Consider the following 54,054-nt stretch of genomic DNA (forward strand, 5'->3'; position numbering starts at 1 on the left):
CACCGCCAAGTGGGGCCGCACCCTCGGCAAGAAGCTGCTCGGTCTGGACGTACGGGACATCGAGGGCCACGAGCCCCCGTCCTTCGGCGCGGCCCTGCGCCGCTGGCTCGTCTACAGCGTGCCCGGCCTGCTCGCCATCGGTGTCGTCGGCGTCGCCTGGTGCCTGTTCGACAGGCCGTGGCACCAGTGCTGGCACGACAAGGTCGCGCATACGTTCGTAGCGGGCTGACGGCATCCGGCGGAGGGCCGCGTAGGGCAACGGGCCCAGACGATTCGGTACCCCGGACGGCCGCTCGCCGGATGCGGAGCCGGGGCGTTCGCGGTCGACTCGGGCCATGAGCACCGAACCGCCCCCCGGCTCAGGCCAAGAGCCACCGGAAGACGACCCCTTCAGGAAGCAGCCCCCGCCTGCCGAGGGTTCGGGCTCACCGTACGACTCGCCGTACGGTGGTCAGCCCCCTCCTCCAGGCGGCGGTCCGTACGGCGGTGAGCCCTACGGCAGCGGCAGCGGCGGCGGCGGATACCCCGGCGACCCGCTCGCCGGTATGCCCCCGCTCGCCGACAGCGGCAAGCGCACGCTCGCCCGGATCATCGACATGATCCTCGTCGGCATCGTCGTCTGGCTGCTCACCTGGGGCCTCAACGTCACCGAGTACAACGTGGACAACGACGACGTCTCGTACGGCAGAGGGCTCGGGCAGTCGGTCGTCGCCGCCGTGCTCTACATCGGCTACGACACCTTCATGATCACCAAGTCGGGCCAGACGCTCGGCAAGAAGTGGCTGGGCATGCGGGTGGCCAACCTCGACAACGGCGCCACCCCCTCCGTGCAGAGCACGCTGATCCGCTCGGCGGTGCTGTGGATCCCGTTCGCGTTCTGCTGCGCCTGCATCTGGACGGCGATCTCGGGCGGCTGGAGCTTCTTCGACAAGCCCTACAAGCAGGGCCTGCACGACAAGGCGGCGAAGACGGTGGTGGTCCGCATCAACTGACAGACCGAGCCTCAGGAAGCCGCGCGCTCATGCACGGGACGCTCACGCACGTGCTCGGACGCCACCGCGGCGATCGAGGCCGGCACCGGCGTCTGAGTCTTCTCGGCCTGCGCCGCGGCGGGCCGGTTCACCGCGACCACGCGTGGCTTGGGCGCCGGAACGGTCATGGCGACCAGCAGTCCGAGGGCGAGTGCCGAGACGGCGATGATCGCGATCCCCACGCCCGAACTCGTCTGTGACAGCAGCAGCATGGCGAGTGTCGAGAAGATCACGGTGCACGAACCGTAGGCGAGCTGTGCGGCCGTCGGGCGAGGCGTGACAGTCGGACGAGGCATGGCAATCGTGTCCTCGGAAGTGGGGGTCCACGGGGGCGTCGGCCTGGCTTTCCGCCGATTTAGGGGCGATCCGCCAAGCGACTCTAATCGCCTGCATGCCCGAGTGGAACGAACAGTAAGCGTGACCTGACCAACAGTGCCGGAGCACAGGGGGCGCACGGGGTCATGGCGTCCAGTAAGTGGACGGAACCGCGCGCCCGTTCGAGGGGCGCCGCCGTCCTTCGTGAGTACGCGTGCGGTGGCCCGGCTTTCGTAAAGCGGAACACCAACTTCCTGTTGCTCAGACTGGCTTGCCAAAGTCAAGATCTGTCTTTTCTCCTCAACCTCTAGTCAAATGTGGTCACTTGACTGAGCGCGTTGAATAGTGCGCGCGGACTCATCAGGCTCAGGACCCCCCTCCTTCCGCGCGCCCAGACGCGTAGGAGGATTTCAAGTGACCAGCAAATCCTGGCAGTTCAGAACGGCGGCGACACTCGTCGCGTTCGCCGCGGCCACGGCCACCTTCTCGGGCTTCACGGTGGCCCAGGCCGACTCGACCGCCGTACCCCCGGCTGCGGACGGGCACGACCCGCAGCCGGCCAAGATGAAGGCTCACGACCTGGACGGTCCGCTGTCCAAGACCCAGGCGGCCCAGCGCGAAGAGGCGCTCAACCAGGTCATATCCGGCTCCGCCAAGGTCCGGGACCGGAACGGCTCCAAGGTCGTCAAGCTCAAGGGCGACGACAAGTACGTCGAACTCGGCCGCGAGAAGACCGACAAGATCTTCACGATCCTGGTCGAGTTCGGGGACCAGGTCGACAGCCGCTACGGCGGCACCCCCGGCCCGCTGCACAACCGGATAGCCCAGCCGGACCGCTCGGTGAACAACACCACGGACTGGCAGGCGGACTACAACCAGAAACACTTCCAGGACCTCTACTTCGGCACCGGCGAGAACACCGAGTCGCTGAAGAAGTACTACGAGAAGCAGTCCTCGGGCCGCTACTCGGTGGACGGCGAGATCGCCGACTGGGTCAAGGTCCCCTACAACGAGGCCCGTTACGGCTCCAACAAGGCGTCCACCGGTGCCTGGTACGCCGTGCAGGACGGCGTCAACGCCTGGGTCGCCGAGCGGGAGGCCGCCGGTGACACGGCCGCCCAGATCAAGGCGGAGCTGGCCGAGTTCGACCAGTGGGACCGCTACGACTACGACCGCGACGGCGACTTCAACGAGCCCGACGGCTACATCGACCACTTCCAGATCGTGCACGCCGGCGAGGACGAGTCCGCAGGCGGCGGCGCCCAGGGCGAGGACGCCATCTGGGCCCACCGCTGGTACGCCTTCAACACCGACGTCGGCTCCACCGGCCCGGACACCAACAAGCTCGGCGGCACCCAGATCGGCGACACCGGCATCTGGGTCGGCGACTACACCATGCAGCCGGAGAACGGCGGCCTCGGCGTCTACGCCCACGAGTACGGCCACGACCTCGGCCTGCCCGACGAGTACGACACCTCCGGCGGCGGCGCGAACTCCACGGGCTTCTGGACGGTGATGTCGAACGGCAACTGGCTCGGCACCGGCAAGGACGTCATCGGTGACCTGCCCGGTGACATGAACGCCTGGGACAAGCTGCAACTGGGCTGGCTCGACTACGACATCGCCCAGGCGGGCGTGAAGTCGAACCACACCCTCGGTGCCGCCGAGTACAGCACCAAGAACCCGCAGGCCCTCGTGGTCCAGCTGCCCGACAAGGCGGTCACCACGGAGATCGTCGCCCCGGCGCAGGCCACCAGGCAGTGGTGGAGCGGCAAAGGCAACAACCTGAGCAACTCCCTTGCCCGCACGGTCGACCTGACCGGCAAGTCGTCCGCGAGCCTCACCCTCGACGGCTGGTGGGACATCGAGGCGGACGGCGACTACCTGTACACCGAGGTCTCCACGGACGGCGGCGCCAACTGGACGCCCGTCGACGGCAAGCTGGCCGACGGCAGCGCCATCCCGCGTGACGACGACGGAAAGCCCGCCCTCACCGGCACGGTGGACGCGCACCAGAAGCTGTCGTTCCCGCTGGACGCCTACGCCGGCCAGAAGATCGGGCTGCGCTTCCGCTACCAGACCGACGGCGCGGTGGTCCAGAAGGGCTTCACGGCCGACGGGATCACCGTGACCGCCGACGGCGCCGCCCTGTTCTCCGACAACGCCGAGTCCGCCGACGCGGCCTGGACGGCGAGCGATTTCAGCCGCATCGGCGCGTCCATCACGGACGACTACCCGCAGTACTACATCGCCGAGAACCGCCAGTACGTGTCGTACGACAAGGTCCTCAAGGTCGGCCCGTACCACTTCGGCTTCTCGAATCCGCAGTGGGTGGAGCACTACCCGTACCAGAACGGCCTGCTGATCTGGAAGTGGGACACCTCCCAGGCCGACGACAACACCAGTCAGCACCCGGGCACGGGTCTCATCCTGCCGATCGACTCCCATCCGACGCCGCTGAAGCGGTCCGACGGCACGCTGATACCGAACCGCATCCAGGCCTTCGACTCCACCTTCACCCGGCAGCGGACGGACGCGATCACGGTGCACCAGGCGGGCGCCCCGACCACGATCAGGTCGCGGGTCGGTGTCCCGGTCTTCGACGACGGCACGTCGAGCTACTACGACGCCTCGAACCCGTTCGCGGGCGTCAAGGTCACTGACACCGACACCCGAATCAAGATCACAAAGGAGCCGGCCGACGGCTCGACGATCTCGGTCCAGGTCGGACCGTCCGCGAAGTAGACAGCATCTCCGCAGGTCACAAGCGTATCGGCGGCGACCCTCTGGCGGGTCGTCGCCGATCGTGTTTAGGTGCGTCCTGTGGCTCTCTTATTGACACCGACGCACACGGGGGTGTGACCGCATGGCCGCAGGAGGTTTCTGCAAGCTGCCGACCGGCAGCGTGGTGGTGGCGCTGAACCTGCCCAGCCCCACCGCCGAGGGCACGGGCTGCGTACGCGTGCTCGTGCATGCCCAGAACCGGGCGCGCGCCCTGACCAGGCTGCGCAACCTGGGCCTGCGCGCGATCTACCTGCGGGGCAACGCGGCCCCGCCCACCCCGGACGAGATCACCGCGGTGCTGCACCATCCGGACGGCCTGATATGGCGCACGGCACCTGACAACGGTGTCCTGGGCGGTCCGGAACTCGTCCAGGAACTGTGGCACCCGATCAGGGCCCTGCTGAGGCGCCCGGCGGCCCCGGCATGACCGGTCCCGCCGGCCCTGTCCATACCGCTGGACCTCAGACCACAGGCTTCCCGGTGAGCTCCACGCCCGCCTCCCGCATCTCCTCCAGCGCCCGGTCGGTGGTCTCCTCGGCCACCCCGGCCGTGAGGTCCAGCAGGACCTGCGTACGGAAGCCCTCCCGGGCCGCGTCCAGGGCGGTGGCGCGGACACAGTGGTCGGTCGCGATGCCCACGACGTCCACTTCCCGGACCTCCCGGGCGCGCAGCCAGTCCGCGAGGGAGACGCCGTTCTCGTCCACGCCCTCGAAGCCGCTGTACGCCGCGGTGTACGCCCCCTTGTCGAAGACGGCGTCGACCGCGCCGGAGGCGACCGCGGGGGCGAAGTTCGGATGGAAGCCCACGCCCTCGGTCCCCGCGACGCAGTGCGCGGGCCAGGAGTGGACGTAGTCGGGGTTGTCGGCGAAGTGGCCGCCGGGCGCGACGTGATGGTCCCGGGTGGCCACGACATGCTGGTAGCCGGAACCCGCCGCCTGCCCGATCAGCTCGGTGACGGCGGCGGCCACATCGGCACCCCCGGTCACCCCGAGGCTGCCCCCCTCGCAGAAGTCGTTCTGCACGTCTACGACGATCAAGGCGCGGCGCATGGTCGGTGTCCTTCGACTATGGGGTCGGGGTGGAGAAGGAAAAGGGGTGCGGGCCCGGCCGGTGAACCTCCGAGCCTACGGACTGCGGGGGCGGGGCGGGAAGGGGCATCACCGGGTGCAGCGGGCGCGAGCGGGCGCACTCGCGTGGAGCACCCCCGTCCAGAACCCGCAACAGCCGTATCGAGCACGCGCATTAGCTACCCGTACGCACGTGCACATACTCCGTGGGAATCACCGGTTCCCCGCGCGACAACTGCGTCGCCGACAGCGGCAGATTGCCGCGGGCCTGAGCGTGCCGGTCGCGTACGACGTCCAGCGGCTCCCGGGCGACGACCTCGCCGCTCTTGACCAGCTCGACCAGGAGCTGCCGGTCGGCCAGCTCGCCCGGCACCTGCCCGGTGCCGATGACCTCGGCCTCCGCGACCCCGTACTCGTCGAGGCGCCGCGCGGCCCACTTGCGGCCGCCGATGGAGGTCTTGCCGCCGGTCGACCTCTTCGCCACCGGTACCAGCGGGGCCTTCGGATCGGCGGACTCGGCGCGGGCGACCAGCTTGTAGACCATCGAGCAGGTCGGATGCCCGGAGCCGGTCACCAACTGGGTGCCGACGCCGTACGCGTCCACGGGCGCCGCCGCCAGCGAGGCGATGGCGTACTCGTCCAGGTCCGAGGTCACGATGATCTTCGTGTCGTTCGCGCCCAGCTCGTCCAGCTGCTGCCGCACCCGGTGCGCGACCAGCAGCAGGTCGCCGGAGTCGATCCGCACGGCGCCCAGCTCGGGCCCGGCGACCTCGACGGCGGCACGCACGGCCTCGGTGACGTCGTACGTGTCCACGAGCAGGGTGGTGTTCCGGCCCAGCGAGTTCACCTGGGCCTGGAAGGCGTCCCGCTCGTTGTCGTGCAGCAGGGTGAAGGCGTGTGCGCTGGTGCCCACGGTGGGGATGCCGTAGCGGAAGCCGGCCGCCAGGTCGGAGGTGGTGGTGAAGCCGCCGACGTACGCGGCGCGCGCGGCGGCCACCGCGCCCAACTCGTGGGTGCGGCGGGCGCCCATCTCGATCAGCGGGCGCCCGCCGGCGGCGGAGGCCATCCGGGAGGCCGCCGCCGCGATCGCCGAGTCGTGGTTGAGTATCGAGAGGATCACCGTCTCCAGGAGCACGCACTCGGCGAAGGAGCCCTCGACCCGGATGATCGGCGAGCCGGGGAAGTACACCTCGCCCTCCGGGTAACCCCAGATGTCACCGCTGAAGCGGTAGGAGGCGAGCCACTGGAGGGTCTCCTCGTCGACGATCGCGTTCTCGCGCAGAAAACCGAGGACGTCCGCGTCGAAGCGGAAGTTCTCGACCGCGTCCAGCACGCGTCCGGTGCCCGCCACCACGCCGTATCGGCGACCATGCGGCAACCGTCGCGTGAAGACCTCGAACACGCTACGCCGTTCGGCGGTACCCGCCTTCAGGGCGGCTTGCAGCATCGTGAGCTCGTACTGGTCCGTGAAGAGCGCGGTAGAGGGAACATCCACCGGCAGCCCTAGGTCCGCTGTGTTCATGGCAAGGGATGGTACTCCCATTCGCGTCAGTGTGACGATTTATGGCGTGCGTGGCAGCATGGGCCCTGTGACGTCACCCGCTCCCGTAGAGATCGAACGCACCGAGTCGGCGGAGGAGGTCTTCGCCGTACCCGAGCCGGACGTCCCCTGGGTCACCATCGTCCACAACGACCCCGTCAACCTCATGAGCTATGTGACGTACGTCTTCCAGTCGTACTTCGGCTACTCCAAGGACAAGGCCACCAAGCTCATGCTCGACGTCCACCACAAGGGCCGGGCGGTCGTGTCCAGCGGCAGTCGCGAGGAGATGGAACGCGACGTGCAGGCGATGCACGGATACGGCCTGTGGGCCACCCTCCAGCAGGACCGGAAGTAGCGATAACCCCTGATGCCAGGACACTTCGAACCGCTCCCCGGCGGCGGCGCGGCCGTCGCGCTCGACGACGTCGAGATCTCCATCATCCGGTCGCTGGCCGTCCAGCTCCTGGAACTCATCGGCCCCGGCCCCGGCGGGGACGCCCCCGAGGACCCGCTCGCCGAGCTGTTCGCCGACGGTCCCAGTGAGCCGCCCGCCGACCCGGTCCTCATGCGCCTGTTCCCGGACGCCTACGGCGACCCGGAGGGCACTCCGGGCCCCAGGGAGGCCGAGGAGCAGCGGGCGTACTCCGCCGAGTTCCGCCGTTACACGGAGAACGACCTGCGCGCCGGCAAGCGCGACAACGCGCTCGCGGTGATCCGCTCCCTGGACGAGCTGAGCTCTCCCGGCGACGGCGGGGCGGTCCTCAAGCTCTCGCCCGCCGAGTCCCAGCAGTGGCTCAGCGCCCTGAACGACCTGCGCCTGGCGATCGGATCCCGTCTGGAGATCACCGAGGAGGAGGACACCGACCTCCTCTACCGCCTCCCGGACGAGGACCCGCGCAAGCCGATGGTGATGGCGTATCTGTGGCTGGGCGGGCTCCAGGAGACGCTCGTCGCGACGCTGCTGCCCTGATGCTTCTGGCGTGACGCCTCTGTCCTGACTTGTACGGATTTTGTGTTCGCTCAGAGGACACTCAAATCCGGATAACGATCACGTCACCATGACGGACACCTATGCCCCCTCGGGGTGCTTTTTGTCCGCGTCTCCGTGTGGGCTGCGCCACACGTCGCTCAGGTGATCAATGTGGCGGCCGTGATAAATCTTCACGACCGCCCGGCGAACGCCACCCATGCTGTCGCCCGGGTGCGCCACCGAGCCGACCGATCGTCGGCCAGGGCATGAGCGAACCCGGGGGAAGGTTCGCTCACTCCAGAATCCGGGGGGACCGACGAGATCCGAGGCCGACGAAGGCCCGGGTCGGCATGGAGAAAGGCGCACCACACATGACCTCGGCTCAGGTCGACACGGAGAAGGCCCCGGAAGAGGGATACGAGCGCGGGCTCGGCAGTCGACAGGTCCAGATGATCGCGATCGGCGGCGCCATCGGCGTCGGCCTCTTCCTGGGGGCCGGGGCGAACATCGCCAAGGCGGGCCCCAGTCTCATCCTCATGTACGCCCTCGCGGGCGTGATCATCTTCTTCATCATGCGGGCGCTCGGCGAGCTCCTGCTCTACCGCCCGGTCTCGGGCTCCTTCGCGGAGTACTCCCGCGAGTTCCTCGGCCCGTTCTTCGGCTACTTCACCGGCTGGACGTACTGGCTGATGTGGGTGGTCACCGGCATGGCCGAGCTGACCGCCGCCGCGATCTACGTCAACTACTGGTATCCGTCCATTCCGCAATGGGTGACGGCCCTGGTCTTCCTGGTGATCCTCTTCGGGGTCAACCTGATCTCCGTGAAGGTCTTCGGAGAGCTGGAGTTCTGGTTCTCGATGGTCAAGGTCACCGCCCTGATCGGCATGATCGTGATCGGCCTGGGCGTCCTGACCTTCGGCTTCAGCAACGCCGGTGACACCGCGGCCGTCTCCAACCTCTGGGCCTTCGACGGCTTCTTCCCCAAGGGCATCGGCTCGTCCCTGATGACCCTTCAGGGCGTCATGTTCGCCTACCTCGCCGTCGAGTTGGTCGGCGTCACCGCGGGCGAGTCCGAGAACCCGGAGAAGACCCTCCCCAAGGCGATCAACACCCTGCCCTGGCGCATCGCGCTGTTCTACGTCGGTGCCCTCACCGTCATCCTGTGCGTGGTGAAGTGGACCGAGTTCGCGGAAGGTGTCAGCCCCTTCGTCGAGGCCTTCGCGAAGATCGGCATCCCGGCGGGCGCGGGCATCGTGAACTTCGTGGTCCTCACCGCTGCCCTGTCCTCCTGCAACTCGGGCATGTACTCCACGGGCCGCATGCTGCGGAACCTGGCCGACAGCGGCGAGGCCCCGGCGGTCTTCAGCAAGCTGTCCTCGACCAAGACGCCGGCCTTCGGCATCATGGTCTCGGTCCTCTTCATGAGCATCGGCGTGATCCTGAACTACGTCGTCCCGGAGAAGGCCTTCGGCTACGTCACCTCGGTGTCCACCGCGGCCGGCATCTGGACGTGGCTGATGATCCTGATCAGCCATGTCCGGTACCGCCGCGCGGTGGTCGCCGGCCGGCTGCCCGCCTCCCCCTTCCCGGCGCCGGGCGGCTCGAAGTGCTCCTACGTCGCCATCGCCTTCCTGCTCTTCGTCACCGGCCTGATCGCGTACGACGCCGACGCCCGCGTCTGCCTCTACGTGATGGCCGGCTGGGCCGTCGCCCTCGCCATCGGCTGGGCGATCCTGAAGGCCCGCAACCCGCACATCGGCGAGCGCGGCGGCGAGCCGGAGTTCGAGAAGGTCCGCTGAATCCAAGCTCCAAGGACGAACGTCCGGCATATGGCCGCCTCGTACCACCCTCCGGTACAGGGCGGCCTTCTGCTTATCCTGACCAGCATGCTGACCATCACCCAGGCCCTCTTCGACCAGATCGTCGCCCACGCGCGCAAGGACCACCCCGACGAGGCGTGCGGCGTCGTCGCGGGCTCGGCCGGTTCGGACCGTCCCGAGCGCTTCATCCCGATGCTGAACGCGGCCATGTCGCCCACGTTCTACGAGTTCGACTCCGGCGACCTGCTCAAGCTCTACCGCGAGATGGACGACCGCGACGAGGAGCCGGTGGTCATCTACCACTCCCACACCGCGACCGAGGCGTACCCCTCGCGCACCGACATCTCCTACGCCAACGAGCCCGGCGCGCACTACGTCCTCGTCTCGACGGCGGACACGGACAGCGCGGGCCCCTTCCAGTTCCGCTCCTACCGCATCGTGGAGGGCGCGGTTTCGGAGGAGGAGGTCAAGGTCGTCGAGGCATACTGATCGTCGTAAGCCGCTCCCGCACAACTCGCCGTAACGGAGATGGTGTTGACGCAACGCACGAACGGCCGCCGCCCCACACTGGAGGACGTCGCCCGCCGGTCGGGCGTCTCGAAGTCCACCGTGTCGCGGGTGATCAACGACGAACCCCGGGTCCGGGCGGAGGTCGTCGACCGCGTCCGTGAGGTCATCGCCGACCTCGGCTATGTCCCGAACCAGGCCGCCCGGCAACTGGTCACCCACCGCACGAACGCCGTCGCGGTCGTGGCGACGCGGCCGCAGAACCGTCTCTTCATCGACCCGTTCTTCGACTGCCTGCTGCGCGGCATCCGCAGGGAGCTCGCCCAGCACGGCGCGCAGGCGGTGCTGCTGTTCCTGGAGGAGCCGGACGACTACGCGCGCGTGGCCGACTTCCTCGGCGGCGGCCATGTCGACGGCGCCCTGCTGTTCGACCTGCGCCCCGGCGACCGGCTGCCCGCGATGATCGACCGGCTCGGCCTGCCCGCCGTCTTCGGCGGGCGCCCCCTCCTGCGCGACGGCGACACCGTGCGCGGCCACGCCTACGTCGACGGCGACAACCGCGGCGGAGCCCGCCAGGCCGTCCAGCACCTGGTCTCCCTCGGCCGCCGGCGCATCGCGACCATCACCGGTCCGTACGACCAGGAGAACTCCGCCGTCGACCGGCTCGCGGGCTACCGGGACGCCCTCCTGGACGCCTCGCCCTCGCCCGACCTGATCGAACGCGCCGACTACACGCGCGAGGGCGGCGCCAAGGCCATGGCCGCCCTGCTCGACCGGTGTCCCGCCCTGGACGCCGTCTTCGCCGCCTCCGACCTCATGGCGGCCGGTGCCTTGCAGGTGCTGCGGGAACGCGAGCGGCGGGTGCCTCAGGACGTGGCCGTCGTCGGCTTCGACGACCTGGCGGAGATCGCCGAGACCACCGACCCGCCGCTGACCACGATCCACCAGGACGTCGAGGACATGGGCCGCCTGATGGCCCGGCTGCTGTGGGCCCGCACCACGGGGAGCGACGCGGCCGACGCACCGGACGTGTCCTCCGTGGTCGTCCCCACCCGCCTGGTGCTCAGAGCGTCCGCCTGAGCAGTGAAGTCTCACTCCTCGGCCGATATCCGTCCGGAATGTGGGATCACATTCCGGGACCCGGACCGGGAATCGATACGATGACCCCATGGTTTTCCACGACGTGAGCGAAAAGACGCCGGGCATGCTGCTCGTGGCGCGGCTGCACGTCGACCTGTGCAGGCTCGCCAGCGCCATCTGTTGACGCTGCCCTGCCGCCGTACGGCCGTGAGCCGCGGCGCCGATAGCACCACCCCTGCTGTACTGCGCTGCCGCGCGCCCACCGACCAGACACCTTCCGACAGGAGCCCTGAGCCATGGCCATCGAGGTCCGCATCCCGACCATCCTCCGCCAGTACACCGACAGCAAGAAGGCGGTGGAGGGCCAGGGAGACACCCTCGCCGAGCTCTTCGCCGACCTCGAGACCCGGCATGCGGGCATCCAGGCCCGCATCGTGGACGGCGACCAGCTGCGCCGCTTCGTCAACGTCTACCTCAACGACGAGGACGTCCGCTTCCTCGACGGCATCAACACCAAGCTCGCCGACGGCGACAGCGTAACGATCCTGCCGGCCGTCGCCGGCGGCATGGTCTAGGGCTCGCTGACCACCTATGCGTTACGACTCTCCGCTGGCCGCGGTGGGCAACACCCCTCTGGTGCGCCTGCCGCGGCTCTCGCCGTCCGCCGACGTCCGCATCTGGGCCAAGCTGGAGGACCGCAACCCCACCGGCTCGGTCAAGGACCGCCCCGCCCTGCACATGATCGAACAGGCGGAGAAGGACGGCCGCCTGACCCCGGGCTGCACGATCCTGGAGCCGACGAGCGGCAACACCGGCATCTCCCTCGCCATGGCGGCCAAGCTCAAGGGCTACCGCATGGTGTGCGTGATGCCCGAGAACACCTCGCAGGAGCGGCGCGAGCTGCTCGGCATGTGGGGCGCCGAGATCATCCCCTCGCCCGCCGCGGGAGGCTCCAACACCGCCGTACGGGTCGCCAAGGAGCTGTCCGCCGAGCACCCCGACTGGGTGATGCTCTACCAGTACGGCAACCCGGACAACGCGGGCGCCCACTACGCCACCACCGGCCCGGAGATCCTCGCCGACCTCCCGTCGATCACGCATTTCGTGGCGGGCCTCGGCACCACCGGCACGCTCATGGGCGTCGGCCGCTTCCTGCGCGAGAACAAGCCGGACGTGAAGATCGTCGCCGCCGAGCCGCGCTACGACGACCTCGTGTACGGCCTGCGCAACCTCGACGAGGGCTTCGTACCTGAGCTGTACGACGCCTCCGTCCTGACCACCCGCTTCTCGGTCGGCTCCGCCGACGCGGTCACCCGCACCCGCGAGCTGCTCCAGCAGGAGGGCATCTTCGCCGGCGTCTCCACCGGCGCCGCCCTGCACGCGGCGATCGGCGTCGGCAACAAGGCCGTCAAGGCGGGCGAGAGCGCGGACATCGCGTTCGTCGTGGCCGACGGCGGCTGGAAGTACCTCTCGACCGGCGTCTACACGGCCGCCACGACGGAGGAGGCCATCGAGACGCTCCAGGGCCAGCTCTGGGCGTAGGCCCCGTAAGGCACTACCCGGTGAGGTGACGGACCTGGTCCCACAGGACCGGGTCCACCACTCCCGCCCGCCGCCGGAAGTCCCGCACGGGCACATCGCGCAGCTCGTCCGTCTCCAGGAAGCTCGCGCGCCCGTGCGCGTCGCCCACCGCCCCCGGCGGCAGCGGGATCACCCCGGGCCGCTCGTCGTGGTACCTGCTGGTGATCTTCGCGACGACCGCCCGCCGCCCGTGCACCGCGAGCACCAGACACGGCCGGTCCTTTGCCCGCCCGTCTCCCACCGCCGCCCTACCCGACGCTCCCCCAGTGCCGAATGCCTGGGGGGACCCCCATCGCGCGGCCCCTTTTGACTCTGGCCCGTCCTCATACGGCACCCTCGCCCACCAGATCTCCGCCGGCTGCGGACGACGACCCCGCGAACGCACCGCCGGGCGCCCCGGCGGGCGTCCCCCACGCGTTCTCGGACGGTGCCCCCGGCCCCACCCGTCGACGAGCGTGGCGATCAGCGCGAGAACCACCACCGCCGCGAGTGCGAGCCACCAGGACGTGTCCATACGATGACGTTACCGGCGCGCGAATGCCCCGCGCTCCCTCTTGCGAACCGCGCGCGCCCCGGGGCCAACCGAACCGGTGACACCACAGGTGAGTTCCCCCACAACAGCCCTTGGCGGAGGAGCGACCCGGGGTTTTGCGCCTTACGCTCGACGCACCGCACGACCCCCGACGCCCCTTCTCTCGATCTTCCCCGCCAGCGGAGGTTTCTGCTTTATGAAGCTCACCGTCGTCGGCTGCTCGGGGTCGTTCCCGTCCGCGGAATCGGCCTGTTCGAGCTACCTCCTTGAGGCCGACGGCTTCCGGCTGCTCCTCGACATGGGCAACGGTGCCCTGGGCGAGTTGCAGCGCCACTGCGGTCTCTACGACCTCGACGCGATCTTCCTCAGCCATCTGCACGCCGACCACTGCATCGACATGTGCGCGTACTTCGTCGCGCGCTACTACCGCCACGACGGCGGCCGCTGCGACCCGATCCCCGTCTACGGCCCCGAGGGCACGGAACACCGGCTGACCACCGCCTACGCCGACACCCCCACCGCCTCCTCCATGAGCGAGGTCTTCGACTTCCACACGGTCAAGCCGTCCACCTTCGAGATCGGCCCGTTCACGGTGCACACCGAGCGCGTGGCCCACCCGGTGGAGGCGTACGGCATCCGCGTCGAGCACGGCGGGAGCACCCTGACGTACTCCGGCGACACCGGCGTCAGCGCGGCCCTGGACGAACTCGCCCGCGACGCCGACCTGTTCCTGTGCGAGGCCGCCTTCACGCACGGCAAGGAGAACATCCCCGACCTGCACCTCAACGGCCGCGAGGCGGGTGAGGCGGCGGCCCGGGCAGGCGCCCGCCGCCTGGTCCTCACCCACATCCCCCCGTGGACCGACCCGCAGGTCAACCTCGCCGACGCGCGAGCGGTGTTCGACGGCCCGGTGGAACTGGCGACGCCGAGGGTGTCGTACGAGATCTAGCCCCCCATGCATGCGGAAGCCCCCGGAGCGGTTGTTCATGACTCCGGGGGCCTTCGTGCGGGTAGCGACACCTACGCCTTGGTGAGGTCCTCGACCTCCTCCTCGGGCTCGCGGCCCGGGGTCGGCAGGTTGAACCTGATGATGGCGAAGCGGAAGACCGTGTAGTAGATCGCGGCGAAGACCAGGCCTATGGGGATGATCAGCCAGGGTTTGGTGGCGAGGTTCCAGTTCAGCGCGTAGTCGATGAAGCCCGCGGAGAAGGTGAAGCCCGCATGGACGCCGAGCGCCCAGGTGACCGCCATGGAGATGGCCGTCAGCACCGCGTGGATCACGTACAGCAGCGGCGCGATGAACATGAACGAGAACTCGATCGGCTCGGTCACACCGGTCACGAACGAGGTCAGCGCGAGCGAGATCATCATGCCCATCACGGCCTTGCGGCGCTCGGGACGGGCGGAGTGAGCGATGGCGATGGCGGCGGCCGGCAGACCGAACATCATGATGGGGAAGAAGCCCGACATGAACTGACCGGCGGTCGGGTCACCGGCGAAGAAGCGGTTGAGGTCGCCGTGGACGACCTGGCCGGCCGCGTCCGTGAAGTCGCCGATCTGGAACCAGGAGACGGTGTTCACGAACTGGTGCATGCCGACCGGGATCAGCGCACGGTTGATCAGACCGAACAGACCCGCACCGAAGGCGCCCAGGCCCGTCATCCACTCGCCGAAGTCGGAGATGACCTCACCGATCGGCTCCCAGACCAGTCCGAAGAAGACACCCATGACCGTGCCGACGAAGGCCATGATGATCGGCACCAGCCGACGGCCGTTGAAGAAGCCGAGCCAGTCCACCAGCTTGGTGCGGTGGAAGCGCTGCCACACCACGGCGCCGAGCAGACCCATGACGATGCCGCCGAGCACACCGGGGTTGTTGTAGGTCGCGGCTACGTCCGCGCCCGCCTGCACCTTCGCCTCGGAGACCGGAAACGCCTTGAGGACGTTGCTGTACACCAGGAAGCCGACCAGGGCGGCCAGCGCCGTCGAGCCGTCCGACTTCTTGGCGAAGCCGATCGCGACACCGATGCAGAACAGCATCGGCAGGTTGTCGAAGATCGCGCCGCCGGCCGTGGCGAACACGGCCGTGACCTTGTCGGGCAGGTTCAGCTTGTCGTGGATGTCCTGCTGGCCGAACCGGAGCAGGAGGCCCGCCGCCGGCAGTACGGCGATCGGGAGCTGCAAGCTGCGGCCGACCTTCTGCAGGCCCTGGATCAGGCCGGATCCCCGCTTCTTCGCCGGGGTCGCCGTTGCGGTGGCGGAGCTCATACACTTCCTCCATCGGGTGGTGGTCTACACCACTCAGTGGTGTAGACCTGTTGTAGCACGATGAAGGTTGCATAAGGAACCCACGAATCCAGTTCGCTCGCAGGGAGACGGAACATGGCCAGCAAGGCTGAGAAGATCGTTGCCGGGCTCGGTGGCATCGACAACATCGAAGAGGTCGAGGGCTGCATCACGCGCCTGCGCACAGAGGTCCGCGACGCCTCGCTGGTCGACGAGGCCGCGCTGAAGGCCGCCGGCGCCCACGGTGTCGTCAAGATGGGCACCGCCATCCAGGTCGTCATCGGCACCGACGCCGATCCGATCGCGGGGGACATCGAAGACATGATGTAAGCGGGCCCCGGTCGCACTCACTCGTCAGGGGCTCTTCCCACCGCGGGACGAGCCCCTCGCGCAGGTACGACTAGGCTCGACGCCATGTCTCGAATCGACGGCCGCACCCCCGAACAACTCCGCCCGGTCACCATCGAACGCGGCTGGAGCAAGCACGCCGAAGGCTCCGTCCTCGTCTCCTTCGGCGACACGAAGGTCTTCTGCACCGCCTCCGTCACCGAAGGCGTACCGCGCTGGCGCAAGGGCAGCGGCGAGGGCTGGGTCACCGCCGAGTACTCCATGCTGCCCCGCGCCACCAACACCCGCGGCGACCGCGAATCCGTCCGCGGCAAGATCGGCGGCCGCACCCACGAGATCAGCCGCCTCATCGGCCGCTCCCTGCGCGCGGTCATCGACTACAAGGCCCTCGGCGAGAACACGATCGTCCTGGACTGCGACGTGTTGCAGGCCGACGGCGGCACGCGTACGGCGGCCATCACCGGCGCCTACGTGGCGCTGGCCGACGCGATCGCCTGGGCCCAGGGCAAGAAGCTGATCAAGGCGGGCCGCCAGCCGCTGACGGGGACGGTCAGCGCGGTGTCGGTGGGCATCGTGGGCGGCGTCCCTCTCCTGGACCTCTGCTACGAGGAGGACGTCCGCGCCGAGACCGACATGAACGTCGTCTGCACCGGTGACGGACGCTTCGTCGAGGTCCAAGGCACGGCCGAGGCCGAGCCCTTCGCCCGCGACGAGCTCAACTCCCTGCTGGACCTCGCGGTTTCCGGCTGCGAGGAACTCGCTGTCCTTCAGCACAAGGCACTTGATACGGTCCTCGAAAGGTAAAGGGCACACCAAGGACGCATCAAGGGGGACCGTCGAAAGGGGCAACCCCGCCGACCACCCTCGCGTCCCTACGAGTACGGGCGCACGGCACACCACCGTGCGCCCGGCCAGCACGGGGGGCCTGTTCAGGCCTGAGCAACGGGAGGAACATTTCCATGGCCGCGAGCCGCCGCCGAAGTCGTAGTCGCCGTACCGCCATCGCCGCCGCCGTCGCGGCCGTCGGACTGACGGTCGGCCTGACCACCGGCTGCGACGCCGTCAACAAGGCACTGGACTGCGTCCAGACCGCCGACGCCATCGCCGACAGCGTCACGGAACTCCAGCAGGCCGTGGAGAGCGCGTCGAACGACCCGACGCAGCTGGAAGAATCCCTCAACTCGATCGACAAGAACCTCGACAAGATCGGCGACAAGACCGACAACACGGACGTCAACAAGGCGGTCGACGACCTGAGTACCGCGGTCGGCAATGTCCGTACGTCCGTCAAGAACGGCGACGAGACGCCCGACCTCAGCCCGGTCACGGACGCGGCGGGCGAACTGACCAAGGTGTGCACTCCGTAAGACCGACCGGCAATTGGAGGGCGGCGTCGCGGGGTCTGGCACGCACATCTGCCGCGTTGTCGTCGGTCGCGATGGCTCCGCCATCACTCCCTCCTCCGCCTTGCAGCTGCACGCACCAGACCCCGCTCCTTCTCCCGCCCTCCAATTGCCGGTCGGTCTAAGTCCTGGTCGGCCGGGCCGGGATACTGGTCGCCATGACACGCCTGATCCTCGCCACCCGCAACGCCGGAAAGATCACCGAACTCCGGGCGATCCTCGCCGACGCAGGCCTGCCCCACGACCTGGTCGGCGCGGACGCCTATCCCGACGTACCCGACGTCAAGGAAACGGGCGTCACCTTCGCCGAGAACGCGCTGTTGAAGGCCCACGCCCTCGCCCAGGCCACGGGCCTGCCCGCGGTGGCCGACGACTCGGGCCTGTGCGTCGACGTCCTGAACGGCGCGCCCGGCATCTTCTCCGCCCGATGGTCGGGCCGCCATGGCGACGACCGAGCGAATCTGGAACTGCTGCTGGCCCAGCTCGCCGACATCCCTGACGAACACCGTGGCGCGCACTTCGCCTGCGCGGCGGCGCTGGCGTTGCCGGACGGCACGGAGCGGGTCGTCGAGGGCCGGCTGCGGGGAGTGCTGCGGCATGCTCCGACCGGCACGAACGGGTTCGGGTACGACCCGATCCTTCAGCCGGAGGGGGAGACGCGGACGTGCGCCGAGCTGAGCGCGGAGGAGAAGAACGCGATCAGCCATCGGGGAGAGGCGTTCAGGGGGCTGGTGCCGGTGGTGCGGGAGTTGTTGGGCTGAGGGGCGAAGGGCCGTGAGGGGCCGTCCAGTTGGACGACCCCTCTCTGTGTGCGGCCGATGGGAGTCGAACCCACATGGGCAAATGCCCCGAGGCACCTAAAACCTCTGCTTATACCATTCAGCAACGGCCGCGTGCGTGCCCATGCTACCGGGGACGGGGCCCGTCAGCCGATGGCGGTGCCTGATGAGATCGTCCTCGTCGGCGGCGTGTAGACGCGGTATCCGGCGAGCGCCGGTGGCGCGGGCAGTGGGCGCCAGGGCCAGTCGGCGGCGTAGCCGGGCGGGGTGCCGGTGGGAGGGACCAGAACGGCGACGTTCTGGTGCTGGGCGGCGGCCCGGATGCCGGCGAGGGTGATGTTGACGTTCGGCCCGTGGGTGGCGATGGACAGGCACTGGGCGTAGTAGGCGATCGGGACCGTCGTCGGGCCGCTCACCAGGCAGGGCGGCCGGATGCCCAGCTCGTGCAGGCCGTCCGCGATGTGCGCCCAGTCACGGTGCTGGGCGTCGGTGCGCGCCGCCAGGCGAGAGAGGACGACGTACTGGATGGCCAGATGCCCGATCACCGCCAGGCCGACCAGTGACGCCGTGACGGGGCGCCACCGGCGGCGGGCGGCGCCGATGGCCAGCCAGGCCAGGCAGTCCGCGACCGGGATGGCGAGCAGAGCGTAGGTGGGCAGCAGGAAGCGGGGGGCCGCGTAGTCGACGAAGAGCAGGTACGGAACGGCCGACGTCACCGCGCACGCCGTGAGCAGCAGGGTGTCGTGGGCTCTGCGGGACCTGACGGCGAGCGCCACGCCGCCCGCGACGAGGACCGGCAGGGCGAACCACCACACGGCCAGGGCCGGGTTCGGCCAGGGTGCGTCGCAGGGTCGGCAGATGCTGAGGCCGGGAAGGGTGCGCAGCTGGTCACCGACCGCGATGTTCCAGCCGAGGCCGCCCTGGATCTCGCTGGCCCGCTCCAGTCGTGCGGTCAGGCCGCCGTGACTGGTGTACGCCTCGATGACCCACTGGGCCGCACCCGCAACCAGTCCGAGCACGACGGCCGCGAACAGTGCCGGGCGGCGCCAGCGGCGTACCAGCAGGGGAGCGGCGACGAGCGGCACGGCGACCCAGACCGCGTCGGTGGGCCGCATCAACGCCATGACGGCGGCGCACGCGCCCAGGCCCCACAGCGCGGCGCGGTCGGCGCGGTCGGCCGCCGCGCGCAGGAAGCAGCCGACCGCGCCCAGACCGGCGAGGGCCACCCAGAGGTTGGGCATGGCCTGCGGGCCGTAGAAGACGGTGATCCACAGGCCGCAGAAGAGCAGGCCGGCAAAGGCCAGGACGCCGGGCGGACGCCTTCCGCGCCACACCCGCATCACGAGGAAGAGCGCGAGCCCGGAGACGACGGCCAGGTAGACCCGCAGCGCGGCGGTCGACGAGGTCCAGGCGGTGACCGGCCACACCAGCACGGACACCCCCCGGGCACGAGGGGCGCTGAAGGCGGTGGCCGGCGCGTGCGAGCTGACCTGGCTGACGTAGATGACCTCGTCCCAGCCCAGACCCATACCCGGCGGGACGAGCAGTAGCTGGGCGAGGGTGAACGCCGAGGCCACCGCCGCCGGCCAGGGCCACCACGGCCGCGCGGCCCGAGCCGGAGGGGTGTGTCGGTCGTCGAACTTAGGCGTGTCCGCCCTGGGGGCGCCGGACACGGACAGGTCCCGCCGCATGGCCGGTCCTCCTCCTGGTCGGTTTCTCCCAGCCAAGGCCCAGGGAAGGAAGTGGGCAGCTTGTGGGGACCGAACGGATGAGTGCGGGGCCATGCCGGGGCCGGAGACGGGACACCGGCCAGTCCGGGGGACGGGGCTTGTTCAGATACCCAGATCCTTGATGATCTTCGCCACGTGGCCCGTCGCCCGCACGTTGTACAGCGCGCGTTCCACCTTGCCGTCCTCGTCCACGATCACCGTGGAGCGGATGACGCCCATGTACGTCTTGCCGTAGTTCTTCTTCTCGCCGAAGGCGGCGTAGGCCTCGGTGACCGTCTTGTCGGGGTCCGCGAGGAGGGTGATCTTCAGGGATTCCTTCTCGCGGAACTTGGCCAGCTTCTCCGGCTTGTCCGGGGAGATGCCGATCACGTCGTAGCCCGCGCCGGCCAGCAGTTCCAGGTTGTCCGTGAAGTCGCAGGCCTGCTTCGTGCAGCCGGGGGTCAGCGCCGCCGGGTAGAAGTAGACGATGACCTTGCGGCCTTTGTGGTCCGACAGGGAGACGTCGTTGCCGTCGGCGTCGGGGAGGGTGAAGGCGGGGGCGGTGTCGCCCGGCTGCAGTCGCTCGCTCATCGAACCAGCGTAACCGGGGGTCCTGACAGTGCGGTGACCCCTGGAGCTGACAGACTGTCCGCAACAGCATCAGCAGACTTCGGAGGCCGTACCGTGGCGGACACGTCGGACACGAGAACCCCGGCGCAGATCGAGGCGGACATCAGGCGCCGCCGCGACATGCTGGCCGAGACGCTCGACGAGATCGGGGTGCGGGTGCATCCCAAGACGATCGTCGGCGACGCCAAGGCCAAGGTGGTCTCGAACATTGATCACACGCTGGGGCGGGCCTATGTCGGGGTCAATCGGGCGGTGAGTGACGTCAAGGCCCAGTTCGTCGACGAAAAGGGCGCGCCTCGGCTGGAGCGGGTCGTGCCCGCCGCGCTCGTGGTGGTCGGGGTCGTGGGGCTGCTCGCCCTCGGAACCCGGCGTCGTAAGAGCTGACCCGACGGCTTACGGATGCGGCCATGGCAGGTAGGTTCGAGGGCGTGAGCGCCAAGAGGAACGAGCACAGTACCCAGCACGACAAGCTGCCCATCCGGATGCTGCACGACCGTGTACTCGTGCGGCAGGACACCAGCGAGGGCGAGCGGCGTTCGGGCGGCGGCATTCTGATCCCCGCCACGGCTGCCGTGGGCCGTCGGCTGGCGTGGGCCGAGGTCGTCGCCGTGGGGCAGAACGTACGGACCGTGGAGCCCGGTGACCGGGTTCTGTTCGACCCGGAGGACCGGGCCGAGGTCGAGGTGCGGGGCATCGGGTACGTGCTCATGCGTGAGCGTGATCTGCACGCGGTGGCCGCGGACCGGTTCGAGGGGTCCGAGGACTCCACGGGCCTGTACCTCTAGAACACCCCTGGATCAGACACCTCTGGATCAGCTACCTGAAGATCGACGGCGAAGGGGGCCGGTGACCATCGTCACCGGCCCCCTTCGCCGTGTCTCACTGCCTTCTTGTCGCAGCCAGCTGCGGTACCACCCCGCCGTCCGTCGTCGTCCCCCCGCCGGTGTCTCCCGTGTCGCCGCCGGTCGCGTCACCCCCCGTGTCGCCGCCGGTTGTCGGGTCGCCGGTGTCGCCGCCCGTGGGCGGGGTGCTGCTCGTCGTGCCGCCGGTGGTCGGGGTGCTGCCGGTCGTGCCGCCGGTTGTCGGGTCGCCGCCCGTGGTGCCGGGTGTGCCGCCGTCGGTCGGTGTTCCGCCCGTCTCGCCCGGCGTCGCGGTTTCCTGGCCGCCGGTGGTGGTGCCGCCGTTGTCCTGGGTGCCCGTGGTCGGGTCGGACGGGAATGCGGTGACCGGGGGCTCTGTCTCCTCGGCGCCCGGCTGGAGTTGGAGGTCGAAGTCGGTGACCGGCTTGCCCTTGAGGGCGTCCTTGGTGAACTGGGCCCAGATCTCGGCGGGCGCCCCGCCGCCATTGATCCGCTCCAGGCCCATCGCGTTGTACAGCGACTTGTGGGCGGCGGTGACCGGGTCCTGGCCCATGACGGAGACCACGGTCGCGAGCTCGGGGGTGAAGCCGGCGAACCAGGCGGCCGTGTCCTCCTCGGCGGTGCCGGTCTTGCCCGCGGCGGGGCGGCCGGCGGCCTGGGCGGCGGTGGCGGTGCCGTTCTCGACGACGCTCTGGAGGACCGAGGTCGTGGTGTCGGCGGCCTCGCGGCTGACGGCCTGGCTGGTCTTGCGCCGGGGCAGCTCGACGGTGTCCTTGCCGTCCTTGGTGATCTTGTCGATCATCGTGTACGTGCCGTGCCGGCCGTGGTTGGCGAGCGTGGCGTAGGCCTGCGCCATGTCCAGGACGCTGGCGGTGGACGGGCCGAGCGCGATGGACGGGGACGCGGTCAGGTCGGGGGTGCCGGCGGGGATACCCAGGTCGATCGCGGTCTGCTTGACCTTGTCGGAGCCGACGTCGACGGCCATCTGCGCGTACACCGAGTTGACGGACTTGTCGGTGGCCTCGCGCGCGGTGATGTCGCCGTAGGAGACCTGGTCCTCGTTCTCGGGGGCGTAGGTGCCGCCGTTCCAGCCCACGACGGGGCGCTTGTTGGTGCCGTCGTAGATCGTGTTCGGGGTGATGACGCGGCCGTCCTGCGTCTCGGAGTGGTTCTGGACGGCGGAGGTGAACACGAACGGCTTGAAGGTGGAGCCGACCTGGAAGTCGCCGCGGGTGGCGTTGTTCGTGTACTGCTTCACGTAGTCGATGCCGCCGTACATGGCGATCACCTTGCCGGTCTTGGGGTCGACCGCGGCGCCGCCCGCGCGGACGTAGGTGTCGACCTTGCGGTTCTTCTTGTCGAGCTTGGACATCAGCTGGTCGTCGACCGCGTTGACGAAGGCGTTCTGCTTGCTCTTCTGGAGAGTGGTGGTGATGCGGTAGCCGCCGGCGGCGAGCTGGTCCTTGTCGAGGATCTTGTTCTCGGTGAGGTAGTCCTTGATCGCGTCGACGATGTAGCCGCGCTGCCCGGACATGCCGGTGGAGACGGTGGCCTCCTTCGGCATCGGGAACTTCATGCCGGCCCGGTCGGACGCGCTCAGCCAGCCCTTGGTGACCATGCCGTCCAGGACGTAGTTCCAACGGGCCTGGGCGGCGGCCTTGTTCTCCGGGTGGGCGACGACGTCGTACTCGCTGGGCGCGTTGACCAGCGCGGCGAGGTAGGCGCCCTGGGCCGCGGTGAGCTCGCCCGCGTCGATGCCGTAGTAGGCCTGGGCGGCGGCCTGCATGCCGTAGGAATTGCGGCCGAAGAAGCTGGTGTTGAGGTAGCCCTCCAGGATCTGGTCCTTGGACTCGGTCCGGTCCAGCTTGATCGAGATGAAGAACTCCTTCACCTTTCGGGTGACGGTCTGTTCCTGCGCCAGGTAGTAGTTCTTGACGTACTGCTGGGTGATCGTGGAGCCGGACTGCTTGCCCTTGCCGGTGGCGGTGTTCCAGGCGGCGCGGACCATCGCCTTGGGGTCGATGGCGGACTCGGTGTAGAAGTCGCGGTCCTCGGCGGCCAGGACGGCGTGCTGGGCGTCCTTGGAGATCTGGCCGAGGGGGACGATCTCCCGGTTGACCTCGCCGTCGCGGGCGAGCTGGCTGCCGTCCGCGTAGAGGTAGACGTTGCTCTGCTGGGTGGCGAGCGCGTTGGCGGGCGGGATGTTGACCATCGAGTAGCCGAGGAAGAACAGCCCGATCAGGAGCAGGACGCCCATGACGAACGCGCCGAGCACCATGCGCCAGGTGGGGATGATCCGGCGCCAGCCGGTGCGCCTCGGGCGACCCGGCTTCTTCCCGGCCGGTTCAGCCGCCTGTGGCTCTCTCTGTGCCCAGCCCGGGCTCGGCTGCTGCGGCTGCGGCTCGTCACTCATCTCGTGCACGGACTCCTGTTGATTCGCGTCGTACGTTCCCGTACGCCCTCGTACGCCTTCTGCGTCCCCTGTTGAAGACTCTCGCACCAGGCGTTCCGTTCCCGGCAATCGGCACGTGTTGCACCCGGAAAACGCCTGGCAGGTCACGTCGGCCGCGTACTAGGCTCCTGCGCTTCGGTGTCAAACAGGCTCAGACGGACCTCAGACGGACTGGGAGGCGACGGCGGTGGGCTCGGCGCGGTTGTACGCGGCTGTCGCGACGGGGGGTTTCCGACGATACGCGACGTATCGGGCGGCCACGGCGGCGGGGGTGTTCACGAATACCGTCTTCGGGCTCATCCTCGTCTACACCTATCTGGCGCTGTGGGACGAGCGGCCGCACCTCGGAGGGTACGACGAGGCGCAGGCGGTCACCTATGTGTGGCTGGGGCAGGCGCTGTTCGCGGCGCTGGCCATCCAGGGCGGCGGCTTCGAGATCGAGCTCATGGAACGCATCCGTACGGGTGACATCGCGATCGACCTCTACCGGCCGGCCGACCTCCAACTGTGGTGGCTGGCAAGCGATCTGGGCAGGTCGCTGTTCCAGCTCCTGGGGCGGGGTGTGGTCCCCTTCGCCTTCGGGGCGCTCTTCTTCCCGGCGGCGCTGCCGCGCGATCCGTCGACCTGGCTGGCGTTCCTGGTCGCGGTCCTGCTCGGGGCGGTCGTCAGCTTCGGGATCCGCTACCTGGTGGCGCTGAGCGCGTTCTGGCTGCTGGACGGCAAGGGCATGTTGCAGCTCCTGATGATCACCGGGGTGTTCTGCTCGGGGATGACACTGCCGCTGAACGTCTTCCCGGGGGCGCTCGGCGAGGTCGTACGGGCCCTGCCGTGGTCGGCCCTGTTGCAGCTGCCCGCGGATGTCCTGATGGGGAAGACCGACCCGCTGGGTGCCTACGCCTTCGCGGCGGCCTGGGCCGTGGCGCTGCTGGCGGCCGGGCGGCTGTTGCAGTCGGCGGCGACACGGCGGGTGGTGGTCCAGGGTGGGTGAGACGAACCGTCTGGTGGACGGGCTGCGCGCCTACGGGCTGATCGCCGGGATGTGGATCCGCTCCAGCCTGGCCTACCGCACCTCCTTCGCCATGACCGTGCTCGGCAATCTGCTGCTGTCCGGGCTCGACTTCGTCGCGATCTTGCTGATGTTCTCGCAGGTCGACTCGCTGGGCGGCTACTCCCTGCCCGAGGTCGCCCTGCTGTACGGCCTGTCCGTCACGTCCTTCGGTCTCACGGACCTGATGTGCAACTCGCTGGGTCAGCTGGGCCAACGGGTGCGTGACGGCACGCTCGACACGCTGTTCGTGCGGCCGGCGCCGGTGCTCGCGCAGGCCGCGGCGGACCGCTTCGCGCTGCGCCGGGTCGCCCGTCTCACGCAGGGGGCGCTGGTGCTGGGCTACGCGCTCGTCGCGGTCGACGTCGACTGGACCCCGCTGAAGGTGCTGCTGCTGCCGGTCATGCTGGTCAGCGGCGCGGCGATCTTCGGCGCGGTGTTCGTCGCGGGCGCGTCCTTCCAGATCCTGGTGCAGGACGCCGCCGAGGTGCAGAGCGCGTTCACGTACGGCGGTACGACGCTTCTCCAGTACCCGCCCAGCGTGTTCGGCAAGGAGTTGGTGCGCGGGGTGACCTTCGTGTTCCCGCTGGCCTTCGTCAACTGGGTGCCCGCGGCCTACGTGTTGGGGCGGCCGTATCCGCTCGGCCTTCCTCAGTGGGCGGCGTTCGCACCGCCGCTGGTGGCGGCGGGCTGCTGTGCGCTGTCCGGGCTGGCCTGGCGGGCGGGTCTGCGGTCGTATCGGAGTACGGGGAGCTGAGGGTTCATGGATGGTCCTTTCACGGATGGCCGTTTCATTGATGTCGACCGCGTCGAGAAGGTCTTCGACGTGCGCAAGAAGACCGGCTTCCTGAAGCGGGAGCGGCGGCAGGTGCGGGCGGTCGACTCGATCTCCTTCACCGTGGCGCGCGGCGAGATGGTCGGCTACATCGGTCCGAACGGCGCCGGGAAGTCGACGACGATCAAGATGCTCACCGGCATCCTGACGCCGAGCGGCGGCCGGCTGCGGGTCGCGGGCATCGACCCGTCCCGGGAGCGGATGCGGCTGGCGCACCGGATCGGGGTGGTGTTCGGGCAGCGTACGACGCTGTGGTGGGACCTGCCGCTGATCGACTCCTACCGGCTGATGCACCGCATGTACCGCATCCCGGACGGCCGTTACCGCGAGAACCTCGACCGGCTCGTCGAACTCCTCGAACTGGCCGACCTGCTGGACGTGCCGGTACGGCAGCTCTCGCTCGGCCAGCGGATGCGCGGCGACATCGCGGCGGCCCTGCTGCACGACCCGGAGGTGCTGTACCTCGACGAGCCGACGATCGGTCTGGACGTCGTGTCCAAGGCCAAGGTGCGTGATTTCCTGCGGGAGTTGAACATCGAGCAGGGCACGACGGTGCTGCTGACCACGCACGACCTCCAGGACATCGAGCAGTTGTGCTCGCGCGTGATGGTCATCGACCACGGGCGGAAGATGTACGACGGTCCGCTCACCGGCCTGCACGAGGCGGGGGACAGCGAGCGGATCCTGGTGGTGGACCTGGAGCGGGAGCTGCCGCCGATCGAGGCGCCGCCGCCCGCGCGGGTCGTACGCGTGGACGGGCCGCGGCAGTGGCTGGCCTTCCCGGCGTCCGAGTCGGCGGCGCCGCTGGTGGCGCGGATCGCGGCGGAGTATCCGCTGGTGGACCTGTCGGTGCGGGAGCCGGACATCGAGGCGGTGATCGCCAAGATGTATGTGGAGCGGGCGGCGACCGCTTAGTGGCTGCCATGCGCCCGCCTGGCTCCCGTAGTGCCCGCCGCCCGGAACTCGTAGGCTGGCGGGTATGACCGAGGATGCCCCGGAGCTGCGCGCCTCCGACGCCGATCGTGAACGAGTCGCCGAGGTCCTGCGGGACGCCCTCGCGGAGGGGCGCCTCGACATGGAGGAGTTCGAGGAACGGCTGGATCAGACGTACAAGGCGCGCACGTACGGCGAACTCGCACCGATCACCCGGGACTTGCCGACCGCCGCGCAGGCCGCCGTCGCTCCCCGGCTGTCGATGACCAAGGAACCCGAGCGGAGCGGGAGTTGGGCGGGGCGGATCGTCGGCGGCGAGGGCTCGTCGACGTGGGCCGTGGCCGTCATGTCGGGTTTCCAGCGCAAGGGCCGCTGGACGGTGCCGAAGCGGTTCACCTCCTTCGCCTTCTGGGGCGGCGGCGAGATCGATCTGCGCGAGGCGAACTTCGCGGACGGCGAGGTCGTGATCAACTGCGTCGCGATCATGGGCGGGATCCAGGTGACCGTGCCGCCGGGCGTCGAGGTCCTGGTGCGCGGCATCGGCATCATGGGCGGCTTCGATCACCGCGAAGAGGGCGTGCCGGGGGATCCGGGCGCGCCGCGGGTGGTCGTGACCGGCTTCGCCTTCTGGGGCGGCGTCGGCGTCGAGCGCAAGCTCACGCGGGCCGAGCGGCTGCGCCTGAAGGAGGAGCGGCGCCAGGAGAAGCTGGAGCGCAAGGAGTCCCGGCGGGAGCTGGGGGAGGGGTACGCGGACGACGTCCACGACGCCCATCACCGGATGCTCGACGGGCACCACGACCTGATGCGGGAGCGGCGGCGGGAGCGCCAGGAGGAGCGGGACCGGCGCCGCCGCGGCGATCACTGACCGGCCTGCGCCTGCTGGCTACAACTTCGCTGGTGCCGACTCCCGGCTACAGCTTCGCCGGTGCCGACCCCTTCAAGTCGGCCAGGTCGAAGGCCGCCGCCATCCGCTCGTATCCCTTGTCGCTCGGGTGGACGTGGTCGCCCGAGTCGTAGTCGGAGCGGATCTTGCGCGGGTCGTAGGGGTCCCGTACGGCCTTGTCGAAGTCGACGACGGCGTCGTAGACCTTGCCCGCGCGGATCTCTGCGTTGATCGTCTGCCGGACGTTCTCGCGGGCGCCGGAGTAGCCGTGGTGGCCGCCGATGGGCATCAGGGTGGCGCCGATGACCTTGATGCCGCGGGCGTGGGCCTGGCGGACCAGGGTGCGCAGTCCGGCGAGGACCTGGTTCGGGTCGGCGAGGTTCGGGTTGCGCAGGATGTCGTTGATGCCGAGGTCGACGATGACGACCTTGACGTTCGAGCGGCCCAGCACGTCCCGGGCGAAGCGGGCCACGCCGGCCTGGTTCTCGGCGGGCCGGCCGAGTCCGTCGGCGAGCACCTGGTTGCCGCCGATTCCCTGGTTGACGACGCTGTAGCGGGGCAGGTCCCGGCCCTCTGCGAGCGCCGTGTGCAGCCGCTGGGAGAGGAGGTCGGGCCAGCGGCGGTTGGCGTTCTCGGTGGAGCCGACGCCGTCGGTGAGCGAGTCGCCGAAGGCGACGACGGTGCCGTCGGCCTCGTCGCTCAGCACGTCCAGCGCGGTCAGGTAGCGCCAGTACTCGGTCTGCCCGGTGTACGCGGTCCCGGTCACGTCCTCGGTGCGGTCGCCCTCGGCGGTGTACGAGACCTGGCGGGCGTGCGGGTGGTAGGTGACCGGACCGGCCTCGGTGGGGGAGTAGGTGGTGACCAGGATGTCGCTGCCGCCGGGGATGGTGATGCGGACGGCGTCGCTGAGCACCTGCTGTCCGGCCGGGACGACGACCGCGGTGGCGCCGCCGAAGGTCAGGCGCCGCATGGTGTCGGCGGCGGCCTCGGCGGTGTCGGTGTCCGCCGCGACGGCGATGGAGGCGTGCGTGATCGTCAGCGGCGACTGGCCGTAGAGATTGGACAGCGTGATGCGGGCACTCGTACCGCCGATGCTCGCGTGCACGACGTTGCGTACCGAGCGGCCCGCCAGGCCGGCGATCTCGGTGCCGGGCTCGGCGCCGACCGGGGAGGCGGACCAGGAGCCGACCCAGACGCCGGTGGAGGCGGGGGCGGCGGCGTCGCGCGATGGATTTCCGCCGGTCAGCGTGGTCCCCTCGCTACCGGCATCGGATGCCACTCCGACGTAGATGGCGGCGGACAGGGCCACGATCACGGCGACGATCGAGGCAAGCAGGGCGTAACCGTGACGCCGGGTCATGCGGTGGTTCTCCTCGGGCGATGGGAGCCCGAGGCCCCGATCTGATGAGCCCATGATGAGTCATGGGCCTGGGGGGGAATGGACGGAACCCCGCCGCGTTCCCCCGACCGGACAGACGCCGGGAACTCTTGTTCCGTTCCGGGAGTCGGTCAGGAAGGGACAATGTGTGAGGGATCACCGAACGGGTGGAGTGGATGGAACGTACGGAAACGGGATCAACGGGATCGTTCGATTCTGGTGAACGGGCCGGAGAGCGGGCCGGAGAGCGGGCTGCCGGTGCCGGAGGGCAGGCTGCCCGCCCCGGCGCCTTCACGAACCGCGCCATGAACACGTTCAGCGCGGCCGACGTGGAGAAGCAGCGCGGCGTGCGCCGGATGAAGCTCACCGCGACCGGGATGCTGCTGTTCGTGGCGCTCGTCTACGTCCTCGCCAAGTGGGCGTCTCACGAGGGCGCCGGCACCTGGGCGGGCTATGTCGCGGCGGCGGCCGAGGCCGGCATGGTCGGCGCGATGGCCGACTGGTTCGCGGTCACCGCCCTCTTCCGCCGCCCCCTCGGCCTGCCCATCCCGCACACCGCGATCATCCCCACCAAGAAGGACCAGCTCGGCGTCTCCCTGGGCGAGTTCGTCGGCGAGAACTTCCTCTCCGAGGATGTCGTACGGCAGCGGCTGCGCGCCGTCGGCATAGGCAGTCGGCTCGGCGCGTGGCTGGCCGTGCCGGAGCACGCCGACCGGGTGACGGCGGAGCTGTCCGCCGCCCTGCGGGGCGCCCTGGCGGTGCTGCGGGACTCCGACGTGCAGGCGGTGGTCGGCGAGGCGATCACCCGCCGGGCCGACGCCCAGGAGATCGCGCCGGGGATCGGCAAGATGCTGGAGAAGGTGGTCGCCGACGGCGGTCACCGGCGGGCCGTCGACCTGGTCGTGTCCCGGGCGCACGACTGGCTGATGCTGCACGGCGACACCGTGATGGACGCCGTGCACGGCGGGGCACCGGGCTGGACCCCGAAGTTCGTCGACAAGCGGGTCGGCGAGCGGGTCTACCGGGAGCTGCTGCGCTTCTGCGCGGAGATGCGGGACATGCCCTCCCACCCGGCGCGCGGCGCCCTCGACCGTTTCCTCACCGACTTCGCCTCCGACCTCCAGTCCGACACGGACACGCGCGCGCGTGTCGAGCGGCTCAAGGGCGAGGTGCTGGGCCGCGGCGAGGTCCAGGATCTGATCGCCTCCGCCTGGACCGCCGTCCGCTCCATGATCGTCTCGGCGGCCGAGGACGAGCGCAGCGAGCTGCGGCTGCGCGTGCGGGCCTCGCTGCTGTCCCTGGGGGCCCGGATGGCCGGCGAGCGGAAGATCCAGGGCAAGGTCGACGGCTGGGTGGAGGGCGCGGCGGTCTACGTCGTCACCACCTACCGCGGGGAGATCACGTCCCTGATCACGGACACGGTGGCGGGCTGGGACGCCGAGCACACGACCAAGAAGATCGAGGCGAATATCGGCCGTGACCTCCAGTTCATTCGGATCAACGGCACGGTGGTGGGGTCGTTGGTGGGGTTGTTGATCTACACGGTGTCGCGGGTGGTGGGGGCGTAGGGGTATCTCGGTAGCGCGAGGGCACCCGTCACGGGTTCTCGCTCGATGAGGAGGGAGCCCATGACCGCCGCCGCACAGGCTGCTACCGGCCGCACCGTGACGACCCGCATTCCCGCCCGCTTGGACCGCCTCCCATGGTCGCGCTGGCACTGGACGATCGTCATCGGTCTCGGCACCGTATGGATCCTCGACGGCCTCGAAGTGACCGTCGTCGGCAACATCGCCGGCCGTCTCTCGGAACCCGGCAGCGGGCTGGCGATCACCTCCGCCAGGGTGATCATGAAGAGCTTCTTACGGCCCCACTTGTCGGTCAGCCGGCCACAGAAGAGGGCGCCGGAGCAGGCGCCGGCCACATAGAGCGCCGCCGCCGCGCTGACCTCCGTCGCCTTCGACACCTGGTGGTTCTTGGCCTTCCGCTTCCTGACCGGCTTCGGCATCGGCGGGGAGTACGCGGCGATCAACTCCGCGATCGACGAGCTGATCCCCGCCCAGTACCGCGGTCGCGTCGACCTGATCATCAACGGCAGCTTCTGGCTGGGCGCGGTCGGCGGTTCGTTGCTGTCGATCGTCGCGCTGAACACCGACCTCTTCGCGATGAACGTGGGCTGGCGGCTGACCTTCGCCCTGGGCGCCGTCCTCGCCCTGGTGATCCTGCTCGTACGACGTCATGTCCCGGAGAGCCCCCGCTGGCTGCTGATCCACGGCCGCGACGAGGAGGCGGAACGGATCGTCTCCTCCATCGAGCGGCGGATCGAGGCCGAGAAGGGGGAGCCGCTGCCGCGGCCCGAGGGCGAGATCACCATCCACCAGCGCCGCGACGTCACCTTCCTGGAGATCGGCCGGACGGTCTTCTCGGACTACCGCAGGCGGGCCGTCCTCGGCTTCTCGCTCTTCATCGGCCAGGCCTTCCTCTACAACGCGATCACCTTCGGCTTCGGCGCGATCCTGACGACGTTCTACGACGTCCCGACCGGCGACACCGGTTACTACTTCGCTGTCATCGCCCTCGGCAACTTCTGCGGCCCGCTGCTGCTGGGCAAGCTGTTCGACACGGTGGGCCGCAAGGTGATGATCTCGTCGACGTATGTGATCTCGGGGTTGCTGCTCTTCGGCACGGCCTGGCTGTTCGACCGCGGCTCACTGAGCGCGGGCACGCTGACGGCCTGCTGGTGCGCGGTGCTGTTCTTCGCCTCCGCGGGCGCCTCCAGCGCCTATCTGACGGTCTCCGAGGTCTTCCCGATGGAGACCCGCGCCATGTCCATCGCCTTCTTCTACGCCCTCGGCACCGCCGCCGGCGGCATCAGCGGCCCACTGCTGTTCGCCGACCTCACCGCAACCGGCAAGGTCGGCGACACGGTCCTCGCCTTCCAGATCGGCGCGGCCCTGATGTGCCTGGCCGGCCTGGTCGCGGCGGCCTTGGCCGTACGGGCGGAACGACGCTCCCTGGAGGACATCGCGAAGCCGCTGACGGCGGCAGCCTCAGCAGGCCATCAGGATCGTTCTGGGATCAGCCCTCATCGCACGTGTGCAAGTCGGATTCCTTGATGGTGAAAAAGTAATTCGCTGGTGTCGGGATCCCTGGGGATGGAGACGCAATTTGCCTCGCCGATCGTGGAACACCCCGTGCCTTGGAACGCCGCGAACTCGCCGGAGAAGTCCCCGCTGTAATCAGTCTGTACCCAGCCCGATCCACTCGGCACATCAAGGCAATGCCCGCTGTTGTTGATGCTGTACGCCGCGGAATGCCCCGGACGCAGAATCGCCAGATGCCCGGTGGCTGTGCCCGCCGCGGCGCTACCCGCACCGACCATCGCGAGGGAACCACTCACCAGCACAGCCGCCGCGAGCTTTGTCGTCAGTTTCGTCAAAGACCTGTTCAATTTTCCACTCTCACATCTAAGAAGGTTGCAGCGTGCATTCGCATTTCCGCCGCAGGTGTGCGAAGACGCGAAAGCAACCATTTGATCTTGCGCAACGGTCCCGCCGTGGTCAAGTTGGGGCCGGAATCTTTTCAGTACCCGCAAGTAGTTATCATTTGCGCCCGAATACTTCTCGTAACCCCTGCGGCCCATGGCACCTACTCGACGCCGCCCCGCCGCACCCGGTCCCGGCGGCGCAGCAGGAGCAGCCCGCCGGCCACGGCGGTGACGCCCGCGGCGGCGGCCCAGCCGACGACGTCCTCGGAGCCGGTGGCGGCGAGGTCACGGCCGGCGCCCGGGGAGGCGGACGCGGAGGCAGTGGCCGCCCCGCCCGTCTGCGGCCGTGCGGCGGAGCCGGAGCCGGTACCTGTGCCCGTACCGGCGTCCGCTCCCGCGCCGGATGCCGTGGCCGCCGGGCTCGGTGAGGACGCCGTATCCGCCGCCCGCTCCCGCGTGAACGTCAGGGTGCCGAAGCCGAGTTGGTCGTAGCCGCCGCTGTTGGGGCCGTAGTCCCCGCCGCCGCCCTCGGGGGCGGACTTGGCGGCGATACGGGTGACGTAGGAGGCGGACAGGCCGCGGCGCTTGGTGTAGTGGTTGGCGATCATGGCCCAGATGGGGCGGGTCATGGCCGGGTCCACGCCGGCGGCTTCGGTGGCGGTCTCGGTGCCGGACCAGCCGTTGATCGCGCCCTTCTTACGGGTGTTGGCGGTGTACGCCACGTCGCCGCCGAGGTTCCACTTCGCCACGTACTGGGCGCCCTTGAGGAAACGGCTGTCGTCGTAGCCGTACAGGTCGATCCCCTGGTTCCAGGCCATCTCGCAGAAGGTGCCCATCAGCCCGACGCCGAGCAGCGCGTGCCCCTGGTCGCGGCCGGCCTCGACCCACTCGGCGAGCCCGTTGTCGTACACGACGGGGATGGCGTGCTTGAGGGAGCCCATTCCGTCACCGTTCTTGAAGTAGTCGACGGCGCGGGCGACTTGGGCCTTGTTCTCGCAGAAGATGCCGGTGGCCAGGACGCAGGCCATGGCGGCGAGGTCCCAGTTGGGCCAGTAGTTGGTGACGACGGCGCCGTTGTGGTCGGCCAGGAAGCTGTCGCTGACCGGAGCGAAGACGTCACTCATCATGGTCTGGAAGCGGCCGAGTTCGAAGTCGCCGTGGTCGCGGACGAGTTCGGCGGCGTTCGCGAACTGGTAGCCGTACAGGCCGGCGGCCAGGAACCGGTCGGCGCTGCCGTCCAGTTTGGTCAGCTTGGCCGACCAGGCGTTGAGGATCGCGACGGCGGTGTCGAGGTGGGTTTCGTCGCCGCTGACGTGTCCGCGCAGGGCGTTCTGGTAGGCGGCGTGGACGTCGTTGTAGAGGGTCGCGTAGTTCTCCGGGGTGCCCGATCCCCGGAACACGGTGGCCTGTGGATTGGGGGTCCAGCCGCTCTGCGCGTGGCGGTTGGCGGTCAGCTTGGCGAAACCGGCGGTGTAGGGGGCGGCGCCCGCCTTCACCTTGGCGGCCATACGGTCCAGGTCGGCGCGGGTGTGCAGCAGGCCGGGGTGCGCGTATGCCGGGCCGGCCGCCGCGGCGGAGCCGGGGGCGAGGGTCGTGGCGATGCCTACGGCTCCGGCTGCCGCACCCGCGGCCTTGAGCATGCTCCGGCGGCTGATCTCTCGTGTCACGTGTTTCGTTCCTCGGGGTCGAATCGCGTGTCTGTGGCGGTGTCCGTGGCTGGGGACGGTGAGGAGACGAGCGAGGGAGGGCCGCGATAACGAAAAATGGAGCACCAGTGGGGCCCTGATGGAGCGCTGATGGAGCGCTGATGGAGCACGTGCGTGAGGAGTGAGGACCGGTGACCGTCCGCAGGATCGTCCCCAACATCCAGGTCGAGTCCGAGGAGGCGCAGGGAACGAGCCGCGACTTCTACGGCCTGCTCGGCTTCGAGGAGGTCATGAACATGGGGTGGGTGACGACCCTGGCGTCCCCCACCAACCCCACCGCCCAGATCAGCTTCTTCACCGAGGAGCGAACGGCAACCGTCGTCCCCGACCTGAGCGTGGAGGTCGAGGACGTCGACGCGGTGTACGCGCAGGTGGTGGGGGCGGGCGCGGAGATCGTACGGGAGCTGCGGGACGAGGAGTGGGGGGTGCGGCGCTTCTTCGTACGGGACCCGAACGGGCGGGTGGTGAATGTGCTGACGCACCGGGGGTGAGGAGTGCGGTGGGCCCTCGGGGCCCGTGCACTGGGCCCTCGGCCTCGGCCTCGGCCCTTCGGCTTCCGGCCTGGCCTCCGGCCTCGGTCTCGGCCCTTCGGCTTCCGGTCTGGTCTTCGGCCTCGGTCTCGGCCCTCTGGCCTCCGGCTACCGGCCTTGGTCCTTTGGCTTCCGGCCCGGTCCGGCTTTCGGTCCGGTTTCCGACTCGGCCTCCGGTTCCGGTCTCGGCCCTTTGGCTTCCGGCCCGGTCTCCGGCTCTGGTCTCGGCCTCTGGCCGCCAGGCCGGTCCCCGGCTTCCGGTCCGGTCTCCGGCTACCGGCCTTGGCCCTCTGGCCGCCGGCCCACCCCCGGCTTCCGGTCCGGTCTCGGCCCTTTGGCTTTCGGCCCGGTCTCCGGCCCCGGTCCCGGGCCTCCGGCCTGGTCTCCGGCCACCAGTCCCGGGCCCTCCGGCCACCAGCCCCGGGCCCTCCGGTCACCAGCCCCGGGCCCTCTGGGCCCTTGCCCCCGCCCCCGTCCCCGTGCCTCACCCGCGCCGGTCGGCGACCGCCCAGGACGTCAGGGCCACGGCGCCCGCCATGCCGAACACGGCCGGCCAGGCGCCCACCTTCTTGGCCAGTGGGTGGGACCCGGCGAAGGCGGCGACGTACGCGGCCGTCAGGGCGCCTGCGGTCTTGCCGCCCGCCTGCCGGCGCCACCGCTGTGCGGCCGCGGCTCCGGCGACGGCCAGTACGGCACCGCCGAGCTGGCGCTTCTTGGTCCAGCGGGCCATGCCGTACCCGCCGACTAGCCCGCTCGCGGCGATCACCGCTGTGGGAACCCTGGCCGCCATCACTACCTCCTGCACACCTGCTTCGGCACACCTGGCCGAACGCTGCACCGAGGCTAACGCTCAGGTGGACCGTCACCTCGGACCTGAGTCGAGCCTTGTCAAGTTTTCTCCTTCGAGCTATATAAGAAGTCGTAGGGCATCGCACACGCAGCGCCTGATGAAAGGAGTGAACTGTGATGCTCATGCGCACCGATCCCTTCCGCGAATTCGACCGACTCGCGCAGCAGGTCTTCGGCTCCGCCACCGCTCCCTCCGCGATGGCGATGGACGCCTACCGGTCCGGGGACGACTTCATCGTCCACTTCGACCTCCCCGGCATCGACCCGGAGACGATCGAGCTGGACGTCGAACGCAACGTCCTGGACGTCCGCGCGGAGCGCCGTTCCCCCGCCCCCGAGGACGCGGAACTGCTCGTCGCCGAGCGCCCGACGGGCAGCTTCACCCGTCAGCTCTTCCTCGGCGACACCCTCGACACGGAACGCATCGACGCCTCGTACGACGCCGGCGTCCTGACCCTGCGCATCCCCGTGGCCGAGCAGGCCAAGCCGCGCCGCATCCAGATCTCGGGCGGTGGCAGCGATCGTAAGCAGATCGGCAGCTGACCGAACCCAGGGAAGGAAACAAGGCAGGTAGCGAAAGAAGCCAGGAGAGCGTCCCGCGGGTGCCTGCCCGCGGGACGCGCGGCCACGACTCGACGCCGGCCAGTACCCGACCGGGGCGGAGGCGGAACGCGTCACCCGTATCGTCCTGTCGGCCCTCGGCGGCCATGTGACCGGCGACGAACGCGTCGACCTCGCCCGCGCCCTGCCCGAAGAGGCGGCCAGGGTGGTCGTGGACCAGATCCCGGCGACGCGCCCGTTGACGGCGGCGGAGTTCGTCGACATGATCGCCGCCCGCATCCAGGGAGCCACCCCGGCCGCGGCCCGCTGGGACGTCAGCTCGGTCCTGAGCGTCCTGCCGCAGCTGGTCGGCGTCGACCTGACGGACCGCGTTCTGGCCCAACTGCCGCCGGGTTACGCCCTGCTGTTCGGCAAGGCGGAACTGGCAGCGGTCGGCGCCACGGCGGGCTGACCGAACCGAGACTCGTCAACTCCCCCGCTGGGCTTCGCCCTCCCTCGCGCCGGCCCTGGCGCGCAGCTCCGCGACGTAACCGGAGCCGATCGCACATCCGACGGCGGTCAGGGCGAAGCCCAGCACGGCGGGATTGACGTATCCGGGTACGTCACCGTTGTCGTAACTCCCGCCGTCACTCGTCTCGCACACGAACCCGAGAGGGATGAAACCGACCGTGTAGTCCGTGATCTCGACGCCTTGCTGGTGCCGTTCCCACCAGCCCGGCGTACGGCAGGACTGCACCGGTGCCGAGTCGGTGCCCCCGTCCTCCGCCGTCATGAACGCGCCGGCGACGTACAGGAGCCCCCACGCGTACACGGCGACCGCGACGGAGCCGCAGAGAGCGGCGAGCCCGCGAAGCACCACGGGCAGGCCGGAGCGCCGTACAGCGCGGTCGGCCAGGAGGCCGCAGCCGTACCCGCAGAGCCGGAAGGCAACCACCACCGCGATCACGACGAACAGCAGCATCAGCAACCACATCGCGGCCCCCGTACCGATCACGGATCATTGAGTCCGCAGAGTTCAGCAGGGCAGGGCGGATCGAGCTGTGGCGGAGCCCACAATTCCGGCAACGGCCGTGTCACGGACCCGCGCGCTCCCGTCGAGACCCAGGAGATGAAAGCCCGTTGACCAGGCCGAACCCCACCAACGGGACCACCCACCTCACCACCCCCGACGGCACACGCATCGCCTATCGCGACCGCGACCGCGACCACACCCCACCGCACCTCCCCCCAACAGCCCCCGCCGTACTGCTCCTGCACGGCCTCGCAGGCCACATGGGCGAATGGGACGACCTGACGTCCCGCCTGCTCGCCGCCGGCCACCGGGTGGTGACGTACGACGCCAGAGGCCACGGCGCGAGCACGCGCCGCCCGCCGGCCACGACCCGCGCCGCCCACGTCCAGGACGCCGTAAGCCTGATCGAGAACCTCTCCCTGGCCCCCGTAACCCTGGTGGGCCAGTCCCTGGGCGGCCATACGGCCATGCTGCTGGCGTCGGCCCGCCCGGACCTGGTCGCCTCCCTGGTCCTCGTAGAGGCAGGCCCCGCGGGCCCGAACCCGGACCTCCCGGCACAGATCGCGGCCTGGCTGGACGGCTGGCCGACGCCCTTCACCTCCCTGGAGGAGGCGACGGCCTTCCTGGGGCATGAGGCATGGGCCAGGGGCCTGGAGGAACGGGACGGTCAGCCCGGCTGGTACCCGCGAACGGACCGCGACACGATGATCGAGACGGTCTCCGAACTGGCCGCCAGCGCCTACTGGACGCAGTGGTCGCGGATCCGCTGCCCGACTCTCCTGGTCCAGGGCGAGAACGGAACCATGCGCCCCGGCGAACCGACCGCCATGCTGACCCGCCGCCCGGCCGGCACCGAGTACACGCTCATCCCCGACGCGTCCCATGACGTCCATCTGGACCAACCGGAGGCGCTCCACGAGGCGATCGCGGCGTTCCTCCTTCACACTCGATGACTGAAGCAACCTTTGCCTTGACCTGAACGTCTCTTGAACAAGAGATGTAATCGCCGGGGGGGTTCCATGCTCGAAACGCTCAAGGCCAGCATCGTCGTGCCCGTGTACAACGCGGGCCGCTACATCGAACTCTGCGCACCTTCGCTGCTCGACCAGAGCCTCGGCCCGGACGCCTACGAGATCATCTACGTCGACGACGGCTCGACCGACGACTCCGCGGAGCGTCTCGACCGGCTCGCCGCCCAGCATGCGCACGTGCGCGTGGTCCACCAGGAGAACTCCGGCTGGCCGGGCAAACCCCGCAACGTCGGTGTGCGGCTGGCCCGCGGCGCATACGTCCAGTTCGTCGACCAGGACGACGAACTCACCCCCGAGGCCCTCGAACGCCTCCACCGCCTCGCCACCCGCAACTGCTCCGACATCGTCCTGGGCAAGGTCGTCGGCACCATGGCGGGCCCCAGCAGCCTCTTCAAACGCACCGTCGACCAGTGCACGGCCGAAGACGCTCTCCTCTTCGAGAGCCTGACCCCGCACAAGTTCTTCCGCCGGAACTTCCTGCTCGACCAGGGCATCGAGTTCCCCGAGGGACCGGTCCGCCTGGAGGACCAGCTCTTCATGGCCCGCGCCTACCTGCGCGCCAAGACCGTCTCCATCCTCGGCGACTACCCCTGCTACGTATGGAAGCGCCGCGACGACGGAGGCAACACCAGCGGCCGCGCTGCCGCACCCGAGGACTACTACGGCCATCTCCGCACCGTGGTCGAGGCCATCAAGAAGGACTCCGAACCCGGCCCTCTCCAGGACCATCTGCTCCGCCGCTCCTACCGCGTCGAACTCCTGCGCCCGGTCAGCGAGCCCCGCGTCCTGCAACGCACGGGCAAGGCGCTGGAGCGCTACTTCACCGTCGTACGCCGTATGGCCCTCGACAGCTATCCGCCGGGTGTACGAGAAGGTCTGCCCGCGATCTCGCGGCTCAGGGCGCACCTGCTGGAGGAGGGCCGGCTGGAGTCCCTGGTGGAACTCGCGCGCCGGACCCAGGAGATCAAGCCTCGCCTCACGGTCGACGACCTCCGCTGGCGCAACGGCAGACTCCACATCACCACCACGATCGGCATGTACCGCCCCGACGGCGAACCCCTCACGCTCACCGAACGGTACGGCCGTCTGCTCCTGGACCCCGACTTCCTCGCCGGAATCCAGGGCGCCGAGGGGTGGGAAGCCCCGCACCCCCTCGGACACGCCCGCGGCGAACTGCTCGTGCACGACGCCGCCCGCGACCTGTGGTGGTTCCCGGACAACGACCTGACCCCGCGCACGGAGCCGTACGGCACCGGGCGCCACCGCGTGGTCCTCACCGGCGAGACCGTCATCGACCCGATGACCCTGTCCGGCGGCGAGGCGATGTCCCCCGGTACGCATCTGGTGTGGGCCAGCGCCCAACTCCTCGGCGTCGGGCGCCGGGCCCGCGTCAGCCGGGACGGCGACGGCCCCGGACACGCCACCGTGAGGTCCGCCACCGTGAAGGTCGGCACCCCGCCCCGCCTGGTCGTCCCCGGCTGGGGCGGCCCCGGCGGCCAACTCCGCCTGTCCGTGGGCAAACCGGGCAGCGCCACCGTCCCCCACCGCATCCTCCTGAACACCACAGCGGCCCCCCGCCTGCGCCGCACCGCCCGCACCCTCCTCCACCACCTACCACCCGACGCACGCCGCAGGGTCCGAACCCTGGCGCGGAGGGCGGACCCTTGGAGACCGAACCGAGGGGACTGACGACGGGGCAACCCGGCGTCCACCCACGAGACCGAACTACTGGGGCGAGCCAGGCACCGGACTCACAGGGCTCACAAGACCGGCCCCGCACCCTGTTCGTCAGGTGCGAGGCCGGCTCGTTGTTCAGGCCGTGAGGCCGTGAGGCCGTCAGCCGTCAGCCGTCAGGCCGTTGGGCCGTCAGGCCCTGGTGCCAGGATCAGCTGCTCCCGGTCGTGCGGCGGCGCTTCCACCACATCAGCGCCGTGCCGGCCGCGAGCAACGCCGCGGCGATGGCCGAGGCGGTGAGGACCTGGGTGCCGGTGTCGGCCAGGCCGCCGCCGTCGTCGTCGTTGCCGCCGCCCTGGGGTGCGGGAGTGTGGCTCCCGCTCTGGGACACCGAAGGCTCGGGTGCCGGGGTGGACGGGGTCGGACTCGGCGGCGGGCTGGTGGGCTTGCCGGAACCGGTCGGGGTCGGGCTCGGTGTCGGGGTGGGTGTGCCGTCGTCGTCACCGCCCGGTGCGGAGTGGGTGCCGCTGCCGCCGAGGTAGGCCGTCTCGGTGTCGCGGTAGGCGGTCTCCGTCTTCACGGACGTCTTGGTGGTGCTGTCCAGACGCGGATTCTCCAAGCCGAACTGGAGACGGGTGACGTTCCTCTTCGGAGCCTTGGAGAAGTCGACGCCGCCCCACGAGTAGATGTAGGGCTGCCCGTTCACGGGGATCTCGAACTTGACCTCGCCCTCCCTGAAGGACTTGACCATCTGCCGCCAGACGGTCATCTTGTCCCAGTTCTGGTTCGGGGCGCGCAGCGGCCACCGCTTGAGGTTGTTGCTGTTGATGATCGGGCGGAAGTCGGTGGCCTGCCGGAGGTCCTGGGCGCGCACCCACTCCGCCGCGACGCGGGAGCGGTAGACGGTGCGCAGGTCCTTGTACTTGGCATCGGCGTTGATCTGCTTCTCGACGACCGGGACGATGTACTGGTCGATCAGTCGCTGGTTGTGCTCGATCTGCTCGTCGGTGAGCCTCGTGCACGGGTTGCTGCCCCCGCTGGGCTGCGTGGAGAACTCCTGCGGGGTCGACTGCACGCGCAGCGGGGCGTCGAGGATGTAGACGCCGCCGTCCTGCTCACGGACCTTGGCCGACTTCGGCGTGATCCAGTTGCGGATGCTGTGCAGGCAGGGCGCGCCGTCGATCTTCTCCGCCTGGTCCCACAGCTGCTTGCCGGACGGCGTCTTGTAGTCGATGGCACGGGAGAAGTCCCGCTTCATCTCCATGTCCGCCTCCAGCAGGATGCGGCCGGCGTCCGTGTGGGCGAACCCGTCGTCCATGACCGTGGCGGGGTCGTCCGGGTTGAGGTTCACCCACATCCTGTCCGGGCTCAGCGCGAGCCAGGTGAAGAAGGAGTCCGAGGCGAGCTGGACGGCCGTCTGTCCGCCGAAGCCGGGGTCGGTGTCCTCGTCGGGCACGTAGCCGGACTTGAAGGAGTAGTCGATGCCCTTGCCCTTGACGGGGTTGCCGACGTAGTTCAGCTCCAGGCTGGAGAAGTCGACTCCACCGGGACGTCCGAAGCCGCCGCGGGTGTTGGCGCCCTGATACATGCGCTGGAGGTTCCTGGCCTCCTCCGGAGTGCGGCCGGAGCGGTAGGCGGCGTCGTCGAGCGGGCCGCCGGTGCCGACCCGGCTGGGGCTCGGGTTGAAGGTGGGGTTGTAGCGCGTGTACTGGTTGGGCTGCCAGCGCGGGACGGCGTTCGCGCGCTGCTCGCGGATGGTGACCCCGTTGGAGCGGCCGGTCTCGCGCTGGATGGCGGCGTTGAGAGCCCGGTACTGCTTGAGGGTGTTGTTGCTGGTCTTCTCGCCGGTGATCAGGCGCAGGCTGTGGTCCCTGAACGCCGGGGAGCGCAGGACCTGCTTGTCCACGCGGAACTGCTTGGCGATGTGCTTGCCGTTGGACTTGAACTCGCCCAGTTCCTTGGTCTTCGCGTTGTAGGCGTCGTAGACGCGGACGACCTGCTTGCCGGTCTTGGGGTTGAGGACCGGCTTGCCGTTCTTGTCGGTGACCGGTACCTCGACCTGGCACAGCCAGTCCGGGCCGACCAGCTGGAACTTCCTGACCAGGCGGGACTCGAAGCTGTTGCCCTTGAGCCGGTTGAACTCGTTGCCGATGATCCGGACGTCCATGTAGCGGCGGAAGTCACGGATGGTGCCGCTGTTGTTGCGGGCGATGTTCTGGCCGTAGCGGGCGTAGATCTCCAGGACCCGGTACTTGATGTTCCCGGTCTCCTTGTACTTCGCCTTCCACTTCTCGATGTCGGCGGGCAGCTTGCCGGCGAGCTTGGCCTGAGCCGGGGAAGGGGCCTTGAGGCCGTCGAAGGAGTGGGAGGGGTTGTCGACGAAGTAGTCGCCCCAGTCCGACTCGGGGTTGGTGCTGTACTGCTGGTTCTTGCCGGGTATGCCGGCTCCGGCTATGGGAGCGTCGAACTTGCGGCCCAGATGCAGCTCGTCGCAGCGCTTGCCCTTCAGGGCCGGTGCGGCGACTGCCTGTTCCTGGATGCCGGGCAGGCCGGTGAGCAGCATGCCCGCACCGGCGAGGACGGCGAGAGTCGCGCCGATGCGTCGTTTGACGCGTGCTCTCAGAGGTGTTCTCACGATGAATGTCCCTGATGTGGAGGGGCACTTGGGACATGAATGTACGGCGGCGCGGGCCCCCCGTTACGGTCCGCCGCCGGCTACCGAACCTTAGAGGTTCCTGTGACACCCGAGACAAGCGAAACGCGGCATGCGCGCGTCAACTTCACATGTGTGAAGGACAGTTGGGGCTTTCCGGGGTGTCGGCGACATCCTGTCCTAGCGACATCCTGTCCTAGGGTGGCCCGTATGAGTAAGCAGTCAGGTGAGCGGTCAGGTGGGCAGTCCGGTGGGCAGACGGACGACGGCTCGAGCAGATTCCGCCGGCAGCTCGAGACGTGGCTCGCGGAGCGCGCGAGCAGCTTCGACGCGTGGGCCGAGGAGACGGGGCAGCCCGGCCGCTGGGATTTCACGCCCGAGTCGCTGGACGCTCTGGAGGATCTGGTGCGCTCCCGCTACGGCAGCGACGCGGCGATCGACGCCGGACGCACGGACCCCTTCCTCCAGGGCGCCATCTGGTACATCGGGGAGATGGCGTGCCGGAAGAAGGGGCTGGTGTGGCACTACTGGCCGTTCGCCACCGGCCGCGCGCCGCTTCCGGACCTGTTCGCCTCGGGCGAGCCCGGTTTCATCGACTCCCCGTCCGTGGGCAAGCGCAACGCACGAGAGGGGCAGGGAACGGATCCGCTGGGTCTGCTGCTGTCGCTGTTCTGGGAGAAGGACGACATCGACCGGCCGCTGTCCGCGCATCTGCGGGACATTCTGAAGTGAGCGACGGGGGGATCCGGCCCTCGACCCCGTGATCCCGTTGCCTGTGTTGCCGGTGTTGCCTGTGTTGCCTGTGTCGCCTCAGTCGACGCGCACGTCGGAGAAGACGACCTCGAATTCCTCCAGCCCGGTCACGGTGACATGGGCCTTGGCGGCGCCCTCATGCCTCGCTGCCGCCTGGCTGCCGCGGGACGCGGCGAGAGACTCACGGTCGGTGAACAGCGTGCCGACCAGCCCGCGCCCTCTGGCCCGGTCGATCAGCAGGGACGCCCTGGCCAGTCCCGAGGCCGTTTCGAGCTTGGGAACCACCGTGGCCCGGAACGTCTCGGCGATCAGATCCGCGTCCGAGGGGTCGAACTCCGCCCTGGTGACCCGCAGCCACGCTCCCGCCTCCGGCTGCCGGACCTGGTGGAAGACGACCGCTTCGAAATTGTCGATGGCCGTTGTCGCCGCGAACCGCTCCAGGAGCGCCGCCCGCCGCTCGCGCAGTGCCTCGTCGCTGTTTCTCCGGGCCTCCTCCGACTCCCACCAGGACGCGGTGAGAAGTTTCCCGAGCTCCCGGTCCACGAAGATCCCGAAGCCGCGGAACCCTGGCTGCCGCTCGAGCAGTTCCCGGCCTTCCGTGCTCAGTCCCTCGATGGCCGTGTCGATGTTTGCCGGATCACCGGTCACGTAAGCCGTGCGTACGAACATGACGCCTCCCAGCAGCCGCACACATCCGAAACTTCTTACATGGCCAGTCTTCTACCGGGACTGAACCAGGGCAAACCAGGATGTTATCCGCAACTCACAGAGGGTCCGTTCCCGAAGGTGCCGCGCCAGGTTGGCCCGGCTGCCGGCCCGGCCCGGAAAAGCGGTTGGGCCGGATGCCGTTCGGTTGGTAGCGTGCGGCAACGCCGTGACGTCGTACGAGGAGGTGAGACCCCATGAACGCTGTATCCGTGTGGGTGCTCCCCCTCTTCGTTACGGTCGGGCGACTGACGTAGGTGTCGCCGGGAGCGCCTCGACAAGGCACTCCGAAAGGCAACAACCCATGAATTCAGTGCATTTCACTGCGGAGACGTCGTCGAACGGCGTCGTCGAACGCGACTTCACGGTGGGCGAGATCCCCGGCGTGCTCTGGTCGCCCGCATCCGGCTCCGATCGCGCGCCCCTGGTGCTGCTGGGCCACGGTGGCGGCACGCACAAGAAGTGGCCGGCGATGACGGGCCGTGCACACCTCCTCGTGACCGGCTGCGGCTTCCATGTCGCGTGCATCGACGCGCCCGGCCACGGCGACCGTCCGCGCACGGCGCACGACGAGCAGGAGATCGCCGTGATGCGGCGGGCGATGGAGGCGGGCGAGCCGGTCGGCCCGATCGTCGTCCCTTACAACGCCCACCTGGCCGAGCGTGCCGTACCGGAGTGGCAGGCGACCCTGGACGCCCTCCAGGAGCTGCCGGAGATCGGCGCCGAAGGGCCGGTCGGTTACTACGGCCTGAACATGGGCACCGCGATCGGGGTGCCGTTGACGGCGATCGAACCCAGGATCACCGCCGCGGTCTTCGGAATCTTCTGGCACGAGTCCCTGGCCGAGACGGCGAAGCAGATCACCATTCCGATCGAGTTCACGCTCCAGTGGGACGACGAGCACATCCCACGCCCCTCCGCTCTCGCGTTGTTCGACGCCTTCGCCTCGACGGAAAAGACGTTGCACGCCAACGCGGGCCGGCACAAGGAGCTGCCGAGGTTCGAGGCCGACAGCGCGGTCCGGTTCTTCGCCCGGCATCTCGGCGGGAGCGTCATGACACCGGCCTGACGTGACGGTCATCGGCGTCCGGCCGCCAGTCGGGCGCCGATAACCGGGGCGGTGGTGGTGGCGGCGGTGGTGGTGGTGGCTGACATCAGGAGGGTCGCCAGCATCAGCGACGTAGGCTCTTGCCCATGAGTGCGTTCTTACCGGTCCTGATCTTCGTGGGGGTCCTTGCCGCGGCTCTGGGCTTCTTCGTGTGGCTGGCATCGCGTATTCGACGCCGCGGCCTCGCGGGCGGGGCCATGAGCGGGGCGCTGGCCTCCTTCGAGGAGGCGTACCGCATCACGTCGCACGAGTCGTACGTGGAGATCCGTGCCCAAGCAGAACGCAAGGCGCCGATCCTGTCGCCCGACGGTCACTGGGGGCGAAGCCTCGGCGAAGCCGGTCGGGCGGGGGCGGAGGATGGCCGACCGCAGCCGCGTCCTCGCCGGTCGCGGCGGAGGCTCGGCCGCTGGGTCGGTCGACTGAGGCGCGGTCGCTGACCGGTGGACACAGTGCTGTGGGCTGCGGGCATAGTCGTCGCGCTGGGCGTCGCCGCGTTCCTGGCGGATCGTGTTCTGCTGGCGATGGAGGCTCGGGGCTGGATCTACTGGCGCAGCACCAAGGGGCTGTCGTCCATCGGCGCCGACCTCATCCAGGCGGGAGACCCCGGAGCCCAGGCCATCAAGCGCGCCATGGAACAGGAACGCGTGCGCAAGAACGTCAGGCCGGCGCAAGACCCGCCCTTCCAGGTGGACCTGGACGCCGGCACGGTGCGCATTCGCCGCACCGGACACAACGGGCAAGGGCAGGAACAGGCGCCTCCGTCCTGAGGCTCGCCTACTTGATCTGTAGCTTCCCCAATGGGTTGGGGTCTTCGTCCAGTGCGGTGGCCGCAGCCTTCCAGCTGGTGTCCCTGGTGTCCCTGGTGTTCTCGGGGGAGAGGGCGCTGTGCAGGAAGGCCGAGGTGAGCTGCTGGATCAGCGCGACGCGTGCGGGATTCTCGTCCGTTGTCTCGGCGGCCTCGTACCCCTTGATGCCTCCGAGCGAGTGCTCTGCCCCGAACAGCGTGAGCAGGCTCTTGTTCCCCGGGCTGTAGGTGTAGGGGTCGGTGAACCAGTCCGGTCCGCGCGTGGACAGCAGGGACTGGTCGTTGTCCCCGGCGACGATGAGCGCCGGCACGGTCATGTTGTCGAAGGACGGCTTCATGAAGGGGAAGTTCTCGGCGGCGAAGGGAGTCAGCTCGTCGCCCAGGCCGGTCAGGGCGAGCAGCACGCCCGCAGTGACGCGGGGGTCGGACATGTCCTCGCCGGGAACGCCGCCGGAGTCGAGGATGCGTGCGCCCAGCAGCGTACTCGCCGTCTGGGCTCCCCAGGAGTGGCCGGCCACAGCGATGCGGCTGCGGTCGAGGCGCCCGGCGAGGCCCGGCACGGAGGCTTCCAGAACGTCGAGCTCGTCCAGCACGCGCTTGAGGTCCTCGATACGAAAGCGCCAGATCCGCGGCGTACGGGGGTCCTCGGCAGGGAGGCCGAGCGTCCTGGAGTCGAGGTGGGTGGGCTGAAGGACCACGAAGCCCTGGGCGGCCCAGAAGTCCGCCAGTGGGGCGTAGTCGTTCATCGAGGCCCCGAAACCGTGCGAGAAGACGATGACGGGCAAGGCGGCATCTTCGGTCGCCGGGGCGGATATGCGGACCTGGAGGTCCTCACCGCGGCCCGGGGCGGACAGGACTACCGGCTTGGCAGATATCACCATGGTTGGTGTGTCGTTTATGTCGGACATGAGAATGCCTTTCGTCTTTCGTGAGGTTTCTTCGGGCGGCCCGGCCCCTGGTCTGCGCCTGGCCTGCGCCTGGTCTGCGCCTGGTCTGTCATCATGGCGAAACGGAACCGCGCTCCGCTAACGATACGGAACACGGTTCCGCTTTGCAATCTCACGGAAGGAGCGTCGCGGTGAACGACAGCGGCCAGAGCGCGGGAAGCGCAGCCGGATCCAAGCGCAAGGACGCCCAGCGCAACCGCCAGGCCCTGCTGGAGGCGGCCGCCACGGTCTTCGTCACCTCGGGCGTGGAAGCGCCGGTACGCGACATCGCGGCCAAGGCCGGCGTCGGGATGGGCACGATCTACCGCCACTTCCCGACGCGGGCGGACCTCGTCATCGCCGTCTACCGCCACCAGGTGGACGCCTGCGCCGAAGCCGGGCCCGCCCTGCTGGCGACCAGCCCGACACCGCACGCCGCCCTCGGGCGATGGGTCGACCTCTTCGTCGACTTCCTGGTCACCAAGCACGGCCTCGCAGCCGCGCTACAGGCCGACAACGCCCGCTTCGAGACCTTGCACGCCTACTTCCTCGACCGCCTCCTGCCGGTGTGCACCCAGCTCCTCGACGCCGCTGCCGCCGCCGGTGAGATCCACTCCGACCTCGACGCCCTCCAGCTCATGCACGGCATCGGAAACCTCTGCATCGGCGCCGACAGCGACCCCCACTACGACGCGCGCCGACTGGTCGCGCTCCTCGTCGCGGGACTACGCCAGCCGGGCTGACCGTGCCGCGCCTGTAGGCCGGCGCCGGCCGCAATCGGGCGGGGCTGCTGATCGCCGGCGTCCCTCACCCTGTCAGGCGGACAGCGTCGCGCCGGACAGTTCGCGGAGCAGGATTAGGGCCTGACGGCCTTCTCCGGCACGGTCCTGGCCGTCACCCACGACCGTTGGTTCGCCGCCGACTTCGACCGCTTCCTCGTCTTCGGCGCCGACGGCATCGTCTCTGCCCTATAACCTTCCAGGTTTCCGCCGGCGTGCTGTCAGCAGACGATGAGCGAGCCGGCACCGGGAGGGGTGACGCAGACGACGAGGCAGAAGGCCGCCCGCGGCATCTCGTCGTCCGTCCCATCGGCCCCATCGGCCCTGGACAGAGGCAGCCCGGCTGACCTGCCGCTGCCTACGTTCGCAGCAGTGCCGGAATCCGCAATCCGCTTCGACGTCGGAAGGACCGCACACATGATCGCGCTTATGGAACCTGAGGTGGGGACCGAGGCTCACCTCGCCCCTGACCCGGGTACAGCTGTTCGCTGCCCCGCCACGGCGAAGGGCGGTCCGGGCATGGGTACCCGCGGGTCTGCCAGTCGCCCCTCCACTGCGAAGGGCGGTCCGAGCGTCGGCACCCGTTGCAAAGGCACTCCGGGCGTTGGTAACCGCAGGCCCGTGCACGGCCCCGCCACTGCGAAGGGCGGTCCGGGCGTCGATAGCCGCAGGTCTGTCAGTCGCCCCGCCACTGCGAAGGGCGGCCCTGGCATCGGCGGCCGTTGCAAAGGCTCTCCGGGCGTCGGTTCCCGCAGGCCCGTGCACCGCCCGGCCACGGCGAAGGGCGGCGGTCCGAGCGTTGGTACACGCAGGTCTGTCAGTCGCCCCGCCACTGCGAAGGGCGGCACTCCGGGCATAGGTACACGCAGGTCTGTCCGTCGCCCCGCCACCGCGAAGGGCCAACCGGGTGTCGGTACCCGCAGGTCCGTCCGTTGCTCCGTCATCTCGAAGGGTGGCATCAGCATTGACGAACGGTCCCGCAGGTCCATCCCTGTCGGTCCGGGCAGGCGCTAGCCGACGCCGGCTTCGGTAGCCCGTCTCCCACATCAAAGCGCATTGAAGAAGCAGGGAGTTGACCACCGCACGGCGCCGGTCTGATTGAGCTTCCGTCGATGACATCTCGTACAGGCCGATGTGGCATCCGCTCCCCACACAGGCGGCGGACTTGGCACGGTAGGGGCATGACAAGCATCAACCAGGACGCCCCGGACGCGCCGAACTCCCCCAATTCGACAGGGAACACGCCAGATGACACGGCAGGCCGTTCCGGCCGTGCGACCGCCGCCCAGGCCATGCGCGGCGCGGCGACCCAACTCGCCGAGCTGATCGGTACCACCCCGGAGTCCGTCTCCGCCCTTCGGCCGGCACCGGACGGCTGGACGGCCGACGTGGAGGTCGTCGAGCTGGAACGGGTCCCCGACACCATGACCATCATGGCGAGCTACCGGGTCACCCTGGACGCCCAGGGCCAACTCCTCGGCTACGAACGGGTGCGCCGCTACGCCCGCGGCCAACTCGACCGTGGGCGCTAGCACTTCAGCGACCCACCCGGCGGTGAACACGGCCGCCACCGCGCCCGTACGTAAAAGCGGCACGGCACCGTCCGATTACCCGGTGCCGTACCGACCGTGGACGCCGGGGCAGGCGAAGCCGCCCGGTGTCACGCCGCGAACGGAGCGCAGCCGAAGGGAACCCGAACCGTGACCGTCATGACGCAGACAGGCGGGGTGCAACCCGCAGCCGCCTCGGGTGGTTCGGGGACCGCCGGCCTCTACGACATCCTCGAACTCATCCTGGACCGTGGGCTCGTCATCGACGTGTTCATCCGGGTCTCGCTGGTCGGTATCGAGATCCTCAAGATCGACGTACGGATCGTCATCGCCAGCGTGGACACGTACCTCCGCTTCGCCGAGGCCTGCAACCGCCTCGACCTGGAGTCGGGCCGCAAGGCCCCCGACAAGCTCACGGACCTCGTCGGCAACATCGTCGAGAGCGGCGCCAGGGGCAAGACCGGGGGCGCGATCAGCGGCGCCATCGACGCGATCAGCGATGTCTTCGACGGCGACGACAAGGAGGAGGAGCGGTGAACAGCGTCCCGCCGACCGAACCCCCGGCGGATCAGACCCACCTGACCCCGGAACCGACGCCGGAATCGCCCGTCTACATCTACGCCATCACCAGCTCCGACCACCCCCTGAGACTCGACGGCCTGCGGACCGTCGGTGGCGTCGGCGTCGGCGTCGGCGTCGGCGTCGGCGTCAGCGACGTCGACGTCGACGGTTCCCTGCGTACGGTCGTCCGCGGCGGGCTCGCCGCCGTCGTCAGCCCCGCACCCCCGCAGCTGCGTCCCAAGCGCCGTGACCTCGCCGCCCACCAGGCGCTACAGGAACGGCTGATGGCCGACGGAGCCGTCCTCCCCATGAGGTTCGGCCTGCTCGCCCCCGACGCCGCCGCCGTAGGGAAGGCCCTGGAGGAGAAGGGCGAGGAGTACACCCGAAGGCTCGCCGAGTTGCACGGCACCACCGAGTTCAACCTCAAGGCCGCACGCGCCCTGGACGACCTGCTGCGCGAGGTGCTCACCGAGTCCGACGAGGCTCGCCGTCTCAACGAGCGCACCCGCGACGGCAACGGCACCTACGAGGACCGCGTCGCCCTCGGAGAGCTGGTGGCCGGGCAGGTCGAGGCCCGGCAGCGGTTGCTGGCCGACCAGGTCGTCGAGCAACTGTCCGGCCTGGCCCGCGCCAGGGTCGAGGCCGCCCCGGCGAAGGACGACTTCCTCAACGTGTCGTTCCTCGTCGAACGCGCCCACGCCCGCGAGTTCACCGAAGCCGGACAGCGGCTGGCGGGCGAATACGGCGAGGCCTACGACTTCCGGCTGCGCGGCCCCCTGCCTCCGTACAGCTTCGCCGCCTGACCCATGGGCCTGCTGACCGGCATCCTCACCCTCCCCCTCGCGCCCCTGCGCACCACCCTCTGGGCCGCCGAGCAGGTACTCAACGCCGCCGAGGCGGAGTACTACGACCCGGCACCCGTCCGGCAGGCCCTCACCCAACTGGAACGAGCCCTGCTGGACGGACGGATCGACGAGGACGAGTACGAGCGCCGCGAGGACGAACTGCTGGACCGACTCGACGAGATCACCGCGCGGAGGCGAGCCCCCCGACCATGACACAACCGATAACAGGCGGACTCGGCGGCCAAGGACTCGGCAGCCCGGGTCCCGGCGGCCAGGGTCCCGGCGGCCAGGCCGCCAACCTCGCCGACATCCTCGAACGAGTCCTCGACAAGGGTGTGGTGATCGCGGGGGACATCCGCATCAACCTGCTCGACATCGAGCTGCTCACCATCAAACTGCGACTCATCGTCGCCTCCGTCGACAAGGCCAAGGAGATGGGCATCGACTGGTGGGAACACGATCCCTCCCTCTCCTCCGGGACCGGCCACCCGGACCGCTCCCTGGCTGAGGAGAACGAACGCCTGCACGCCGAGATAGCCGCGCTGCGGGCGGCCGACAGGAGCCTGGACCCATGACCGGACCCATGACCGACACGGACATCGTCTACGCGTACGCGATCCTGCGCCGTACGCCGGATGCCGACGAGGTGGTCGCCGGCCTGCGCGGCGTCGCCGGCGGGCCGATACGCCTGGTGGAGTCCGCGGACCGTACCCCGGAGCTGGCCCTGGCCGCGGCTGTGGGCCCCGTCCCGGCCGCGGACTTCGACGAGGCACCCCTCAAGGCCCACCTGGAAGACCTGCGCTGGCTGGAATCCACGGCCCGCGCCCACCACGCCGTCGTAGCGGCCCTCGCCGCTCTCGGCACCGTCCTGCCGCTGCGCCTGGCCACCGTCTACCGCGACGAGGACCGCGTCCGACAGACCCTCGAGGCCCGCCGCGACGACTTCTTGCCCCTGTTGGACCGCCTGACGGGTCACGTGGAACTCGGCGTGAAGATCTACGCCGTCGCGGGGAGCGGGGGGACCCCGGAGACCTCGGGGAGCGCGGGGACGTCGGGGAGCGCGAGGACGTCGGGGAGCGCGGAGACCCCGGACACCGTGCAGTCCGCCCCGACCCAGGCCCCGGTCCCGGCTCAGGCCTCGGCTCCGGCTCAGGCCCCGGTCCCGGCTCAGGCCCCGGTCCTGACTCAGGCCTCGGCTCCGGCTCAGGCCCCGGTCCCGGCTCAGGCCCCGGTCCCGGCTCAGGCCTCGACTCCGGCTCAGGCCCCGGTCCCGGCTCAGGCCTCGGCTCCGGCTCAGGCCCCGGTCCCGGCTCAGGCCTCGGCTCCGGCTCAGGCCCCGGTCCCGGCTCAGGCCTCGACTCCGGCTCAGGCCCCGGTCCCGATTCAGGCCCCGACCCAGGCCTCGACCCCGCCCCCGACCCAACCCCAGACCCCGCCCGCAACCCCAACCCCAACCCCCGGCCGCACCTACCTAGCCGCACGCCGCCGCAAGCGCCGCACCGCTGAGGACGCCTGGCACGCGGCCACCCAGGTCGCCGCCCGCCTCACCGACACGCTCGGCACCCTGGCCGTCGACCGCGTCGCCCACCGCCCCCAGCGTGGCGACCTCGCCGGCCCGACCCCCGGCACCAACGTCAGCAACGACACCTACCTCGTCCCCGTCGATCGCGTAGACGACTTCCGCACCCGCGCCCTGGCAGCCGCCGAGGGCCTCCCCGGTGTCCACTTGGAAGTGACCGGCCCCTGGGCGCCGTACTCCTTCGCCCTCCCCCCGGAGCCCGCTCAGTGACCGCCAACTCCCTCGCCGCCAACTCCCTTGCCGGCCGCCCCGTCGCCCTCATCGACCTCCTCGACCGCCTGCTCCAAGGCGGCGTCGTCCTCAGCGGCGACCTCGTCCTGTCCATCGCCGACGTCGACCTCGTCCGCATCGACCTCCGCGCTGTCATAGCCCCCGTCGCTGCAGCCGCTTCCGCCGCCGTCAACACTGTCCACACCGTCGACACCACCGACACCACCGACGCGGCCCACCCCACCCCCCTGCTGTGAGGCCTTCATGCCCCCACCCCCGGACACCCGCACCGCCCACCGCCGCCTGTCCACCGACCCGGACACCGTCGAGCGCGACCTGGTCAAACTCGTCCTGACCGTCGTCGAACTCCTCCGTCAGCTGATGGAACGTCAGGCCCTCCACCGAGTCGACAACGACGACCTCACAGAGGAACAGGAAGAGCGCGTCGGCCTGACCCTGATGCTCCTCCACGACCGTATGCAAGATCTCTGCGCCCGCTACGACCTGCGCATCGAAGACCTCAACCTGGATCTGGGGCCGTTGGGGACGCTGCTGCCGCCGGCGAACTGAACACCGGGAAGAACTACGGCTGTTCGTAGAGTTCCGTATTTCAATTTAAGAATGTTCAACAAATCGCGTTCGCCGCTCCATTTCTCCCTGTCGCGCCATTCTCGACATCTCACTAGAATGGCCGTATGAAGACAACCGAGTTCTATGTGGTACAGAAGGGCGATACGCTCTCCGCGATAGCGACCAGGTTCCACGTGACGCTGGCCCAGATCAGGAAGTGGAACCCCCAGATCACCAATCCGAATCTCATTCACCCGGGACAGCGGGTCCGCGTGTCCCCACCCGGCGAAGAGCCTGACGGCGAGTTCGAGCCCTACCCGGGCAAGGACTTCTTCCAGCCGACCGTGAGTAGCCCGGTCATCGAGGCCATGGGCAACCGCCTCATCGAGGAGGGCTGCTCGGCGTACGCCGACGGACCCGACTCCCGGTGGAGCGAGGCGGACCGGAAGTCCTACGCCAAGTTCCAGCGCAAGCTCGGCTTCTCAGGCGCGGACGCGGACGGAATTCCCGGACGGCAGTCGTGGGACAGACTCCATGTGCCCGCAATTTTCGAGTGAATAACTCGTCCCCGGGAACCAACGGAGACTGGCGATGGACCATTCCGTGGCGGTCCCGGAGGACCTGTCGGCCCGTACGCGCCGACGGATCGCGACAGGGCTGCGTCACCAACCCCCGCGGTCGGCATGGCGCGCACGGGCCAGGACCCGTATCACCTATCTCGAGGCGCAGCTGAATCGTGAGAATGTCGGGCCGTGTCCCGGCGACCGCAAGGCCCTCATCGAGGGAGCGGTAAGCCATCTGGAAAAGGCCCGCTTCGCGGCGGACGAGAAATTCGGATGGCGGCGGCCATGGTCGGGTTCCACCGCCCTCGAAGGCGTTTGGTCGAACCTGCGCGGCGCCGAGGTGCTGCTGCTCCAACTGGTCTCCGAAGCGGAAGTCGTCGGCCGCGCCAGCGAGGTCATGGCGCTGGTCAAGCGCCATCTGCACAAGGACGACCCGCGGCGCCTCAGACTCGCCCAGCGGATCCGTCACATCGCTTCCGGCAACATGGCGCCGGGCGACAGGGACCTCCTGGCCCAGGCGCTCAGCGGCGCGTACAACGCTCTGGATGGCGAACTGGCCCGAGTCCGTAGCCTGCGCAACATGCTCTGGACCGCCACGTTCGTCGTCTTTCTCGGCGTCACGGGCATCGCCCTCTACGGCTGGTTCTCCCCCAGCTCGCTGAGCATGTGCTTCACGCCCAAGGTCAGCCCGGGCGGCGCGAACCAGATGGCCATCGTGTGCCCCAGCATGGAGTACCCCGGCGTGCCGACAGGCACGAGTCCCAGCAGCAAGGCTTTGCCGAGGGACATCCTCACCGTCGAGATCGCCGGGCTGGCCGGCGCGGCGCTC

General features: G+C 69.4%; 59 protein-coding genes, 1 tRNA gene and 3 pseudogenes (2 of these 63 running past the window's edge). 46 read left to right on the forward strand and 17 right to left on the reverse strand.

What is annotated here, in order from left to right:
- Positions 1–229 carry the 3' portion of an RDD family protein gene (locus AB0I77_RS18420; protein WP_363283621.1) on the forward strand. It extends 1,718 nt beyond the left edge of the window, so 229 of the gene's 1,947 nt are visible here — the last part of the coding sequence; its start codon lies beyond the left edge, outside the window; its stop codon occupies positions 227–229.
- A gap of 106 nt (positions 230–335) precedes the next feature.
- Positions 336–992: an RDD family protein gene (locus AB0I77_RS18425; RefSeq protein ID WP_363283622.1), complete on the forward strand. Its 657-nt coding sequence runs from the start codon at positions 336–338 to the stop codon at positions 990–992.
- Positions 993–1,003: 11 nt separating this feature from the next.
- On the opposite strand, the gene AB0I77_RS18430 is transcribed toward AB0I77_RS18425, so the two are convergent.
- The gene (locus AB0I77_RS18430; RefSeq protein WP_363283623.1) at positions 1,004–1,327 is read right to left on the reverse strand and encodes a hypothetical protein; all 324 of its coding nucleotides are present in this window, start codon (positions 1,325–1,327) and stop codon (positions 1,004–1,006) included.
- 433 nt (positions 1,328–1,760) lie between these two features.
- Here AB0I77_RS18430 and AB0I77_RS18435 point away from each other — a divergent pair, with 433 nt between their 5' ends.
- Both AB0I77_RS18435 and AB0I77_RS18440 read left to right on the forward strand, forming a co-directional pair.
- The gene (locus tag AB0I77_RS18435) at positions 1,761–4,091 is read left to right on the forward strand and encodes an immune inhibitor A domain-containing protein (protein WP_363283624.1); all 2,331 of its coding nucleotides are present in this window, start codon (positions 1,761–1,763) and stop codon (positions 4,089–4,091) included.
- A 121-nt stretch (positions 4,092–4,212) separates the two neighbouring features.
- Entirely contained in the window at positions 4,213–4,557 is a 345-nt protein-coding gene (locus tag AB0I77_RS18440; protein ID WP_363283625.1) for a hypothetical protein, read from the forward strand.
- 34 nt (positions 4,558–4,591) lie between these two features.
- Here AB0I77_RS18440 and AB0I77_RS18445 read toward each other — a convergent pair whose 3' ends face one another.
- A complete protein-coding gene (locus AB0I77_RS18445; RefSeq protein WP_363283626.1) occupies positions 4,592–5,179 on the reverse strand; it encodes a nicotinamidase in 588 nt (195 codons plus the stop codon).
- 193 nt (positions 5,180–5,372) lie between these two features.
- Positions 5,373–6,719: a nicotinate phosphoribosyltransferase gene (locus AB0I77_RS18450; RefSeq protein ID WP_363283627.1), complete on the reverse strand. Its 1,347-nt coding sequence runs from the start codon at positions 6,717–6,719 to the stop codon at positions 5,373–5,375.
- Positions 6,720–6,777: 58 nt separating this feature from the next.
- Between AB0I77_RS18450 and clpS the strand changes: the two genes are divergently transcribed.
- The 8 genes from clpS to AB0I77_RS18490 all read left to right on the forward strand — a co-directional run bounded on the left by clpS (position 6,778) and on the right by AB0I77_RS18490 (position 12,659).
- Entirely contained in the window at positions 6,778–7,095 is a 318-nt protein-coding gene (clpS, locus tag AB0I77_RS18455; RefSeq protein WP_363283800.1) for an ATP-dependent Clp protease adapter ClpS, read from the forward strand.
- 12 nt (positions 7,096–7,107) lie between these two features.
- Positions 7,108–7,710, forward strand: a complete 603-nt coding sequence (locus tag AB0I77_RS18460; RefSeq protein ID WP_363283628.1) for a DUF2017 domain-containing protein — start codon at positions 7,108–7,110, stop codon at positions 7,708–7,710.
- Between the two features lie 371 nt (positions 7,711–8,081).
- Positions 8,082–9,509: an amino acid permease gene (locus AB0I77_RS18465; protein WP_363283629.1), complete on the forward strand. Its 1,428-nt coding sequence runs from the start codon at positions 8,082–8,084 to the stop codon at positions 9,507–9,509.
- Between the two features lie 87 nt (positions 9,510–9,596).
- The gene (locus tag AB0I77_RS18470) at positions 9,597–10,019 is read left to right on the forward strand and encodes a M67 family metallopeptidase (RefSeq protein ID WP_363283630.1); all 423 of its coding nucleotides are present in this window, start codon (positions 9,597–9,599) and stop codon (positions 10,017–10,019) included.
- A gap of 39 nt (positions 10,020–10,058) precedes the next feature.
- A complete protein-coding gene (locus tag AB0I77_RS18475; protein ID WP_363283631.1) occupies positions 10,059–11,117 on the forward strand; it encodes a LacI family DNA-binding transcriptional regulator in 1,059 nt (352 codons plus the stop codon).
- Positions 11,118–11,205: 88 nt separating this feature from the next.
- The gene (locus tag AB0I77_RS18480) at positions 11,206–11,301 is read left to right on the forward strand and encodes a putative leader peptide (protein WP_316959376.1); all 96 of its coding nucleotides are present in this window, start codon (positions 11,206–11,208) and stop codon (positions 11,299–11,301) included.
- A 112-nt stretch (positions 11,302–11,413) separates the two neighbouring features.
- Positions 11,414–11,692: a MoaD/ThiS family protein gene (locus tag AB0I77_RS18485; protein ID WP_363283632.1), complete on the forward strand. Its 279-nt coding sequence runs from the start codon at positions 11,414–11,416 to the stop codon at positions 11,690–11,692.
- Between the two features lie 16 nt (positions 11,693–11,708).
- A complete protein-coding gene (locus AB0I77_RS18490; protein ID WP_363283633.1) occupies positions 11,709–12,659 on the forward strand; it encodes a cysteine synthase in 951 nt (316 codons plus the stop codon).
- Between the two features lie 13 nt (positions 12,660–12,672).
- On the opposite strand, the gene AB0I77_RS18495 is transcribed toward AB0I77_RS18490, so the two are convergent.
- Positions 12,673–13,212 carry a type II toxin-antitoxin system PemK/MazF family toxin gene (locus AB0I77_RS18495; RefSeq protein ID WP_363283634.1) on the reverse strand — a complete coding sequence of 180 codons (540 nt, stop codon included), beginning with the start codon at positions 13,210–13,212 and terminating at the stop codon, positions 12,673–12,675.
- 214 nt (positions 13,213–13,426) lie between these two features.
- On the opposite strand from AB0I77_RS18495, the gene AB0I77_RS18500 reads away from it, so the two are divergent.
- The gene (locus AB0I77_RS18500) at positions 13,427–14,179 is read left to right on the forward strand and encodes an MBL fold metallo-hydrolase (RefSeq protein WP_363283635.1); all 753 of its coding nucleotides are present in this window, start codon (positions 13,427–13,429) and stop codon (positions 14,177–14,179) included.
- Between the two features lie 71 nt (positions 14,180–14,250).
- On the opposite strand, the gene AB0I77_RS18505 is transcribed toward AB0I77_RS18500, so the two are convergent.
- The gene (locus tag AB0I77_RS18505) at positions 14,251–15,498 is read right to left on the reverse strand and encodes a PTS transporter subunit EIIC (protein ID WP_363283636.1); all 1,248 of its coding nucleotides are present in this window, start codon (positions 15,496–15,498) and stop codon (positions 14,251–14,253) included.
- Positions 15,499–15,612: 114 nt separating this feature from the next.
- Between AB0I77_RS18505 and AB0I77_RS18510 the strand changes: the two genes are divergently transcribed.
- The 4 genes from AB0I77_RS18510 (at position 15,613) to rdgB (ending at position 18,028) form a co-directional block, all read left to right on the forward strand.
- Positions 15,613–15,846, forward strand: a complete 234-nt coding sequence (locus tag AB0I77_RS18510; RefSeq protein WP_363283637.1) for a PTS glucose/sucrose transporter subunit IIB — start codon at positions 15,613–15,615, stop codon at positions 15,844–15,846.
- Positions 15,847–15,930: 84 nt separating this feature from the next.
- The gene (gene rph / locus AB0I77_RS18515; RefSeq protein ID WP_363283638.1) at positions 15,931–16,668 is read left to right on the forward strand and encodes a ribonuclease PH; all 738 of its coding nucleotides are present in this window, start codon (positions 15,931–15,933) and stop codon (positions 16,666–16,668) included.
- A 155-nt stretch (positions 16,669–16,823) separates the two neighbouring features.
- Positions 16,824–17,231: a hypothetical protein gene (locus AB0I77_RS18520; RefSeq protein WP_363283639.1), complete on the forward strand. Its 408-nt coding sequence runs from the start codon at positions 16,824–16,826 to the stop codon at positions 17,229–17,231.
- 194 nt (positions 17,232–17,425) lie between these two features.
- A complete protein-coding gene (rdgB, locus tag AB0I77_RS18525) occupies positions 17,426–18,028 on the forward strand; it encodes an RdgB/HAM1 family non-canonical purine NTP pyrophosphatase (RefSeq protein ID WP_363283640.1) in 603 nt (200 codons plus the stop codon).
- 49 nt (positions 18,029–18,077) lie between these two features.
- Here the strand turns inward: rdgB and AB0I77_RS18530 are convergent.
- The 3 genes from AB0I77_RS18530 to bcp form a co-directional block, all read right to left on the reverse strand.
- Positions 18,078–18,160 (reverse strand) — tRNA-Leu (locus AB0I77_RS18530).
- A gap of 32 nt (positions 18,161–18,192) precedes the next feature.
- Entirely contained in the window at positions 18,193–19,737 is a 1,545-nt protein-coding gene (locus AB0I77_RS18535) for a hypothetical protein (protein WP_363283641.1), read from the reverse strand.
- Positions 19,738–19,878: 141 nt separating this feature from the next.
- Positions 19,879–20,346: a thioredoxin-dependent thiol peroxidase gene (gene bcp, locus AB0I77_RS18540; RefSeq protein ID WP_363283642.1), complete on the reverse strand. Its 468-nt coding sequence runs from the start codon at positions 20,344–20,346 to the stop codon at positions 19,879–19,881.
- 93 nt (positions 20,347–20,439) lie between these two features.
- Here bcp and AB0I77_RS18545 point away from each other — a divergent pair, with 93 nt between their 5' ends.
- The gene (locus AB0I77_RS18545; protein ID WP_363283643.1) at positions 20,440–20,769 is read left to right on the forward strand and encodes a DUF3618 domain-containing protein; all 330 of its coding nucleotides are present in this window, start codon (positions 20,440–20,442) and stop codon (positions 20,767–20,769) included.
- 44 nt (positions 20,770–20,813) lie between these two features.
- Positions 20,814–21,170 carry a co-chaperone GroES gene (locus AB0I77_RS18550; protein WP_363283644.1) on the forward strand — a complete coding sequence of 119 codons (357 nt, stop codon included), beginning with the start codon at positions 20,814–20,816 and terminating at the stop codon, positions 21,168–21,170.
- Between the two features lie 94 nt (positions 21,171–21,264).
- Here the strand turns inward: AB0I77_RS18550 and AB0I77_RS18555 are convergent, their stop codons facing one another.
- Complete coding sequence (locus AB0I77_RS18555) at positions 21,265–23,658, reverse strand: transglycosylase domain-containing protein (protein WP_363283645.1); 2,394 nt, start codon at positions 23,656–23,658, stop codon at positions 21,265–21,267.
- Between the two features lie 226 nt (positions 23,659–23,884).
- Between AB0I77_RS18555 and AB0I77_RS18560 the strand changes: the two genes are divergently transcribed.
- The 4 genes from AB0I77_RS18560 to AB0I77_RS18575 all read left to right on the forward strand — a co-directional run bounded on the left by AB0I77_RS18560 (position 23,885) and on the right by AB0I77_RS18575 (position 27,375).
- The gene (locus AB0I77_RS18560; protein ID WP_363283646.1) at positions 23,885–24,685 is read left to right on the forward strand and encodes an ABC-2 family transporter protein; all 801 of its coding nucleotides are present in this window, start codon (positions 23,885–23,887) and stop codon (positions 24,683–24,685) included.
- Positions 24,678–25,499 carry an ABC transporter permease gene (locus AB0I77_RS18565; RefSeq protein ID WP_363283647.1) on the forward strand — a complete coding sequence of 274 codons (822 nt, stop codon included), beginning with the start codon at positions 24,678–24,680 and terminating at the stop codon, positions 25,497–25,499. Before AB0I77_RS18560 ends, AB0I77_RS18565 begins: the two co-directional genes overlap by 8 nt.
- 6 nt (positions 25,500–25,505) lie before the next feature.
- Positions 25,506–26,492, forward strand: coding sequence for an ATP-binding cassette domain-containing protein (locus AB0I77_RS18570; protein ID WP_363283648.1), 987 nt, complete (start codon positions 25,506–25,508; stop codon positions 26,490–26,492).
- A gap of 64 nt (positions 26,493–26,556) precedes the next feature.
- Positions 26,557–27,375, forward strand: a complete 819-nt coding sequence (locus tag AB0I77_RS18575) for a DUF1707 domain-containing protein (protein WP_363283649.1) — start codon at positions 26,557–26,559, stop codon at positions 27,373–27,375.
- Between the two features lie 46 nt (positions 27,376–27,421).
- Here AB0I77_RS18575 and AB0I77_RS18580 read toward each other — a convergent pair whose 3' ends face one another.
- The gene (locus AB0I77_RS18580; protein ID WP_363283650.1) at positions 27,422–28,753 is read right to left on the reverse strand and encodes an SGNH/GDSL hydrolase family protein; all 1,332 of its coding nucleotides are present in this window, start codon (positions 28,751–28,753) and stop codon (positions 27,422–27,424) included.
- A 194-nt stretch (positions 28,754–28,947) separates the two neighbouring features.
- On the opposite strand from AB0I77_RS18580, the gene AB0I77_RS18585 reads away from it, so the two are divergent.
- The gene (locus tag AB0I77_RS18585; protein WP_363283651.1) at positions 28,948–30,339 is read left to right on the forward strand and encodes a DUF445 domain-containing protein; all 1,392 of its coding nucleotides are present in this window, start codon (positions 28,948–28,950) and stop codon (positions 30,337–30,339) included.
- 60 nt (positions 30,340–30,399) lie between these two features.
- Positions 30,400–30,696: a hypothetical protein gene (locus AB0I77_RS18590; protein ID WP_363283810.1), complete on the forward strand. Its 297-nt coding sequence runs from the start codon at positions 30,400–30,402 to the stop codon at positions 30,694–30,696.
- On the opposite strand, the pseudogene AB0I77_RS18595 reads toward AB0I77_RS18590, so the two are convergent.
- A pseudogene (locus AB0I77_RS18595) lies at positions 30,591–30,857 on the reverse strand (MFS transporter); the annotation flags it as partial. The gene AB0I77_RS18590 and the pseudogene AB0I77_RS18595 sit on opposite strands and share 106 nt — an antisense overlap.
- Here AB0I77_RS18595 and AB0I77_RS18600 point away from each other — a divergent pair.
- The gene (locus AB0I77_RS18600; protein WP_363283652.1) at positions 30,745–31,884 is read left to right on the forward strand and encodes an MFS transporter; all 1,140 of its coding nucleotides are present in this window, start codon (positions 30,745–30,747) and stop codon (positions 31,882–31,884) included. The pseudogene AB0I77_RS18595 and the gene AB0I77_RS18600 sit on opposite strands and share 113 nt — an antisense overlap.
- A gap of 532 nt (positions 31,885–32,416) precedes the next feature.
- Here AB0I77_RS18600 and AB0I77_RS18605 read toward each other — a convergent pair.
- Positions 32,417–33,895, reverse strand: coding sequence for an alginate lyase family protein (locus AB0I77_RS18605; protein WP_363283801.1), 1,479 nt, complete (start codon positions 33,893–33,895; stop codon positions 32,417–32,419).
- 197 nt (positions 33,896–34,092) lie between these two features.
- Here AB0I77_RS18605 and AB0I77_RS18610 point away from each other — a divergent pair, with 197 nt between their 5' ends.
- Entirely contained in the window at positions 34,093–34,452 is a 360-nt protein-coding gene (locus AB0I77_RS18610; protein ID WP_363283653.1) for a VOC family protein, read from the forward strand.
- Between the two features lie 523 nt (positions 34,453–34,975).
- On the opposite strand, the gene AB0I77_RS18615 is transcribed toward AB0I77_RS18610, so the two are convergent.
- Complete coding sequence (locus tag AB0I77_RS18615; protein WP_363283654.1) at positions 34,976–35,281, reverse strand: hypothetical protein; 306 nt, start codon at positions 35,279–35,281, stop codon at positions 34,976–34,978.
- A 176-nt stretch (positions 35,282–35,457) separates the two neighbouring features.
- Between AB0I77_RS18615 and AB0I77_RS18620 the strand changes: the two genes are divergently transcribed.
- Complete coding sequence (locus AB0I77_RS18620; protein ID WP_363283655.1) at positions 35,458–35,883, forward strand: Hsp20/alpha crystallin family protein; 426 nt, start codon at positions 35,458–35,460, stop codon at positions 35,881–35,883.
- A gap of 91 nt (positions 35,884–35,974) precedes the next feature.
- A pseudogene (locus tag AB0I77_RS18625) lies at positions 35,975–36,352 on the forward strand (DUF2267 domain-containing protein); the annotation flags it as partial.
- A 15-nt stretch (positions 36,353–36,367) separates the two neighbouring features.
- On the opposite strand, the gene AB0I77_RS18630 reads toward AB0I77_RS18625, so the two are convergent.
- Entirely contained in the window at positions 36,368–36,895 is a 528-nt protein-coding gene (locus tag AB0I77_RS18630) for a hypothetical protein (protein WP_363283656.1), read from the reverse strand.
- 125 nt (positions 36,896–37,020) lie between these two features.
- Here AB0I77_RS18630 and AB0I77_RS18635 point away from each other — a divergent pair, with 125 nt between their 5' ends.
- Together AB0I77_RS18635 and AB0I77_RS18640 are read left to right on the forward strand one after the other, a co-directional pair.
- Positions 37,021–37,866: an alpha/beta hydrolase gene (locus AB0I77_RS18635; protein ID WP_363283657.1), complete on the forward strand. Its 846-nt coding sequence runs from the start codon at positions 37,021–37,023 to the stop codon at positions 37,864–37,866.
- Between the two features lie 66 nt (positions 37,867–37,932).
- A complete protein-coding gene (locus AB0I77_RS18640) occupies positions 37,933–39,633 on the forward strand; it encodes a glycosyltransferase (protein WP_363283658.1) in 1,701 nt (566 codons plus the stop codon).
- Positions 39,634–39,829: 196 nt separating this feature from the next.
- On the opposite strand, the gene AB0I77_RS18645 is transcribed toward AB0I77_RS18640, so the two are convergent.
- The gene (locus AB0I77_RS18645) at positions 39,830–42,253 is read right to left on the reverse strand and encodes an LPXTG cell wall anchor domain-containing protein (protein WP_363283659.1); all 2,424 of its coding nucleotides are present in this window, start codon (positions 42,251–42,253) and stop codon (positions 39,830–39,832) included.
- 228 nt (positions 42,254–42,481) lie between these two features.
- Between AB0I77_RS18645 and AB0I77_RS18650 the strand changes: the two genes are divergently transcribed.
- Positions 42,482–43,003: a hypothetical protein gene (locus AB0I77_RS18650; RefSeq protein WP_363283660.1), complete on the forward strand. Its 522-nt coding sequence runs from the start codon at positions 42,482–42,484 to the stop codon at positions 43,001–43,003.
- A 78-nt stretch (positions 43,004–43,081) separates the two neighbouring features.
- Here AB0I77_RS18650 and AB0I77_RS18655 read toward each other — a convergent pair whose 3' ends face one another.
- Positions 43,082–43,714 (reverse strand): antibiotic biosynthesis monooxygenase, encoded by a 633-nt coding sequence (locus AB0I77_RS18655; RefSeq protein ID WP_363283661.1) that lies wholly within the window; start codon positions 43,712–43,714, stop codon positions 43,082–43,084.
- Between the two features lie 319 nt (positions 43,715–44,033).
- Between AB0I77_RS18655 and AB0I77_RS18660 the strand changes: the two genes are divergently transcribed.
- The 3 genes from AB0I77_RS18660 to AB0I77_RS18670 all read left to right on the forward strand — a co-directional run bounded on the left by AB0I77_RS18660 (position 44,034) and on the right by AB0I77_RS18670 (position 45,604).
- Positions 44,034–44,798 carry an alpha/beta hydrolase gene (locus AB0I77_RS18660; RefSeq protein WP_363283663.1) on the forward strand — a complete coding sequence of 255 codons (765 nt, stop codon included), beginning with the start codon at positions 44,034–44,036 and terminating at the stop codon, positions 44,796–44,798.
- A gap of 125 nt (positions 44,799–44,923) precedes the next feature.
- A complete protein-coding gene (locus AB0I77_RS18665) occupies positions 44,924–45,274 on the forward strand; it encodes a hypothetical protein (RefSeq protein ID WP_363283664.1) in 351 nt (116 codons plus the stop codon).
- 3 nt (positions 45,275–45,277) lie between these two features.
- The gene (locus tag AB0I77_RS18670; RefSeq protein ID WP_363283665.1) at positions 45,278–45,604 is read left to right on the forward strand and encodes a hypothetical protein; all 327 of its coding nucleotides are present in this window, start codon (positions 45,278–45,280) and stop codon (positions 45,602–45,604) included.
- 7 nt (positions 45,605–45,611) lie between these two features.
- On the opposite strand, the gene AB0I77_RS18675 is transcribed toward AB0I77_RS18670, so the two are convergent.
- Complete coding sequence (locus AB0I77_RS18675; protein WP_363283666.1) at positions 45,612–46,550, reverse strand: alpha/beta fold hydrolase; 939 nt, start codon at positions 46,548–46,550, stop codon at positions 45,612–45,614.
- A 170-nt stretch (positions 46,551–46,720) separates the two neighbouring features.
- On the opposite strand from AB0I77_RS18675, the gene AB0I77_RS18680 reads away from it, so the two are divergent.
- The 11 genes and pseudogenes from AB0I77_RS18680 to AB0I77_RS18730 form a co-directional block, all read left to right on the forward strand.
- Positions 46,721–47,311 (forward strand): TetR/AcrR family transcriptional regulator, encoded by a 591-nt coding sequence (locus AB0I77_RS18680; RefSeq protein ID WP_363283667.1) that lies wholly within the window; start codon positions 46,721–46,723, stop codon positions 47,309–47,311.
- Between the two features lie 1,217 nt (positions 47,312–48,528).
- Complete coding sequence (locus AB0I77_RS18685; RefSeq protein ID WP_363283669.1) at positions 48,529–48,879, forward strand: gas vesicle protein; 351 nt, start codon at positions 48,529–48,531, stop codon at positions 48,877–48,879.
- Between the two features lie 168 nt (positions 48,880–49,047).
- Positions 49,048–49,434: a gas vesicle structural protein GvpA gene (locus AB0I77_RS18690; protein ID WP_363283670.1), complete on the forward strand. Its 387-nt coding sequence runs from the start codon at positions 49,048–49,050 to the stop codon at positions 49,432–49,434.
- Between the two features lie 41 nt (positions 49,435–49,475).
- Positions 49,476–50,261, forward strand: coding sequence for a GvpL/GvpF family gas vesicle protein (locus AB0I77_RS18695; RefSeq protein ID WP_363283802.1), 786 nt, complete (start codon positions 49,476–49,478; stop codon positions 50,259–50,261).
- A gap of 3 nt (positions 50,262–50,264) precedes the next feature.
- Positions 50,265–50,516, forward strand: a complete 252-nt coding sequence (locus tag AB0I77_RS18700; protein WP_363283671.1) for a gas vesicle protein GvpG — start codon at positions 50,265–50,267, stop codon at positions 50,514–50,516.
- A complete protein-coding gene (locus AB0I77_RS18705) occupies positions 50,513–50,878 on the forward strand; it encodes a gas vesicle protein (RefSeq protein WP_363283672.1) in 366 nt (121 codons plus the stop codon). Before AB0I77_RS18700 ends, AB0I77_RS18705 begins: the two co-directional genes overlap by 4 nt.
- A complete protein-coding gene (locus tag AB0I77_RS18710) occupies positions 50,875–52,092 on the forward strand; it encodes a GvpL/GvpF family gas vesicle protein (RefSeq protein ID WP_363283673.1) in 1,218 nt (405 codons plus the stop codon). The genes AB0I77_RS18705 and AB0I77_RS18710 overlap by 4 nt, the downstream gene beginning before the upstream one ends.
- Entirely contained in the window at positions 52,089–52,349 is a 261-nt protein-coding gene (locus AB0I77_RS18715; RefSeq protein WP_363283674.1) for a gas vesicle protein, read from the forward strand. Before AB0I77_RS18710 ends, AB0I77_RS18715 begins: the two co-directional genes overlap by 4 nt.
- Positions 52,350–52,389: 40 nt before the next feature.
- A pseudogene (locus tag AB0I77_RS18720) lies at positions 52,390–52,662 on the forward strand (gas vesicle protein K); the annotation flags it as partial.
- 125 nt (positions 52,663–52,787) lie between these two features.
- A complete protein-coding gene (locus AB0I77_RS18725) occupies positions 52,788–53,219 on the forward strand; it encodes a peptidoglycan-binding protein (protein WP_363283675.1) in 432 nt (143 codons plus the stop codon).
- A 34-nt stretch (positions 53,220–53,253) separates the two neighbouring features.
- On the forward strand, positions 53,254–54,054 hold the 5' portion of the coding sequence (locus AB0I77_RS18730; RefSeq protein ID WP_363283676.1) for a hypothetical protein. The gene runs 450 nt beyond the window's last position; the window shows 801 of its 1,251 coding nt (coding positions 1–801); the start codon lies at positions 53,254–53,256; its stop codon lies off the right edge, out of view.

The organism is Streptomyces sp. NPDC050619 (assembly GCF_040654815.1).
Taxonomy (GTDB): Bacteria; Actinomycetota; Actinomycetes; order Streptomycetales; family Streptomycetaceae; genus Streptomyces.

What these genes read in the sequence shown, in the direction of transcription:
- AB0I77_RS18425 (WP_363283622.1), top strand. Translation starts at nt 336, where the DNA reads ATGAGCACCGAACCGCCCCCCGGCTCAGGCCAAGAGCCACCGGAAGAC.
- AB0I77_RS18430 (WP_363283623.1), bottom strand. Translation starts at nt 1,327, where the DNA reads ATGCCTCGTCCGACTGTCACGCCTCGCCCGACGGCCGCACAGCTCGCC.
- AB0I77_RS18440 (WP_363283625.1), top strand. Translation starts at nt 4,213, where the DNA reads ATGGCCGCAGGAGGTTTCTGCAAGCTGCCGACCGGCAGCGTGGTGGTG.
- AB0I77_RS18445 (WP_363283626.1), bottom strand. Translation starts at nt 5,179, where the DNA reads ATGCGCCGCGCCTTGATCGTCGTAGACGTGCAGAACGACTTCTGCGAG.
- AB0I77_RS18450 (WP_363283627.1), bottom strand. Translation starts at nt 6,719, where the DNA reads ATGAACACAGCGGACCTAGGGCTGCCGGTGGATGTTCCCTCTACCGCG.
- clpS (WP_363283800.1), top strand. Translation starts at nt 6,778, where the DNA reads ATGGGCCCTGTGACGTCACCCGCTCCCGTAGAGATCGAACGCACCGAG.
- AB0I77_RS18460 (WP_363283628.1), top strand. Translation starts at nt 7,108, where the DNA reads ATGCCAGGACACTTCGAACCGCTCCCCGGCGGCGGCGCGGCCGTCGCG.
- AB0I77_RS18465 (WP_363283629.1), top strand. Translation starts at nt 8,082, where the DNA reads ATGACCTCGGCTCAGGTCGACACGGAGAAGGCCCCGGAAGAGGGATAC.
- AB0I77_RS18470 (WP_363283630.1), top strand. Translation starts at nt 9,597, where the DNA reads ATGCTGACCATCACCCAGGCCCTCTTCGACCAGATCGTCGCCCACGCG.
- AB0I77_RS18475 (WP_363283631.1), top strand. Translation starts at nt 10,059, where the DNA reads ATGGTGTTGACGCAACGCACGAACGGCCGCCGCCCCACACTGGAGGAC.
- AB0I77_RS18480 (WP_316959376.1), top strand. Translation starts at nt 11,206, where the DNA reads ATGGTTTTCCACGACGTGAGCGAAAAGACGCCGGGCATGCTGCTCGTG.
- AB0I77_RS18485 (WP_363283632.1), top strand. Translation starts at nt 11,414, where the DNA reads ATGGCCATCGAGGTCCGCATCCCGACCATCCTCCGCCAGTACACCGAC.
- AB0I77_RS18490 (WP_363283633.1), top strand. Translation starts at nt 11,709, where the DNA reads ATGCGTTACGACTCTCCGCTGGCCGCGGTGGGCAACACCCCTCTGGTG.
- AB0I77_RS18495 (WP_363283634.1), bottom strand. Translation starts at nt 13,212, where the DNA reads ATGGACACGTCCTGGTGGCTCGCACTCGCGGCGGTGGTGGTTCTCGCG.
- AB0I77_RS18500 (WP_363283635.1), top strand. Translation starts at nt 13,427, where the DNA reads ATGAAGCTCACCGTCGTCGGCTGCTCGGGGTCGTTCCCGTCCGCGGAA.
- AB0I77_RS18505 (WP_363283636.1), bottom strand. Translation starts at nt 15,498, where the DNA reads ATGAGCTCCGCCACCGCAACGGCGACCCCGGCGAAGAAGCGGGGATCC.
- AB0I77_RS18510 (WP_363283637.1), top strand. Translation starts at nt 15,613, where the DNA reads ATGGCCAGCAAGGCTGAGAAGATCGTTGCCGGGCTCGGTGGCATCGAC.
- rph (WP_363283638.1), top strand. Translation starts at nt 15,931, where the DNA reads ATGTCTCGAATCGACGGCCGCACCCCCGAACAACTCCGCCCGGTCACC.
- AB0I77_RS18520 (WP_363283639.1), top strand. Translation starts at nt 16,824, where the DNA reads ATGGCCGCGAGCCGCCGCCGAAGTCGTAGTCGCCGTACCGCCATCGCC.
- rdgB (WP_363283640.1), top strand. Translation starts at nt 17,426, where the DNA reads ATGACACGCCTGATCCTCGCCACCCGCAACGCCGGAAAGATCACCGAA.
- AB0I77_RS18535 (WP_363283641.1), bottom strand. Translation starts at nt 19,737, where the DNA reads ATGCGGCGGGACCTGTCCGTGTCCGGCGCCCCCAGGGCGGACACGCCT.
- bcp (WP_363283642.1), bottom strand. Translation starts at nt 20,346, where the DNA reads ATGAGCGAGCGACTGCAGCCGGGCGACACCGCCCCCGCCTTCACCCTC.
- AB0I77_RS18555 (WP_363283645.1), bottom strand. Translation starts at nt 23,658, where the DNA reads ATGAGTGACGAGCCGCAGCCGCAGCAGCCGAGCCCGGGCTGGGCACAG.
- AB0I77_RS18570 (WP_363283648.1), top strand. Translation starts at nt 25,506, where the DNA reads ATGGATGGTCCTTTCACGGATGGCCGTTTCATTGATGTCGACCGCGTC.
- AB0I77_RS18575 (WP_363283649.1), top strand. Translation starts at nt 26,557, where the DNA reads ATGACCGAGGATGCCCCGGAGCTGCGCGCCTCCGACGCCGATCGTGAA.
- AB0I77_RS18580 (WP_363283650.1), bottom strand. Translation starts at nt 28,753, where the DNA reads ATGACCCGGCGTCACGGTTACGCCCTGCTTGCCTCGATCGTCGCCGTG.
- AB0I77_RS18585 (WP_363283651.1), top strand. Translation starts at nt 28,948, where the DNA reads ATGGAACGTACGGAAACGGGATCAACGGGATCGTTCGATTCTGGTGAA.
- AB0I77_RS18590 (WP_363283810.1), top strand. Translation starts at nt 30,400, where the DNA reads ATGACCGCCGCCGCACAGGCTGCTACCGGCCGCACCGTGACGACCCGC.
- AB0I77_RS18605 (WP_363283801.1), bottom strand. Translation starts at nt 33,895, where the DNA reads ATGCTCAAGGCCGCGGGTGCGGCAGCCGGAGCCGTAGGCATCGCCACG.
- AB0I77_RS18615 (WP_363283654.1), bottom strand. Translation starts at nt 35,281, where the DNA reads ATGGCGGCCAGGGTTCCCACAGCGGTGATCGCCGCGAGCGGGCTAGTC.
- AB0I77_RS18620 (WP_363283655.1), top strand. Translation starts at nt 35,458, where the DNA reads ATGCTCATGCGCACCGATCCCTTCCGCGAATTCGACCGACTCGCGCAG.
- AB0I77_RS18640 (WP_363283658.1), top strand. Translation starts at nt 37,933, where the DNA reads ATGCTCGAAACGCTCAAGGCCAGCATCGTCGTGCCCGTGTACAACGCG.
- AB0I77_RS18650 (WP_363283660.1), top strand. Translation starts at nt 42,482, where the DNA reads ATGAGTAAGCAGTCAGGTGAGCGGTCAGGTGGGCAGTCCGGTGGGCAG.
- AB0I77_RS18660 (WP_363283663.1), top strand. Translation starts at nt 44,034, where the DNA reads ATGAATTCAGTGCATTTCACTGCGGAGACGTCGTCGAACGGCGTCGTC.
- AB0I77_RS18665 (WP_363283664.1), top strand. Translation starts at nt 44,924, where the DNA reads ATGAGTGCGTTCTTACCGGTCCTGATCTTCGTGGGGGTCCTTGCCGCG.
- AB0I77_RS18675 (WP_363283666.1), bottom strand. Translation starts at nt 46,550, where the DNA reads ATGTCCGACATAAACGACACACCAACCATGGTGATATCTGCCAAGCCG.
- AB0I77_RS18685 (WP_363283669.1), top strand. Translation starts at nt 48,529, where the DNA reads ATGACAAGCATCAACCAGGACGCCCCGGACGCGCCGAACTCCCCCAAT.
- AB0I77_RS18700 (WP_363283671.1), top strand. Translation starts at nt 50,265, where the DNA reads ATGGGCCTGCTGACCGGCATCCTCACCCTCCCCCTCGCGCCCCTGCGC.
- AB0I77_RS18705 (WP_363283672.1), top strand. Translation starts at nt 50,513, where the DNA reads ATGACACAACCGATAACAGGCGGACTCGGCGGCCAAGGACTCGGCAGC.
- AB0I77_RS18710 (WP_363283673.1), top strand. Translation starts at nt 50,875, where the DNA reads ATGACCGGACCCATGACCGACACGGACATCGTCTACGCGTACGCGATC.
- AB0I77_RS18725 (WP_363283675.1), top strand. Translation starts at nt 52,788, where the DNA reads ATGAAGACAACCGAGTTCTATGTGGTACAGAAGGGCGATACGCTCTCC.